The 52129-nt window shown below is 59.9% G+C and carries 45 protein-coding genes and 1 riboswitch; of the genes, 21 read left to right on the plus strand and 24 right to left on the minus strand.

What is annotated here, in order from left to right:
* Nucleotides 1-253 precede the first annotated feature (253 nt).
* A complete protein-coding gene (locus tag RDL77_RS17770) occupies nt 254-1276 on the minus strand; it encodes a hypothetical protein (RefSeq protein WP_288194023.1) in 1023 nt (340 codons plus the stop codon).
* Between the two features lie 246 nt (nt 1277-1522).
* Between RDL77_RS17770 and RDL77_RS17775 the strand changes: the two genes are divergently transcribed.
* Nucleotides 1523-2350: a GH25 family lysozyme gene (locus RDL77_RS17775; RefSeq protein ID WP_223612713.1), complete on the plus strand. Its 828-nt coding sequence runs from the start codon at nt 1523-1525 to the stop codon at nt 2348-2350.
* Between the two features lie 237 nt (nt 2351-2587).
* The gene (locus RDL77_RS17780; protein ID WP_374042747.1) at nt 2588-3682 is read left to right on the plus strand and encodes a lytic murein transglycosylase; all 1095 of its coding nucleotides are present in this window, start codon (nt 2588-2590) and stop codon (nt 3680-3682) included.
* Between the two features lie 5 nt (nt 3683-3687).
* Here RDL77_RS17780 and RDL77_RS17785 read toward each other — a convergent pair whose 3' ends face one another.
* The gene (locus RDL77_RS17785; protein ID WP_288194026.1) at nt 3688-4926 is read right to left on the minus strand and encodes an alanine racemase; all 1239 of its coding nucleotides are present in this window, start codon (nt 4924-4926) and stop codon (nt 3688-3690) included.
* Nucleotides 4927-5105: 179 nt separating this feature from the next.
* On the opposite strand from RDL77_RS17785, the gene RDL77_RS17790 reads away from it, so the two are divergent.
* Entirely contained in the window at nt 5106-6005 is a 900-nt protein-coding gene (locus RDL77_RS17790; protein ID WP_288194060.1) for a DMT family transporter, read from the plus strand.
* A 500-nt stretch (nt 6006-6505) separates the two neighbouring features.
* Here RDL77_RS17790 and metF read toward each other — a convergent pair whose 3' ends face one another.
* The gene (gene metF, locus RDL77_RS17795) at nt 6506-7429 is read right to left on the minus strand and encodes a methylenetetrahydrofolate reductase [NAD(P)H] (protein WP_288194028.1); all 924 of its coding nucleotides are present in this window, start codon (nt 7427-7429) and stop codon (nt 6506-6508) included.
* Nucleotides 7429-8436 (minus strand): metalloregulator ArsR/SmtB family transcription factor, encoded by a 1008-nt coding sequence (locus tag RDL77_RS17800; RefSeq protein ID WP_223612709.1) that lies wholly within the window; start codon nt 8434-8436, stop codon nt 7429-7431. The genes metF and RDL77_RS17800 overlap by 1 nt, the downstream gene beginning before the upstream one ends.
* A 142-nt stretch (nt 8437-8578) precedes the next feature.
* Here RDL77_RS17800 and RDL77_RS17805 point away from each other — a divergent pair, with 142 nt between their 5' ends.
* Nucleotides 8579-8896 (plus strand): DUF2293 domain-containing protein, encoded by a 318-nt coding sequence (locus RDL77_RS17805; RefSeq protein WP_288194031.1) that lies wholly within the window; start codon nt 8579-8581, stop codon nt 8894-8896.
* On the opposite strand, the gene bluB is transcribed toward RDL77_RS17805, so the two are convergent.
* The 3 genes from bluB to ettA all read right to left on the minus strand — a co-directional run bounded on the left by bluB (nt 8829) and on the right by ettA (nt 12228).
* The gene (bluB, locus tag RDL77_RS17810; RefSeq protein WP_288194033.1) at nt 8829-9581 is read right to left on the minus strand and encodes a 5,6-dimethylbenzimidazole synthase; all 753 of its coding nucleotides are present in this window, start codon (nt 9579-9581) and stop codon (nt 8829-8831) included. The genes RDL77_RS17805 and bluB overlap by 68 nt on opposite strands.
* Before the next feature lie 66 nt (nt 9582-9647).
* Nucleotides 9648-9824: riboswitch (cobalamin riboswitch) on the minus strand.
* Nucleotides 9825-9850: 26 nt separating this feature from the next.
* Complete coding sequence (locus RDL77_RS17815; RefSeq protein ID WP_288194035.1) at nt 9851-10459, minus strand: MOSC domain-containing protein; 609 nt, start codon at nt 10457-10459, stop codon at nt 9851-9853.
* A 119-nt stretch (nt 10460-10578) separates the two neighbouring features.
* A complete protein-coding gene (gene ettA, locus RDL77_RS17820; RefSeq protein ID WP_223612705.1) occupies nt 10579-12228 on the minus strand; it encodes an energy-dependent translational throttle protein EttA in 1650 nt (549 codons plus the stop codon).
* Between the two features lie 575 nt (nt 12229-12803).
* On the opposite strand from ettA, the gene RDL77_RS17825 reads away from it, so the two are divergent.
* The 6 genes from RDL77_RS17825 to RDL77_RS17850 all read left to right on the plus strand — a co-directional run bounded on the left by RDL77_RS17825 (nt 12804) and on the right by RDL77_RS17850 (nt 19443).
* On the plus strand, nt 12804-13772 hold the full coding sequence (locus tag RDL77_RS17825; protein WP_288194037.1) for an alpha/beta fold hydrolase: 969 nt from the start codon (nt 12804-12806) through the stop codon (nt 13770-13772).
* A 5-nt stretch (nt 13773-13777) separates the two neighbouring features.
* Nucleotides 13778-14965 carry a CaiB/BaiF CoA-transferase family protein gene (locus RDL77_RS17830; RefSeq protein WP_288194039.1) on the plus strand — a complete coding sequence of 396 codons (1188 nt, stop codon included), beginning with the start codon at nt 13778-13780 and terminating at the stop codon, nt 14963-14965.
* Nucleotides 14949-16598, plus strand: coding sequence for a thiamine pyrophosphate-binding protein (locus RDL77_RS17835; protein WP_288194040.1), 1650 nt, complete (start codon nt 14949-14951; stop codon nt 16596-16598). The genes RDL77_RS17830 and RDL77_RS17835 overlap by 17 nt, the downstream gene beginning before the upstream one ends.
* Before the next feature lie 74 nt (nt 16599-16672).
* Nucleotides 16673-17419: a glycosyltransferase family 2 protein gene (locus tag RDL77_RS17840; protein WP_374042744.1), complete on the plus strand. Its 747-nt coding sequence runs from the start codon at nt 16673-16675 to the stop codon at nt 17417-17419.
* Nucleotides 17412-17732: a lipid-A-disaccharide synthase N-terminal domain-containing protein gene (locus RDL77_RS17845; protein WP_223612700.1), complete on the plus strand. Its 321-nt coding sequence runs from the start codon at nt 17412-17414 to the stop codon at nt 17730-17732. The genes RDL77_RS17840 and RDL77_RS17845 overlap by 8 nt, the downstream gene beginning before the upstream one ends.
* Before the next feature lie 25 nt (nt 17733-17757).
* Nucleotides 17758-19443 (plus strand): glycosyltransferase family 39 protein, encoded by a 1686-nt coding sequence (locus RDL77_RS17850; protein ID WP_288194041.1) that lies wholly within the window; start codon nt 17758-17760, stop codon nt 19441-19443.
* 22 nt (nt 19444-19465) lie between these two features.
* On the opposite strand, the gene RDL77_RS17855 is transcribed toward RDL77_RS17850, so the two are convergent.
* The 8 genes from RDL77_RS17855 to RDL77_RS17890 form a co-directional block, all read right to left on the minus strand.
* Complete coding sequence (locus RDL77_RS17855; protein WP_288194042.1) at nt 19466-20785, minus strand: UDP-glucose/GDP-mannose dehydrogenase family protein; 1320 nt, start codon at nt 20783-20785, stop codon at nt 19466-19468.
* Nucleotides 20786-20940: 155 nt separating this feature from the next.
* Nucleotides 20941-22002 carry an L-glyceraldehyde 3-phosphate reductase gene (mgrA, locus tag RDL77_RS17860; protein WP_288194043.1) on the minus strand — a complete coding sequence of 354 codons (1062 nt, stop codon included), beginning with the start codon at nt 22000-22002 and terminating at the stop codon, nt 20941-20943.
* A 168-nt stretch (nt 22003-22170) separates the two neighbouring features.
* The gene (locus RDL77_RS17865; protein WP_288194044.1) at nt 22171-23172 is read right to left on the minus strand and encodes an ABC transporter ATP-binding protein; all 1002 of its coding nucleotides are present in this window, start codon (nt 23170-23172) and stop codon (nt 22171-22173) included.
* Nucleotides 23173-23200: 28 nt separating this feature from the next.
* The gene (locus RDL77_RS17870) at nt 23201-24268 is read right to left on the minus strand and encodes a Gfo/Idh/MocA family protein (protein WP_288194045.1); all 1068 of its coding nucleotides are present in this window, start codon (nt 24266-24268) and stop codon (nt 23201-23203) included.
* Nucleotides 24265-25104: a carbohydrate ABC transporter permease gene (locus RDL77_RS17875; RefSeq protein WP_223612694.1), complete on the minus strand. Its 840-nt coding sequence runs from the start codon at nt 25102-25104 to the stop codon at nt 24265-24267. The genes RDL77_RS17870 and RDL77_RS17875 overlap by 4 nt, the downstream gene beginning before the upstream one ends.
* Before the next feature lie 12 nt (nt 25105-25116).
* A complete protein-coding gene (locus RDL77_RS17880) occupies nt 25117-26067 on the minus strand; it encodes a carbohydrate ABC transporter permease (RefSeq protein ID WP_223612693.1) in 951 nt (316 codons plus the stop codon).
* A 209-nt stretch (nt 26068-26276) separates the two neighbouring features.
* A complete protein-coding gene (locus RDL77_RS17885; RefSeq protein ID WP_223612692.1) occupies nt 26277-27536 on the minus strand; it encodes an ABC transporter substrate-binding protein in 1260 nt (419 codons plus the stop codon).
* 34 nt (nt 27537-27570) lie between these two features.
* Nucleotides 27571-28482, minus strand: coding sequence for an N-acetylmuramic acid 6-phosphate etherase (locus RDL77_RS17890; protein WP_288194046.1), 912 nt, complete (start codon nt 28480-28482; stop codon nt 27571-27573).
* A 191-nt stretch (nt 28483-28673) separates the two neighbouring features.
* On the opposite strand from RDL77_RS17890, the gene RDL77_RS17895 reads away from it, so the two are divergent.
* From RDL77_RS17895 to RDL77_RS17935, 9 genes are all read left to right on the plus strand, one after another.
* Nucleotides 28674-29567 carry an N-acetylglucosamine kinase gene (locus RDL77_RS17895; protein ID WP_308526414.1) on the plus strand — a complete coding sequence of 298 codons (894 nt, stop codon included), beginning with the start codon at nt 28674-28676 and terminating at the stop codon, nt 29565-29567.
* Nucleotides 29560-30348: a GntR family transcriptional regulator gene (locus tag RDL77_RS17900; protein WP_223612690.1), complete on the plus strand. Its 789-nt coding sequence runs from the start codon at nt 29560-29562 to the stop codon at nt 30346-30348. The genes RDL77_RS17895 and RDL77_RS17900 overlap by 8 nt, the downstream gene beginning before the upstream one ends.
* Before the next feature lie 17 nt (nt 30349-30365).
* Nucleotides 30366-31376, plus strand: a complete 1011-nt coding sequence (locus tag RDL77_RS17905) for an SIS domain-containing protein (RefSeq protein ID WP_223612689.1) — start codon at nt 30366-30368, stop codon at nt 31374-31376.
* Nucleotides 31373-32542 (plus strand): N-acetylglucosamine-6-phosphate deacetylase, encoded by a 1170-nt coding sequence (gene nagA / locus RDL77_RS17910; RefSeq protein ID WP_288194049.1) that lies wholly within the window; start codon nt 31373-31375, stop codon nt 32540-32542. Before RDL77_RS17905 ends, nagA begins: the two co-directional genes overlap by 4 nt.
* Nucleotides 32543-32595: 53 nt before the next feature.
* Nucleotides 32596-33195, plus strand: a complete 600-nt coding sequence (gene pncA / locus RDL77_RS17915) for a bifunctional nicotinamidase/pyrazinamidase (protein WP_223612687.1) — start codon at nt 32596-32598, stop codon at nt 33193-33195.
* A 162-nt stretch (nt 33196-33357) separates the two neighbouring features.
* The gene (ugpB, locus tag RDL77_RS17920) at nt 33358-34668 is read left to right on the plus strand and encodes a sn-glycerol-3-phosphate ABC transporter substrate-binding protein UgpB (protein ID WP_223612686.1); all 1311 of its coding nucleotides are present in this window, start codon (nt 33358-33360) and stop codon (nt 34666-34668) included.
* Between the two features lie 65 nt (nt 34669-34733).
* Complete coding sequence (ugpA, locus tag RDL77_RS17925) at nt 34734-35624, plus strand: sn-glycerol-3-phosphate ABC transporter permease UgpA (protein WP_288194052.1); 891 nt, start codon at nt 34734-34736, stop codon at nt 35622-35624.
* Between the two features lie 11 nt (nt 35625-35635).
* Complete coding sequence (gene ugpE / locus RDL77_RS17930; RefSeq protein WP_288194054.1) at nt 35636-36484, plus strand: sn-glycerol-3-phosphate ABC transporter permease UgpE; 849 nt, start codon at nt 35636-35638, stop codon at nt 36482-36484.
* A gap of 6 nt (nt 36485-36490) precedes the next feature.
* Nucleotides 36491-37561, plus strand: coding sequence for a sn-glycerol-3-phosphate import ATP-binding protein UgpC (locus RDL77_RS17935; protein ID WP_223612683.1), 1071 nt, complete (start codon nt 36491-36493; stop codon nt 37559-37561).
* 59 nt (nt 37562-37620) lie between these two features.
* Here RDL77_RS17935 and RDL77_RS17940 read toward each other — a convergent pair whose 3' ends face one another.
* The 5 genes from RDL77_RS17940 to RDL77_RS17960 form a co-directional block, all read right to left on the minus strand.
* Nucleotides 37621-38403 carry a MetQ/NlpA family ABC transporter substrate-binding protein gene (locus RDL77_RS17940; RefSeq protein WP_374042746.1) on the minus strand — a complete coding sequence of 261 codons (783 nt, stop codon included), beginning with the start codon at nt 38401-38403 and terminating at the stop codon, nt 37621-37623.
* A 31-nt stretch (nt 38404-38434) separates the two neighbouring features.
* Nucleotides 38435-39100 carry a methionine ABC transporter permease gene (locus RDL77_RS17945; protein ID WP_223612682.1) on the minus strand — a complete coding sequence of 222 codons (666 nt, stop codon included), beginning with the start codon at nt 39098-39100 and terminating at the stop codon, nt 38435-38437.
* Nucleotides 39090-40130 carry a methionine ABC transporter ATP-binding protein gene (locus tag RDL77_RS17950; protein ID WP_288194063.1) on the minus strand — a complete coding sequence of 347 codons (1041 nt, stop codon included), beginning with the start codon at nt 40128-40130 and terminating at the stop codon, nt 39090-39092. The genes RDL77_RS17945 and RDL77_RS17950 overlap by 11 nt, the downstream gene beginning before the upstream one ends.
* Before the next feature lie 641 nt (nt 40131-40771).
* Nucleotides 40772-42079 (minus strand): O-acetylhomoserine aminocarboxypropyltransferase/cysteine synthase family protein, encoded by a 1308-nt coding sequence (locus tag RDL77_RS17955; RefSeq protein ID WP_223612681.1) that lies wholly within the window; start codon nt 42077-42079, stop codon nt 40772-40774.
* A gap of 211 nt (nt 42080-42290) precedes the next feature.
* Nucleotides 42291-43388 (minus strand): NADH:flavin oxidoreductase/NADH oxidase, encoded by a 1098-nt coding sequence (locus tag RDL77_RS17960; RefSeq protein ID WP_288194056.1) that lies wholly within the window; start codon nt 43386-43388, stop codon nt 42291-42293.
* A 109-nt stretch (nt 43389-43497) separates the two neighbouring features.
* On the opposite strand from RDL77_RS17960, the gene RDL77_RS17965 reads away from it, so the two are divergent.
* The gene (locus RDL77_RS17965; protein WP_223612679.1) at nt 43498-43800 is read left to right on the plus strand and encodes a helix-turn-helix transcriptional regulator; all 303 of its coding nucleotides are present in this window, start codon (nt 43498-43500) and stop codon (nt 43798-43800) included.
* Between the two features lie 344 nt (nt 43801-44144).
* Entirely contained in the window at nt 44145-46487 is a 2343-nt protein-coding gene (locus tag RDL77_RS17970) for a bifunctional diguanylate cyclase/phosphodiesterase (protein WP_288194057.1), read from the plus strand.
* Nucleotides 46488-46531: 44 nt separating this feature from the next.
* Here RDL77_RS17970 and RDL77_RS17975 read toward each other — a convergent pair whose 3' ends face one another.
* The 4 genes from RDL77_RS17975 to RDL77_RS17990 form a co-directional block, all read right to left on the minus strand.
* Nucleotides 46532-48328 (minus strand): thioesterase family protein, encoded by a 1797-nt coding sequence (locus RDL77_RS17975; protein ID WP_223612677.1) that lies wholly within the window; start codon nt 48326-48328, stop codon nt 46532-46534.
* Between the two features lie 292 nt (nt 48329-48620).
* Entirely contained in the window at nt 48621-49421 is an 801-nt protein-coding gene (locus RDL77_RS17980) for an inositol monophosphatase family protein (RefSeq protein WP_223612676.1), read from the minus strand.
* 23 nt (nt 49422-49444) lie between these two features.
* Complete coding sequence (locus tag RDL77_RS17985; RefSeq protein WP_288194058.1) at nt 49445-50506, minus strand: ABC transporter ATP-binding protein; 1062 nt, start codon at nt 50504-50506, stop codon at nt 49445-49447.
* The coding region (locus RDL77_RS17990; protein ID WP_288194059.1) for an iron ABC transporter permease at nt 50503-52129 on the minus strand (1627 nt) is incomplete at its 5' end. The genes RDL77_RS17990 and RDL77_RS17985, both read right to left, overlap by 4 nt.

The raw sequence follows: 52129 nt of genomic DNA on the forward strand, positions 1-52129 counted from the left end.
GCTCAGAGCCGCCGGAAAACCCTTCAAGCTGGCCATCGTCGCCATCATGCGCAAACTCATCGTCACCCTCAACGCCATGATCAAAAACGATCAGGACTGGCAACCCAAAACACAATCTTAAACACAGTTGCTCACCATGAGGGAGATTGAGGATTGCAGGGAGCCATATTCTGCAACCTATCAGATTGGCATTGCCGCCAAACCACATCCCTCATGGTGAGCTTGTCGAACCACGCACAACAGGATTGTCCCCCTATTTGCAGAGATCGCCCTTGGCGACAACTGAGCTTGGCGCGGCGAGGCAGTAGAGCTTGGTGATATTGGAGGCCGTGCGCTCGCCGAGCGGATTAGGGTCCAGTTCATCGCCGCTTTGCGATTGCAGCAGCTCGCAATCGCTGCGCAGCAGACACATTACCGGGATACGTGCCATCGCCGTCGCTGTCTTGAACATGCCGCGCCTGCCGTCCATGGCACCTGTGTTGTGCACGCGGTACCACTGGTGCGTGCGGGAAATGCGGTAGAATGAACGCGGGTTCGACAGGATGGCGAGCCGCGACAACAGGTCGTTATCGGCGAAAAGATCGACGACCTGCCCGTCATAGGGCTCGGTCAGCCGGAAATTATTCGATACGAACGTCGAATTGAAGACAATCGCCGCCGTGCACGGAAACGCCGCAGCCATGTGCCGGGCCAGACCACCACCCAGTTCATGCCCAACGGCGATATAATCGATGGGCAAGCCGTCCGAATTCTTCTGCGCCTCGGCCCTGACCTTGGCAAACTCCTGGCGTGCGGTGCGGTACTGATCCCATGGGTTGATGATCTGGGTGAAATAGCTCAGCTCGCTGATGAACCCCGGAATGCTCGCCAGACCGTCGGCACCGCGGAACACGATCATGTAGGACATGCGGTCCGAACTGCGGCGGCGATAGACTTCCGCGTAAAATCCGCCTGCCCTGGCGATGGGGTCGCCAAACGGCTCCCAGCCGAAATATTCGGTCTTCAGGTCAAAATGATGCCGTGCGATCGGCTTGTAAACGTTCGACGCATAGGCGGCGTAGACACCGAAGTAATCCGAAATCAGCTCGTTGTTGTAGCCGGGATAACCGCGATAGTTCTTCCAGAAGCTCGGCACGGTGGGACGAACGCAGTTTTCCGCATGGCTGTTGCCGATCCCCAGCTCCGGCCGGTCGATCGTCACCCATGCAGCCACCGTCGCATTGGCAAGGCCAATGACGCAGATAACAAGTACAGCCCAGCCAATTTTCCTGATCATACGCTTCCCCGGATCGGTCAAATGGCCGTGCTGCCAGAACGTTTGCCGCCTGTTATATCAAACACGAAGATGTGACCCATCATACCCCGCAACTCTCATACAGATATCACATTGAAAAATCATGACAAAGGAAAGGCATACTACCATCAACCATAATCTCCTCCGGTCATGATCTGTTAAGCATAATGCCGCATGAGTGGAAAAATAAGGAATGCCCCTTCACGATTCGAGTACGGACCGCCATTGATGAAGCGACTTGCTGCTGGATTATTGACCCTTCTTCTCGCCGGTTGCACGACGGTCGACTACGATTTTTCCGATGCAAAGAAGCGGGCCTCGCCTGCCCCGCTGCAACAGATCGCAGCGCCCGCGGGCAAGATCAATGCGCCGCGTTTCAACGACAGCAATCCGCACGACTGGAAAGGCAGAACGCCCTGGCACTACCCGGTGCACGGAACGGATGTCTCCAAATACCAATCGACCATCGATTGGGCGGCCGTGCGCGGCAATCGCATCTCGTTTGTCTTCATCAAGGCCACGGAAGGGGCGGACCGGGTCGATGACCGCCTCGCCGACAACTGGCAGGCCGCACGCGCCGCAGGCATTCCGCGCGGCGCCTACCACTTCTATTATTTCTGCCGTACCGCCAAGGAACAGGCGCAGTGGTTCATCCGCAACGTGCCGAACGATCCCGGAGCCTTGCCGCCAGTACTCGACATGGAATGGAACGCCGCATCGCCGACGTGCAAGCTGCGCCCCAATGCGGCGGTGGTGCGCAGCGAAATGCGCGTCTTCATCGACATTCTCGAACGCCATTACGGCAAGCGGCCGATCATCTACACCACCGTCGACTTCTTCGACGACAACGACCTGCGGCAACTGGCCGGCTATCCCTTCTGGTTGCGCTCGGTTGCAGGTCATCCCGATGAAAAATACGGGCCGCATCCCTGGACGTTCTGGCAGTATACCGGAACCGGCTCCATCCCCGGCATTCGCGGCGATGCGGATATCAATGTGTTTGCCGGTGACGAAACCGCCTGGAAGCAGTGGCTTGTGCGCAACAAGGTGCGATAAAGTCACACCGGACCTCTTCTCGCAATTCTGTGACTTCACGAGGGGGACATAATCGTGCATTAGCAGGACAAGCTCGCGCGCCTGCTGGCGCCCCCTGTTACCAACGAGATTTCCCTGATGAACAAACTATCGATTGCTCTTGCCGCCGCACTCCTTTCTGCGACAAGTTCTGCTTATGCACTGGACCAGATCAACCACCAGCAACCGGCAGCTGTAAAGCCTGCCTGCGGCGGCGAGATGGAACCCTGGTTCAACGGCCTTATCGCCGAAGCAAAAGCGGCAGGCGTGACCGACAAGGGCCTCGGCGAACTTCTCAAGGCATCGCTTGATGACAAGGTTCTGCAGCGCGACCGCGCCCAAGGCGTGTTCAGCCAGACCTTCCTGACATTCTCGACCCGCATGGTGTCGGATTACCGCCTCAAGCAGGGCGCAGCCAACCTGAAGAAATATGCCGATACCTTTGCCAGGGCAGAATCCGAATATGGCGTGCCGGGCCCGGTGATTGCCGCCTTCTGGGGGCTGGAAACCGATTTCGGCGCGGTGCAGGGCGATTTTGACACGCTGAACGCGCTGCTCACCCTCTCCTTCGATTGCCGGCGTCCGGAGTTGTTCCGGCCGCAGCTGATCGCCCTGCTCAAGCTGTTCGACAAGGGCGTGGTCGATTCCAAGACCACCGGCGCATGGGCGGGCGAGATCGGCCAGATGCAGATGCTGCCGACAGACTATCTGGAGCGTGGCGTCGACGGCGACGGGGACGGCAAGGTCGACCTCAAGAACAGCGCGCCAGACGCCATCATGACGGCGGCCCGCGTCCTGCACGATCTCGGCTGGCGCAAGGGCGAGCCCTGGCTGGAGGAAGTCAAGCTGACCCGGGATCTGCCCTGGGAAAACGCATTGCGGACAAACCGCCTCCCCCATTCCAAATGGGCCGAATGGGGTGTGATGGGCATGAAGGGACCGCTCGGTCCCGACAACGGCGATGCATCCCTCCTGCTGCCGATGGGCCGCAAGGGACCGGCATTCCTGTCCTATGCCAATTTCGACGTTTTCGTCGAATGGAACAAGTCCATCATCTACGCGACAACCGCCGCCTATTTCGCCGCGCGCCTTGCCGGTGCCGGTCCGCTTGAGCCGACCACGCCGGAGACGGGCCTCACGCAGGAACAGATGAGGGAACTGCAGACCAAGCTCGCCGCCCGCGGCCACGATATGGGTCCGAAGATTGACGGCGTGTTCGGCATCCTGACCCGCGATGCCGTGCGAGACGAACAGATGCGCCTCGGCCTGCCTGCTGACGCCTGGCCCACCCCGGAATTGCTCAGCAAGCTCTGAGAGAGCTACTCCCCCCGGTGTTCGGTGGGAGCCATTGTTTCCAGCGAAGCAAAACCCTCCGGCCGCTCGCCCTCGTCGAACGGTGTTTCCACCTCGACGAATGTATCGGGGTAGAAACCGTTGAAACGGGTGCGCAGCGACAGGGAATAGGCGCCGATATTGCCGATTTCGATCCAGTCGCCGGTTGCGACCGTCTCCGGCAGCCAGAACGGCCGTGACAGGATGTCGACGGAATCGCAGGTTGCACCGCAGACGCGGAACGGCACGATGTCCCGGACATTGCCGCTGCGATGCTTGTGCGCGGGGTCGGGTATGAACCGCGCCGGCAGGGTGATCTTGCCGGTCCACGAATCCGACAGTGACGCCCAGATACCGTCATTGATGTAAAGCCGCCTGCCCTTGCGCAGGAGCACGCGCACGATCAGCGAGAAGGCGCGCGCCACGATCACCCGGCCCGGTTCCGCCACCAGCGGCAGATCGTCAAACCCCCATTCCTTGATGTCGCCGCGCAGGCGCGACATCAATTGCCCGAGCGACGGCATCTCCACATGCTTGCGCTTGGGATCATGGCCGTATTCGGCCGGGAAACCGCCGCCGACATCGAGCCCGGCCAGCGGCACGCCCGCACGGTTGCGCACCCAGTCGGCTGACCGCAGGGCGCGTTCATAGGTATCGGGATCTTCGATCTGGCTGCCGACATGGAAGCAGATGCCGACCTTGTAGCCGATCTTGTGCAGCCGCTGCAGAAGCTCGACCGCGTGGGCCGGAGTTGCACCGAATTTCTTGGACAGCTCGTAGGCCGCATGGCCCTTGGTCTGCAGCCGCACGTAAAGGGTGATGCTGCCCGGATCGATATCGAGCGCACGCACGATGCGGGTTATCTTGGCGATCTCGTCCTCGTGGTCGACGGCAAGGATGCGGATGCCGTAGGTTTCAAGCGCAAGACGGATATCCGACTGGGCCTTGATGGGATGCATGTAGAGCATGTGCGCATTCGGGGCGACCTTGCGTACCGCGGCGAACTCGCCCGGCGATGCCACATCGAATGTGTTGATGCCGTTGCGCGCCAGCGTTTCCAGGACCAGATTTTCGCCATTGGTCTTGACCGCATAGGCAGTCTCGCCGGGAAACATCTGCATGAACTGGTGCGCGTCTTCGACCAGCACATTCGGCCGAAAGCAATAGACGGGTTGATCGGGCCGCAGGGTAAGTGCTGCATCGCGGGCCGTAGCGAATCGTTGCATCTTGATCTTCTGCTCCATGCATAACTCTTAGCAAGAGCAGATGACGGACGAAAGTCGCTTTCTCCATGCAAGAAACGGGTGGCAATTTACCGGCGCGCGCCTAGAAATATCCGGTGCAGATCCGAATCGGGGGATTATCCGTGGCCGTAAACCAGACAACATCAGCCAATCCGCTTGCCATGACCGGTTTTGTCTGGCTGCAACTGCTGCTGCTGGGAGCCATATGGGGCGGTTCGTTCTTCTTCGCCAAAATCGCGGTGCACGTCATCCCGCCGCTGACGCTCGTCCTGTTTCGTGTCGCCATCGCCGCCGTTGCCCTGCACATCTATCTCCTGAGCCGCGGCATCCGGTTCTGGGACTATCGCCGGCACGCCCTCGGCTTTGCCGGACTGGGGCTCCTGAACAACGTCATTCCCTTCTCGCTGCTGTTCATCGGGCAGACGGCGCTCGGTGCCGGGCTGGAATCCATCCTCAATGCCACGACACCGATCTGGACGGTGATCATCGCCACATTCCTTACCGTCGATGAAAAGATCAGCGCCAACAAGATCGCCGGCATCCTTCTCGGCGTCTTCGGCACGGTGGTGATGATCGGGCCAGGCGTGCTCTCCGGGTTGGGCGGACCGCTGTGGGCGGAAATCGCCGTGCTCACCGCCACCCTCTCCTATGCCTTCGCCAGCATTCTCGCCAAACGGTTCAAGGGCATTCCGCCAACGGTGACGGCAACCGGCCAGATGACGGCCTCGACGCTGATCATGATCCCCGTCGTGCTTCTCTCCAGCGGCATGCCGGATTTTGCGGCACCCGATCAGGGCGTCTGGGCGGCCGTGTTCAGCCTCGGCCTGCTCTCAACCGCCTTCGCCTACATCCTGTTCTTCTCCATCGTCCGCGCCGGCGGCGCCACCAATGCCTCGCTGGTCACGCTGGTGGTTCCCGTCAGCGCGATCCTGCTTGGAACAGTTTTTCTCGGGGAGGAACTGGGTTTGAAGGATTTTGCCGGCATGGCGCTCATCGCCCTTGGCCTTCTGACCATTGACGGCAGGCTGCTCGCAGCGTTGCAAAAACCACGAAAAAGATAGAGTTTTCAACAAATCCTAACGGGTACGGCTTGGCATTTCCCGGTCTGGATTGCGGCGCAACTGTGTCATAAATCAGTGAGAAAACACGCGCGCCGCGTTTTGGTGCAATGCAAAAATAAACCAAATTCCCGGTCATTTTATCGTGAATTGACGATTTTTCATTCCTGTAAATGCGTTTCATTTCAGAAACTTACCATTGCAGAGCAAAAAATTTCTACAGATCATGTCACACCGCGGTAACATTTCCGCTTTTTCTGTGGCAATTTTCCGCTATGCTAAGACGGTTAACTGCAGGAGACAAACAATGGGACTTACGCGTTCGATGAACGTCCTCATGATCTGTGCAGCGTTCGCATTTATCGGTGCAATGGTCGTAGGACTCATACCCTGATTGAAAAAAAGAGCGCCGTGGAGATGGTCTCTGACCGTTAAAAGGTGAAATAAAATGAGATGGCCCGGTTATAGCAACCGGGCCATTTCCAATTCAGCGGCGAGTCGTATCAGGCAGCGCCAGCCAATGCCGGTTCGAGCGTACCGCTTGCCGGACGGATGCCGATCAGATGGCAGATTGCAAAGGCCAGGTCCGCCCGGTTCATCGTGTAGAAATGGAAATCCTGAATGCCACGCTCGACCAGATCGAGAACCTGCTCGGCAGCCACAGCCGATGAAACCAGCGCATGGGTCTGCGGATCGTTTTCCAGCCCCTCGAACCGCTCGGCCAGCCATGCTGGAATATGGGTCCCGGCCTTCGAGCAGAAATTGGTAACCTGCGTGAAATTATGGATCGGCAGGATGCCTGGCAAGATCGGAATATAGATACCGGCGCGGCGGACCTTTTCGACATAACGCTCGTAGAGATCGTTCTCGAAGAAGAACTGCGTGATCGCCCGCGTCGCGCCATTGTCGACCTTGCGCTTGAGCATGTCGATATCCGTGGCAAAGTCGGGGCTTTCCGGATGCTTTTCCGGATAGGCGGAAACGGAAATGTCGAAATCGGCAAAGGCCTTTAGCCCGGCGACGAGATCGGCGCCGTTTTCATAACCGCCGGGTGTCGGCTTGTAATGGGCACCGACGCCGCCAGCCGGATCGCCGCGCAGGGCAACGAAGCGCTTCACACCCATGGCCGCAAATTCGCGCACCACGGTATCGACCTCTTCCTTCGTCGCATCGACGCAGGTCAGGTGCGCGGCGGCGTTGACGTCCGTTTCGGTCAGGATGCGCTTGATCGTGCGGGCCGTGCGCTCGCGGGTGGAACCGCCGGCACCGTAGGTTACCGACACGAATTCGGGATTGAGCGGCGCAAGGCGCGTCACGGTTTCCCACAGGCGCTCTTCCATCACCTCGGTCTTCGGCGGGAAGAATTCAAAGGAAACCTTGATATTGGTTCCAAGGTCGGCACGGCGGGATTGGCGGAAAAAGCTCATCAGACACTCTCCGTTACGCGGGAGGTTAAAGCGGGATCAGCGATAAGCAGGCGTGGGTCGCGTGCCAACCACAGTTTGACGGTCAGTTTGTCTTTGTCTTTTGGTTCGAGTTCGATGCTGTTTTCCAGCGCCAGCCCGGCCTCGGTCAGCCAGTCGCGCATCTGGTTGTCGTTGAAGCCAAGCCGTATATGCGCATGGCTGTCCCGCAGGAATTCAAGATCGTGCGGGGCGAAATCGACAATCAGCATGCGCCCGCCCGCACGCAAGGCGCGTGCGGCCTCGCGGATGGCCTCGGCAGGATTGTCGAGGAAGTGCAGCACCTGATGAACGGTCACCAGATCGAAGGACTCCCGGTCAACCGGCAGCGAATAGACGTCGCCCTGGCGGACCTGCGCATTGGTGATGCCCGACCGGTCGAGATTGGAGCGGGCAATGGTCAGCATGTCGCGATTGATATCGATGCCGACGCCGCGCACGTAAAGCGGGGCAAACAGTTCGAGAAGACGACCGGTGCCGGTGCCCACGTCAAGCATCGCCTGGAACGGCGTGCGCCCGATAATCTTCGTCAGCGCGGCTTCCACCGCGCCATCCGGCACATGCAGCGAACGGATAGCGTCCCAGCTGGTGGCATTGGCACTGAAATAGGCGGCGGCCCGCTCGCGGCGCTGCAGCTTCACCGAGCCGAGCCGCTCGATATCGCGCTCCAGCAATGGATCGGACACATCAAGACGATCGAGCAGGATCCGGGCGATATCGCCAACCACAAGGGATTCAGCGAGGCGGAAATAGGCCCAGGAGCCCTCCTGATAACGGTTGATCAGATTGGCTTCGAACAGCAGCTTGAGATGGCGGGAGACGCGCGGCTGCGACTGCCCGAGGATGGAGGTCAGATCGGAAACCGTCAGATCCCCCCGGGACAACAGCGCCAGAATGCGCAGGCGGCTGGGTTCCGCCGCTGCCTTCAGCGTATCGACCATCAGGTCAAGATTGAGATCACGTTTGTCCATCAAGGTATCCTCAAAAGATATAAAGATATGTTTATGTGAGAAATACAGATTTGGCAAGTTTTGTTTTTCCGTTGACGGCAAATTTCGTCGCGTCTGAAATAGGCTGGTATATCGATCAGCGAATCGGCGGGAAGAGAGTGCAATGAGTTCAGGGACCAACCGCCAAAGGGCTATCGGCAAGGCGCTGACACTGCTTTTGCCTGCAGTGCCCTATTCGGATTCCGAGCCCATACGCGCCGCCGCCACGGCACCGCACATGAAAACCCTGCCGCCGCCCATTGCGGTGTGGCTGGCCACGGTCGCCCATGTCCGCCATCAGCACACGGATTACGATGCGCTGCGCGACGAGGGCTATGACAAGGACTCGGCCCGTTTCTTCGTGCTCGAGGCGATCAACCGGAAATTGACGGAATGGCGGGCGACGCGGCTGCTGGATCCGGACGAGGACGATCCGAGCTGACTTCGGCGCCGGCATTCCACCGATCTTCATAGATGAGCTGGTCCAGCGGCAGCCGTTCGCGCCAGCCGCGCTTTTGCAGCTCCGGCTGATCGTAGAGCTGGTCGACATAGCCGATGCAGAGATAGGCGATGATCTCGACATGATCGGGGATGGCCAGAATGCGGCGCATGTCCCGGTCGTGGTAGATGCTGACCCAGCCGACGCCGATGCCTTCCGCCCGCGCCGCCAGCCACAGGTTCTGCACGGCACAGACGGTGCTGTAGACGTCCATCTGCCGGTTATGGGTGCGCCCAAGAACGACATCGCCGCCGCGTGTCCGGTCGCAGGTGATGCACAGATTGACCGGTGCCTTCACGATGCCCTCAAGCTTCAGCGATGCGTAGAGCGCCTGGCGCTCGTCGGTGAACATGGCCTTTGCTTCGGCATTGGCGCGGGTAAAGGCCTGGTGCACCTCGGCCTTGCGTGCCGCATCGCGGATGAGAATGAAATTCCACGGCTGCATGAACCCCACCGACGGCGCGTGATGGGCGGCATCGAGCAGCCGCAGCAGCGCATCGTCGTCGACGGGCCTTGGCAGGAACTGGTCGCGTACATCGCGGCGGGTATGGATGGCTTTGTAGACCGCGGCGCGCTCGTCCGCGGAAAAATCGGCGGCGGCCACGGGACCGCAGGCAGAATCGTGCATCGTTTGCTCCCAACAATGCGAGGGCCAGATTGCCCTGACCCCTGACACCTCCCCGCTGTCCGTGCGGTTTCGGCTATCCGGTCCGGCCGGTCTTCTGACTGAGGTTCACCTGAACCGCGCGCCTTCCGGGTTTCCCCGTGGCAATCTGCGCGGCCCATCCCCTATACAGCGTTGGGCACGTGCCGGATTTGCACCGGCTTCCCGATTCTCCTGCATGCAGGCACCGGACCTGCATTCCATTCGCCACAGATCGGCGAAGGACGCAAGCGTCAGCCCGGATAAATCCATTGCTCCGGCAGGCGCGCATCGATTTTTTCGCCGGAACGGATGATTCCCGGCACTTCAACCCAGACGACGATGCCACGCAGCCGCTTCGACGCCTTGACGAAGTCAAGCGCCGTCGCGGTGTGATCGGCGGTCTGCGCCCGCTCGGCAATAGAGCGTCCGGCGACCTTGCACGGCGCGTTCTGCCCGTCGACCTTCAGCGTCACGCCGCCTTCGAAGAACAGCAGCGTGCGCGGCGGCAGCATGGAAAGTGAGGGAATGCCATCGACAACCATGTTGGCGCCGATCCATTCGGGTTTGACTTCCGCAAGGCCCATGGCGCTGGCAATGGTTTCGAGTTCGTCCGCCGCCAGAATGGAAATATGCCGCTCGTTGCGCATCTCCGTGCCGCGCGGATACCAGGGCTCGCGTCCGCCGGACCGGCGCGTCAGGCCGGCATGATAATCGCCGCGGATGCCTTCAAAGGTGAGATCGAGCGTGTCCGTGGCAGCGGTGACAAAACTGTCTTTCGGCGCCTGGAACAGGCCGCTCACCCGCCCGACAATCTTGCGGGCTGGAAGGATGTCCGTTCTGGTTGCGAAAAGATCTGTCATGACGGCACTCCGGTGAAATCAGCCGCATCTTAGGAAAATTGCTTGTTAAAACCAGCCAATATCACTGATGGAAACGTCAAAATTGGTGATGGGAGGGCGTTGCCGCCCTCCCGGTCGCATCAGCGTGTCAGAGGCTTGTAGCTCGGACGCTTGGGATTGACGCTGTCCGGTCCCAGACGGCGGATCTTGTCGTTCTCATAGTCCTGGAAGTTGCCTTCGAACCATTCGACGTGGCTGTCGCCTTCGAACGCGAGGATGTGCGTCGCCAGCCGGTCGAGGAACATGCGATCGTGGCTGATGATAACGGCGCAGCCGGCGTACTTTTCCAGCGCATCTTCAAGCGCCGCCAGTGTTTCGGTATCAAGATCGTTGGTCGGTTCGTCGAGCAGCAGGACATTGCCGCCGGATTGCAGCATCTTGGCAAGATGCACGCGGTTGCGCTGACCGCCGGAGAGATTGCCGACCTTCTGCTGCTGGTCACCGCCCTTGAAGTTGAACGCCGAGACATAGGCGCGCGAATTCATCTCGTTCTTGCCGATCTTGATGATTTCATTGCCGCCGGAAATTTCTTCCCATACGTTTTTCTCGGCAACGAGATGATCGCGGCTCTGGTCGACATAACCGAGATGAACCGTTTCACCAACGCGGATAGAGCCGGAATCCGGCTTTTCCTGCCCGGTAATCATCTTGAACAGCGTGGTCTTACCCGCACCGTTCGGACCGATGATGCCGACGATGCCGCCGGGCGGCAGCTTGAAGGTCAGGTTTTCGATGAGAACGCGGTCGCCGAAGGATTTGGTGAGGTTCTCGGCTTCGATAACCACCTGCCCCAGCCGTTCGCCTGCCGGGATGATGATCTGCGCATCGCCGGGACGCTGCTCGTTGGCGGCATCGACCAGCGCGTCATAGGCCTTGATACGGGCTTTCGACTTGGCCTGACGTGCCTTGGGGCTGGCGGAAATCCACTCGCGCTCGCGCTCCAGAGCCTTCTGGCGCGAGTCGTCCTCGCGGCCTTCCTGCTGCATGCGCTTGGACTTGGCACCGAGATAGGCCGAGTAATTGCCTTCATAGGGGATGCCGCGACCGCGGTCGAGCTCGAGAATCCAGCCGGTCACATTGTCGAGGAAGTAGCGATCGTGCGTGATCAGCAGGACGGAGCCGGCATATTCGCGCAGGTGCTTTTCCAGCCAGGCGGTGGTTTCGGCGTCAAGGTGGTTGGTCGGCTCATCGAGGAGCAGAAGATCGGGCTGCGAGAGGAGCAGGCGGCACAGTGCCACACGGCGGCGCTCACCGCCGGACAGCTTTTCCACGCCGGAATCACCGGGCGGGCAGCGCAGCGCTTCCATGGCCATTTCCACCTGGGATTCCAGATCCCAGAGGTTCTTGGCGTCGATGATGTCCTGCAGTTTGGCGCCTTCATCGGCGGTTTCATCGGAATAGTTCATCATCAGTTCGTTGTAGCGGTCGAGAACGGCCTTCTTGTCCGCGACGCCATCCATGACGTTACCCATCACGTCCTTGGTGGGATCGAGATAGGGTTCCTGCGCGAGGTAACCGACCGTAGCACCGTCGGCCAGCCAGGCTTCGCCGGTATATTCCTTGTCCATGCCGGCCATGATCTTGAGGATCGTCGACTTACCCGCACCGTTCGGTCCGAGAATACCGATCTTGGCATCGGGGTAGAAGGAAAGATGGATGTTTTCGAGAACCTTCTTGGTTCCGTATGCCTTGTTCAGGCCGGCCATATGGTAAATGAATTGGCGTGCCATAACGCGCGTCACTCCGATGTTCGGGATTTTTGGGACATGAATTTGCGCCGTATGTAGGCGAAAGGGGCGCGGGTGGCAATGCGCGCGCTGTTTATTTCGGGATTGCCGGGCGTTTTGCAGGATGCCTGCATTCCTGTCGAACCACGAACCACGCACAACGGAAATGAAAACCGTCCTCCAGAACGAGCGAAACCGGGTGCGGATATTTCCGTCACCCGGTTTCCCCTCTGGTGCCGCATTTGGGGAGCGTCCTCTTCTCCCCGGAACGGCCATGTAACTGGCAAGCGCCTGGATATCCCGGTCCGGACAATCATCCCCCGACGCCGCAAATCAGCGTTCTGTCAGCCGTGAAAGCCGGGGACAATCGAGAGAAGACACAGGATCCAATCTCTTTCGGAAAGAAGTTTTGCGGCAAGTTTTTGTCGTTTGCAAGAGGTTTTGCAAAATAAAATTGCAGCGCACGATGCGTGATTATTTATTGTGCAAAAACCTATGGAGATACCCGAATTTACGCAGAATTTATTGTGGATTGACTAATCACGCGCCACCCTTTCAATTGATCGCGGGAGGCATGAATGGGTTTTGCAGACATCGAAACGGTCCGGTCGCCGACGGGTGCGGCGCTTGCCATGCGCTTTTCACCCGCCGCAGGCAGCGGCACAGCCATTGTCCAGATCAGCCACGGCCTTGCCGAACACTGCCTGCGCTATGGCCGTTTTGCCGAGCATCTCAACAGGCACGGTTTTCATGTCTACACCCACGACCATCGCGGCCACGGCTATACCAAAGCCGATGGCGCGCCGCCCGGCCGTTTCGCCGAGCGGGACGGCATGCGCCTGGTGCTCGAAGACATGGACGCGGTCAACGCTGCAGCCCGCGCCCGCCATCCCGGTCTGCCGCTGCTTCTCTTCGGCCACTCCATGGGCGGTCTGATCGGCCTCAATTACGTGCTGGGCCATCAGCAAAAGGTCGATGCCGCCGCCATCTGGAACGCCAATTTCTCCGCCGGGCTCGCCGGACGGCTGGCGCAGGGCATCCTGCGGGCCGAACGCATGCTGCTTGGCTCCGATGTGCCGAGCATGCTTCTGCCGAAACTGACCTTTCAGACCTGGGCGCGCGGCATCAGGGATGCCCGCACCCCGTTTGACTGGCTGTCACGCGACCCTGACGAAGTGGACGCCTATATCGCCGATCCGCTGTGCGGCTGGGATGCCTCTGTCGGCATGTGGCGCGATGTCTTCGGCTTCACCTTTGCCGGAGCCGACAACAGCCGCCTTGCCAAGGTACGGCGCACCCTGCCCTTCAATCTCGCCGGCGGGGCGGAAGATCCAGCCACGGCCGGGGGCAGCGCCGTGACGCATCTGGGCAAGCGGATGCAACGGCTCGGCTTCAGCGATGTCACGACCAAAGTTTATGCCGACACCCGCCACGAAGGCTTGAACGAAATCAACCGCGACGTAATCATGCGTGACTTCACCGATTGGGCGGTTCGAGTCGTTCAGCAACAAGCCCTGAAACAAACACTGAATTTGGAGCCACTTTAACAACCATGACTGAAGCTCCCCTCAAAGGCGTGCGTGTCATCGAACTCGCCCGCGTCCTCGCCGGACCATGGGCCGGACAGATTCTGGCAGATCTTGGTGCCGATGTGATCAAGGTGGAGAATCCCGCCGGCGGCGACGAAACCCGTGGGTGGGGGCCGCCCTTCATCACCAGCAAGGAAGGCGAAAACCTCTCTGCCGCCTATTTTCATTCCTGCAACCGCGGCAAGCGCTCGATCACCGTCGATTTCACCTCGCCCGAAGGTCAGGAAACGGTGCGGGCACTCTGCCGCACGGCGGATGTCGTCCTGGAGAACTTCAAGGTCGGCGGCCTGAAGAAATATGGTCTCGACTATGAAACATTGAGTGCCGACAATCCGCGCCTCGTCTACTGCTCCATCACCGGTTTCGGCCAGACCGGCCCCTATGCCAGCCAGGCCGGCTATGACTTCATCATCCAGGGCATGTCCGGGCTGATGTCGGTCACCGGCGAGCCGGACCGCGAACCGCAGAAAGTCGGCCTTGCCGTCGCCGATGTGTTCACCGGGCTTTACTCGGTCATTGCCATTCAGGCGGCACTGGCCCATGCGGCAAAGACCGGCGAAGGCCAATGGGTGGATATGGCACTGTTCGATGTGCAGTCCGCCGTCATGGCCAATCAGGCGATGAATTATCTCGCCACCGGCAACAGCCCGAACCGCATGGGCAATGCGCATCCCAACATCTCACCCTACGAGGTCGTGCCCACTTCCGACGGCCATCTCATTCTTGCCGTCGGCAATGACGGGCAGTTCGCCCGTTTCTGCGCGATCATGGGGCTGGACGGGCTCAGCGCCGATCCGCGCTTTCTCACCAACCGGGCCCGGTTGGAAAACCGGACCGCACTGACCGCAATCATCCGGGCCGAAACGCAGAAGCGCACACGCGCCGACCTGCTCGAAGCCTGCGCGCAGAATGCCGTGCCTGCCGGGCCGATCAACCGCATCGGCGAAATGTTCGACGATCCGCAGATCGTCTCCCGGCAGTTGCGTCTCGACCTTGACGATGCCCATGGCAGCAGCATCCCCTCGGTGCGCACGCCGATCGTCATGTCGAAGACACCCCTGACCTACAACAGACCCTCGCCACGCCTCGGCGAGCACAGTGCAGACATTCTCCAGGAATTGAAGGACGCATCCGATGAAAACCGGCGGTGAATTGATCGTAGAAGCCCTGAAAGCCAATGGCGCGGAACAGCTGTTCTGCGTTCCCGGCGAAAGCTATCTTGCCGTGCTGGACGCGCTGGTGGATGCCGATGTGGGCGTGACCGTCTGCCGGGCCGAAGGCGGCGCGGCGATGATGGCCGAGGCCTGGGGCAAACTGACCGGCAAGCCCGGCATCTGCTTCGTCACCCGCGGCCCCGGCGCGACCAACGCCTCGCCCGGCATCCACATCGCCATGCAGGATTCGACCCCGCTGATCCTGTTCATCGGCCAGGTACAGCGCGATGCACGAGAACGCGAAGCCTTCCAGGAAGTGGAATACCGCCGCTTCTTTGCCGACACTGCCAAATGGGTAGCCGAAATCGACGATGCCCGCCGTATCCCGGAATTCGTCACCCGCGCCTTCTCCGTCGCCACCTCGGGCCGCCCCGGTCCCGTCGTGCTTGCCCTGCCGGAAGACATGCTGACCGACAAGGTCGAAGCGGTGGCCGCACAGGGCTGGCAGCCGGTCGAGACAGGCCCGTCGCCCGCCAGCATCGAGAAACTCGCCGACCTGCTGCAGGGCGCCAAAAAACCGTTCATGATCCTCGGCGGCTCGCGCTGGGACGAAGCAGCCGTGCGCTCCATCACCCGCTTTGCCGAGAAGTGGCACCTGCCGGTCGGCTGTTCCTTCCGCCGCCAGATGCTGTTCGATCACCTGCATCCGAATTATGCCGGCGATGTCGGCATCGGCATCAACCCGGCGCTTGCCACACGCGTCAAGGAGGCTGACGTGCTGCTGCTCGTCGGCGGGCGTTTCGGTGAAATGCCATCCTCGGGCTATACGCTGATGGACAGTCCCTACCCCAGGCAGACACTGATCCACGTGCATCCCGATGCCGATGAGCTCGGCCGCGTCTATCGCCCCGCCCTTGCCATCAACGCCGCACCGGATGCCTTCGCCGCGGCAGTGGACCATCTGGCGCCGCCATCGCACATCAACTGGCCCGGCGAGGCGGAGGTTGCGCACGCCGCCTATCTCACATGGTCGACCCCGCCGCAGACCGGACCCGGCAATGTCGCCATGGGTCCGATCATGACCTATCTGGAAAGCGTGCTGCCGGAAGATGCCATCATGACCAATGGTGCCGGCAATTACGCCACCTGGCTGCACCGTTTCCATCGCTTCCGCCGGTTCGGCACGCAGGCCGCGCCGACATCGGGCTCCATGGGTTACGGCCTTCCCGCCGCTGTCGCGGCGAAACAGCTTTATCCCGAGCGAACCGTGGTCTGCTTTGCCGGTGACGGCTGCTTCCTGATGAACGGCCAGGATTTTGCAACGGCGGTGAAATACGGGTTGCCGATCATCGTGCTCGTCATCAACAACAATATCTACGGCACCATCCGCATGCATCAGGAGCGGGAATATCCGGGCCGTGTGTCGGCCACGGACCTGACCAACCCTGATTTTGCCATGCTGGCCCGCGCCTATGGCGGACATGGAGAGACGGTCGAGAAGACGGCTGATTTCGAAGGTGCATGGCAACGCGCGGTGCAAAGCGGCAAACCGTCGATCATCGAAATCCGGCTCGACCCCGAAGCGATCACGCCGGCGAAAACCTTGACGGACATCCGCAATAAGCGTTGATCATTCCCTGTTGAATGATTTGAGGATGGAAAGGCGGCTCTTTCAGTGTTAAGGAGCGCGCCTGACCAGACAATATGAAAGCCTGCACATTGAGCAATCCGGCAATCACAATCGTAATTCCATGCCGAAACGAGGCCGCAAACCTGGCCTTCCTTCTCGATGAAGTGGATGCAGCCATGGAAGGCCGCAGCTACGAAGTGGTGGTGGTCGATGACGGTTCGACCGATGGAACGGGCGACGCCCTGGCCGAACGCATCCGCGCCGGCAAGCCGCTGCGCCATGTCCGGCATGATAAATCCGCCGGACAGAGCGCTGCGGTCCGTTCCGGTGTTTTCGCCGCGAGGGGCAAAGTCGTCGTGACGATGGATGGCGATGGCCAGAACGATCCGGCCTATCTGCCCAAGCTCGCCGATGCGCTGATCCAGGCGGGACCCGCCGTGGGCATTGCCGCCGGCCAGCGCCTGAAGCGCACCGACACCAAGCTGAAGCAGATATCGTCAAAACTCGCCAACAAGCTGCGCGGCGCCATCCTGAAGGACAACACGCGCGATTCCGGCTGCGGCTTGAAAGCGGTGCACACCCAGCTTTTCCGCGAACTGCCGTTCTTCGACGGCTGGCACCGCTACCTCCCCGCGCTGGTGATCCGCGAGGGTTATGGCGTCGTGCATGTGGATGTGGTGGACCGCGAACGCCGCCACGGCAAATCCAATTACGGTATTCTCGACCGCGGCCTGCGCGGTATTCTCGATCTTTACGGCGTGTGGTGGCTGAGAAAGCGCCGCAAGACCGTTCCAACCATCACGGAGATCAGCCATGGCTGACGCATTTAGCAATTGGCTGCACTCGGTCTTTGTCGCCCAGTTTGACGCTTGGATTCTTCTCGGCTTTTTCGCACAGGGCTGCTTCACCATGCGCTTCGTCGTACAGTGGATCGCTTCGGAAAAGGCCAAGCGCAGCGTTGTTCCGGTGACGTTCTGGTTCTTCTCGCTGTTCGGCGGTGTTCTGCTCTTCATCTACGCGATCGTGCGCAAGGACCCGGTGTTCATCGCCGGACAGGGTTTGGGCCTCGTCGTCTACATCCGCAATCTGTGGCTGATCGCCAATGAGAAAAAGGCAATGACGCAGGACAGCTGAGCCGAAGGCACCGCAAGGCACGATCATGACCCATTCTGACCCTGCTTCTGCGGGTACCGCAAAACTCCGCTTCAGCCACTATCTGCTGCTCATTTTCATCTGCCTTGTGTCGTTCGTGCCCGGAATAGCCGCGATTCCGCCGCTCGACCGGGATGAAGCGCGTTACATTCAGGCCACGCACCAGATGGCGGAAACCGGCGATTACGTCGACATCCGCTTTCAGGATGCCTCGCGCTACAAGAAACCCGTCGGCATCTACTGGCTCCAGAGCGCCGTGCTGAAGGTCACCGGCTATGACCAGACGGCACCGGTCTGGGTCTACCGGCTCGTCTCGGTCGGCGGCGCAACGCTGGCGGTTCTCGCCACGGCGGCGCTGGGTGCATTCCTGTTCGGCCAGAGCGCCGGGCTGCTGGCAGGCATGGCGCTTGCGGCCATTGTCATGCTCGGCTTCGAAGCGCGCGTGGCGAAAACCGATGCCACCCTGCTCGCCACCGTGGTATTCGCCCAGGGCGCGCTGGCGTGGATATGGATGGCCAGCCGCAACAACACCCCGGCAAAATGGGCGCCCGCCCTTGTCTTCTGGGTCGCAACGGCCATAGGCGTTTTGATCAAAGGGCCGATCACGCCCTTCGTCAGCGTGCTCACCGCCGCCGCGCTCTGTCTCTTCTACCGCGAATGGCAATGGCTGAAGCGGCTGAAACCCCTGAGCGGCATCGCCATTCTGCTGGTCATTGTCCTGCCCTGGCTCATCCTGATCACGCTGAAGAGCGGCGGCGCTTTCTTTAACGAATCCGTCGGCAATGACCTGTTGTCCAAGGTGGGCGACGGGCAGGAAAGCCATGGCGCACCGCCCGGCTATTTTGCCCTGATTTTCGTGCTGTTTCTCTGGCCCTTCGGCGTCATGGCCATACGCGGCGGCCTGCAGGCGCTCGGCCGTTTCCGCACCGATCCGCGTCTCGCCTTCCTGACCGCCTGGTACATTCCCTACTGGCTGGTGACGGAGATGATCCCGACCAAGCTGCCGCACTATATCCTGCCTGCCTATCCCGCGCTGCTGCTGATGATGGCCTGGGCGGTGGACAGCGGCATTGCCAGCCAGCCCTATCGCGGGCGTTGGCAGATCTGGCTTGAACGGCTGACGCTGCTGGGTCTGGCCATTGCCACGCTGGCGCTGATGGGCGCAGGCACCGTCCTGCCCTTTGTCATGGCCCACACGCTTCCCATTCCGGGGATCATTGCCTTCTTCACCGCAGCAATCGCCGGTGTTTTTGCCAGCGGGTTTGTGCTCAGGGACAACCTGAAGCGTGCTGTTCAAACAGCGGCGGCGTTTGGCATAGCTACATTGGCCTTGCTCACATGGGGCGTGGCTCCGGCCATCACGCCGATCTGGATGAGCCCGGCCCTCAACAATGCCTTCAATGCGGCAAAACCCTGCGCCAACAGCGTGCTGGCATCGGCGGGCTATGCCGAGCCGAGCCTGGTTTTTCTGGCGGGTACAAAGACCATCCTGACCAGTGGTGCGGGCGCGGCAAAGTATCTGCTCGACAATCCCGCCTGCGCGATTTCCGCCGTCGACGAGGGCAGCCGGGCGGAATTTCTGCAAAACCTGCCGCAGGGGGAAAAATCCGTCGTCGTGGCCGGCAGTGTTTCAGGCATCAACTACAGCAAGGGCCGCAAGACAACCATAACGCTGTACAGGGCTGCGCAGTAATCCAACGATTGCAAATGTTGTTTTAAACGCCCTGCCCCAGGCGCGGGCGGCCGATGGAGTGGTATTCCAGCCCCGTGCCGTCGATATCCTGCTCGCCATAGACGTTGCGCAGATCGAACAGGAGATTGCCCTTCATCAGGCTGGCGACCTTCTTCAGATCGAGCGCGCGGTAGGCGTTCCATTCGGTCAGGAGCACGGTGATCCCGGCGCCCTCGACGGCCTCATAGGCGGATTTGCACCAGACGACGCCCGGCAGCACCGGTTCGGCAGCCGAGCGCGCTTCCGGATCATGCGCGCGCACCGTCAGGCCGGCCTTCTGCAGGGCCGGGATGATATCGAGCGCCGGTGACTCGCGAATATCGTCGGTGTTCGGCTTGAAGGCGATGCCGAGCGCCGCAATGGTTTTTGCACCGCTCCTGGCAGCCGCCGCGATCACCCGTGCGGCCATGGAGTGCTTGCGCTGCTCGTTGACCACGACGACCTGCTCGATCAGCGTCTGCGGCGCATTCAGCTTGCGCCCGGTCGCCGCATAGGCGCGGGTATCCTTGGGAAAGCATGAGCCACCGAAACCGGGCCCTGCATGCAGGAACTTCGAGCCGATGCGGTTGTCCATGCCAATGGCGCGCGCCACGTCCTGCACGTTGCCACCGGTCTTTTCGCACAGGTCAGCCACCTCGTTGATGAACGTGACCTTCATCGCCAGAAAGGCATTGGCGGCATATTTGATGATTTCGGCATTTTCCAGCGTGGTCACGATCATCGGCGTTTCGCGCAGGTAAAGCGGCCGGTAGACGCGCTTCATGGCATTGGAACCGGGCTCGTCATGCACGCCGACCACAACGCGGTCGGGCCGCAGGAAATCCTCGACGGCCGAGCCCTCGCGCAGGAATTCCGGATTGGACACCATCGAGAACGGCACATCCGGCCGCGCCTTGGCAATATGCGCGCGCACATCGGCATTGGTGCCGACCACGACCGTCGACTTGATCACGATCACCGCGCCCGGCTTCATGGCGGCGGCGATCTCATCCGCAGCGGCATAGATATATTGCAGGTCGGCTTCCCCGTCGCCGCGCCGCGACGGCGTGCCGACGGCGATGAAAATCACATCCGCGTCAGCGACCGTCGATGCCAGCTCCGTCGTAAAGATCAGGCGCCCGTCACGGGCATTGCGGGTCAGGAGTTCATCCAGACCGGGTTCGTAGATCGTCACCTCCCCGGCCTGCAGGCGCTCGATAATGGCCGGGTTCTTGTCGACGCAGGTGACCTGAAAACCGAATTCGGCAAAGCACACACCAGAAACCAGACCGACATAGCCAGTCCCGATCATTGCAATCTTCATCGCACTATCCCATTCGTGACGTCAATTTCGCGCAGACATGTCGCATATTCGCGCGGCGCTGCCAATTGCGGGTTGTATCCCATTCAAAAAACGCCAGCCACGGGATCGCAGCCGGCGTTTTCGATGTGTCTTATCTAAAGCGTTTCAACGAGTGTTCAAGCCAGTTTCGGCGGGGTGCGCTCCGGTCCCCGGCGCTCGGCCGACGCGGCCCAGAGGTTGATGTTCGCATCGTTTGCGTAAGTGTCGATTTCGGCAAGCTCCGCATCGGTAAAATCGAGATTTTCCAGAGACTTGACGCAATCGATGACCTGCTGCGGCTTGCTCGCGCCGATGAGCGCGGTGGTGATCCGGCCACGCCGCAGCACCCAGGCAAGCGCCATCTGCGCCAGAGTCTGGCTGCGCTTTGCGGCAATCGCGTTCAATGCCCGGATATTGGCAAGGTTCTGTTCGCTGAGGAAGGCCGGATTGAGCGACTTGCCCTGGGCCGCGCGGCTTTCTTCCGGCACGCCCTTGAGATATTTATCGGTCAGCATGCCCTGCGACAGCGGCGAGAACACAATGGAGCCGATGCCGAGTTCTTCCAGCGTGTCGACAAGACCGTCATCCTCGATCCAGCGGTTGATCATGGAATAGCTCGGCTGATGAATGAGACACGGCGTGCCGAGTTCTTCCAATATGGCCGCCGCTTCGCGGGTGCGATGCGAGTTGTAGGAGGAGATGCCGACATATTGCGCGCGCCCGGAACGGACGATCTGGTCGAGCGCCATCATGGTCTCTTCCAGCGGCGTATCCGGATCGAAGCGGTGCGAATAGAAGATATCGACATAATCGAGACCGAGCCGCTTCAGGCTCTGGTCGCAGCTGGCGATCATGTATTTGCGGCTGCCCCACTCCCCGTAAGGGCCGGGCCACATGCCGTAACCCGCCTTGGAGGAAATGATCAGCTCATCACGATGGCCCTGGAAATCCGTGCGCAGGATTTCGCCGAATGCTTCTTCGGCGGAACCGGGCGGCGGGCCGTAATTGTTGGCAAGATCGAAATGGGTGATGCCGAGATCAAAGGCCTGGCGGCAGATGGCCTGCTTGGTCTGGTGCGGCGTGTCGTGACCGAAATTGTGCCACAACCCCAGGGAAATCGCCGGCAGCTTGAGGCCGCTCTTGCCGCAGCGATTGTACTTCATCGTGTCGTAGCGTTTGGAGTCCGCAGTCCATTTCATGATCGATCTCTTCCCTGTCGTCTTGCCTCGGCGCCGAGCCGAACGATTCCCGTTTCAGCGCGCCGGACTATGAACGAAAGTCATAGGGATGTCATGACGTGAAATAGGTAAGTCGCTTTGGCAAAATACGTATTCTACGTAAAATACGTATTTTGCACTCCACCCGCATCACGCCTTGATGATCTGGTCCTTGTCATCGAAACGGTAGGTTCGTCCGGCATCCGGCGTCGCATAGAGCACCTGATCGACCTCATACTGGTGCTCGCCGAAGAGGCGGACCGTCAGCGGACCGAAATCCGTCTGCAGATAGATGATCGTATCGGCACCCAGATGCTCCACGTGGATGACCGACCCCTTCCAGGTGCCTGATGTATTGTTGACCTGGATGTGCTCCGGGCGAATCCCGACGGTCTTTGCCGCGGGGTCGCCGAGCTTTGCGCCCTCAACAAGGTTCATCTGCGGCGAGCCGATGAAGCCCGCGACAAACAGCGTCTGCGGTGAATTATAGAGTTCCATCGGTGAGCCGACCTGCTCGATCCTGCCCTTGTTCATGACGACGATCTTGTCGGCAAGCGTCATGGCTTCCACCTGATCGTGCGTCACGTAGATCATCGTCGCCTTCAACTGCCGGTGCAGACGGGCAATCTCGAGCCGCGTGTTGACGCGCAGCGCCGCATCGAGGTTCGACAAGGGTTCGTCGAACAGGAAAAGCTGCGGCTCGCGCACGATTGCGCGGCCGATGGCCACGCGCTGGCGCTGGCCGCCGGACAGTTCGGCCGGGCGTCGCTCCAGATAATCATCGAGCGACAGCATGGCCGAGGCGATCCTGGTGCGCTCCTTGATTTCCTCGGCGGGCTTGCCGGCCTGCTTCAGGCCAAGGCCCATATTGTCGCGCACCGACAGGTGCGGATAAAGCGCGTAGTTCTGGAACACCATGGCGATGCCGCGTTTTGCCGGCGGCGTGTTGTTGACCTTTTTGCCGTCGATCAGGATCTCGCCCGAGGTCGCGTCCTCAAGACCGGCGATCACGCGCAGCAAGGTCGACTTGCCGCAGCCGGACGGCCCGACAAAAATCACGAACTCGCCATCCCGCACCTCGAGATCGATGCCTTTCAGCACGTCCACCTGGCCGAAAGACTTGCGAATATTTTCTATCTTCAAAGAACCCAATGTCTTGTTCCCGTCTTCAAACTTATAATTACAGGTCTACCGGCTTGCCGGTGCGCACGCTTTCATCAGCCGCAAGGCAGACACTGAGCGACCGCACGGCATCCTGCATGTGGCGGCCCAGGTCGAGATCCTCGCGGATGGCTTTGAGAACAAAGGCCTGCTCCAGGTCGCAAAGCTCCTGATGGCCGGGTTCGCCCGCCATGTTGAGCAGTTCGTCCGGCTTGGCAAAACGCCCGTCCGCACCTGTCCTGGCCGAATGCAGCCGGATGGTCGATGTCTTGGTGTGCGAGTCGATATCATCCGACTTGGCGTTCTGGTCCATGACGATGGACACGCAGCCATTGGGCGAGATCACGTCCTTCACGAAGAAAGCCGTTTCCGAAATCATCGGACCCCAGCCCGCCTCGTACCAGCCGACGGAATTGTCGTCGAAGAGAACCTGCAGATGACCGTAATTGTACATCTTCGCATCGATCTCGTCCGAAAGCCGCACGCCCATGCCGCGCACCTGAACCGGCGTGGCATCGGTGATCTGCAGCATCACATCGAGATAATGCACGCCGCAATCGACGATGGGCGATGTGGTCTGCATCAGCGCCTTGTGGGTTTCCCATGTCGGGCCGCTCGACTGCTGATTGAGGTTCATGCGGAAGACATAGGGGCCGCCAAGCTTGCGGGCTTCCTCGATCAGCCGCACCCATGACGGATGGTGGCGCAGGATGTAGCCGATCACCAGCTTGCGGTCATATTGCTTGGCCGCAGCGACCACACGCTGCGCATCGGCGACGGTGGTGGCCAGCGGCTTCTCGACAAAGACATCGGCACCCGCCGCCATGGCGGCAACGGCATAGTCCGCATGGCTGTCGGAGTAGGTGTTGATCGAAACCAGCTCCGGCTTGAGGTCGGCCAGCGCCTGTTCGAAAGAGGGGTGGATCGTGTAGCCCTGCAATTCCTTGGCCAGCGGCACGACGGAGCGGTTGACCAGCCCGACAATCTCGAAGCCGGGATTGTTGTGATAGGCGAGCGCGTGGCTCCGGCCCATATTGCCAAGCCCGGCAACCAGAACCCGCACGGGCTTTTGCGTATTGGCGGTCATTTGACTGCTCCCGATGTAATGCCGCGGATCAGTTGCCGCGAGAACAAGAAATAAAGGACGAGTACCGGCAGGATGGCGAGGGTCAGCGCCGCCAGAACGGCATTCCAGTTGGTGACGAACTGGCCGATGAACACCTGCGAGCCCAGCGTGACAGTTTTGGTGGCATCGCTTGGCGCCAGGATCAGCGGGAACCACAGATCGTTCCAGATCGGGATCATCGTGAACACGGCGACCGTCGCCATGGCAGGCTTGACCAGCGGCAGCACCAGCCGGAAAAAGATCGAATATTCCGTCAGACCGTCGATGCGGCCGGCATTCTTCAGGTCATCCGACACAGTGCGCATGAATTCGGTGAGAATGAACACAGCAAGCGGCAGGCCCTGCGCGGTGTAGACGAGGATCAGCGCGGTCAGGGTGTTGACGAGCCCCGTCGCAACCATGCCCTGCAGAATCGCAACCGTTCCAAGGCGGATCGGGATCATGATGCCGAGGGCGAGATAGAGCCCCATCAGCGAATTGCCGCGGAAGCGATATTCCGACAGGGCGAAGGCTGCCATGGCGCCGAACAGCAGCACGAAGAAGATCGACACGGAGGTGACGATCAGGCTGTTCTGGAAATACAGGGTGAAATCACCCTGTGTCAGCACCGAGTTGTAACCGACCAGACTGAAGCTGGATGCATTCGGCAGGCCAAGCGGGTTGCGGAAGATCGACGCCCGGTCCTTGAACGAGTTGATGATGATCAGGAACACCGGAAACAGCGCGATCAGCGTGTAGATGATCAGGGCGACGTGAACGAAGCCGGAGCGGAGGGGTGATGTACGGGCTTTTGCCATGACGGGACCTTCCTAGAACTGGTACCGGCGCATGCGCCGCTGGATGGCAAAGAGATAGATGCACACGCCCGTGAGGATGATCAGGAACATCACCGTGGCAATGGTCGCACCCATGGATTTGTCGCCGATCTGCAGCTGGAAGCCGAAGAAGGTGCGGTACAGCAGCGTTCCCAGGATATCGGTCGACCCGTCGGGGCCGGCAAGCGCGCCCTGCACCGTATAGACAAGGTCGAAGGCGTTGAAGTTGCCGACAAAGGTCAGGATGGAAATGATGCCGATGGAGGGCAGGATCAGCGGCAGCTTGATCTTCCAGAACTGGCTCCAGCCGGTAATGCCGTCGCATTCCGCCGCTTCGAGAACTTCTTCGGGAATGCTCAGCATCGATGCGTAGATCAGCATCGTCGGAATGCCGACATTCTGCCAGACCGAGATAAGCGATACGGTGATGAGCGCCGTGTCCGGCCGGCCCAGCCAGGGCGCGAACAGTGATTTCAGGCCGACGAGATCAAGCAGGTAGGGCGATACGCCCCAGATCGGCGACAGGATCAGCTTCCAGATGAAACCGACGATCACGAAGGACAACAGAGTCGGCAGGAACAGCGCCGTGCGGTAAAAGGCACCAAAGCGCAGCTTCGGCACCGACAACAGCGCAGCCAGGGCGACGCCGATCGGGTTCTGCACCAGCATATGGATCAGGAAGAACACGAAATTGTTGCGCAGCGCGTTCCAGAAACTCGCCGACCAGCGCGGTTCGCCGAACAGGGTCTGGAAATTGCCGAAACCGACAAACACGCTCTGCCCGTCAACCACGTTGAACAGCGACAGGCGCAGGGTTTCGATCAAGGGCAGGATCATGATCGCCGTATAGACGATCACCGCCGGCAGCAGGAACACAAGGATGTGCCAGCGCCGTGCGCGTTTGTCCTGACCGCTGTCAGACTGGGAATAGTCGGCCGTGCTCATTAACTCGCAAACCCCTGCTTATTGATTTGTTGGTCATGGAAAACCGGTCCACGACTGCCGTTCGTCAAACGAATACAGCGGCAATGATTGCCACTTCTGAGCAAGTTTTGTTTGGGCCCAAATATATCGGCCTTGGTTTCGCATAAACAAAATTTGCTCGGAATAAGCGAAAGGCCGGAGCGGCGCGAACCGCCCCGGCATTCGATTGCCTACTTCGCAGGCTTGTACCAGCTGTCGAGACCGTCCTGCAGCTTCTTGGCTGCAACTTCAGGCGTATCGGTGCCGTTGATCACATTGGCCGATTCAACCCAGGTTTCGTTTTCCAGGTTCGGCTTGCCGCGCGACAGGATCTGATAGGTCGAACGGATCGTCGGCTTGCACTTTTCGCGCCAGGACACGAATTCCTGCGCCAGCGGGTCCTTCATCTTGACCGGTGTCGACGACAGGCTGAAGAAGCCCGGCAGCGCATTGGCATAGATGTCGGCGAATTCTGGCGAAGCAACCCAGCTAAGGAACTTCTTGGCCGCTTCCGGATTCTTGCTCTTGGCATTCATCGCTGCGCCAAGATCGGCATGGTCGGAGATGTAGCAGGTGTCGCCGGCCTTCTGCACCGGCGGCAGGAACGCGCCCATCTTGAACTGGGCCTGCGTGTTGAACAGCGAGATTTCCCACGAACCGGCGGGATAGATCGCCGCACGGCCAAGCGTGAACAGGTTCTGGCTGTCCGGATAGGTCTGGGCTTCGAAACCGTCGCCGAGATAATCCTTCCACTTGGCAAGCGTCTTGTAAGGCGCAACCCAATCGGCATCGGTAAGCTTCTGCGTACCCTTGATCAGCGCGGTACGGCCTTCTTCACCCTTCCAGTAGTTCGGTCCGATGTTCTGGTAGCCCATGGTTGCGGCTTCCCAGAGGTCCTTTGTGCCCATGGCGAGCGGAATGTAGGTGCCGTCCTTCTTGATCTTGTCGAGAGCGGCGAAGAACTCGGCTTCGGTCGTTGGAACCGCAATGCCCAGCTTGTCGAAGGCATCCTTGTTGTAGATGAAGCCGTGAATGACCGATGCCATCGGCACGCAGAACGTGTCGGAACCGTCATCGGTGCTCCATGCCGCCTTGGCTACAGGCGTGAAGTTTTCCATGCCCGGAAGGCTCTTCAGGCTCGACAGGTTGCCGCGCTTGAACTGTTCCAGCGACTTGTCGAACGGACGGCAGGTGATGATGTCACCGGCGCTGCCGGCATCGAAGCGGGCGCCAAGAGCGGCATCATATTCGGTCGGCGGGGTCGGAGCGAACTTGACCTTGATCCCGGGATTCTTCGCTTCAAAGGCCGGAATGAGCTTTTCCTGCCAGATGGCAAGATCGTCCGTACGCCAGCTTTCGATTGTCAGCGTTGTATCGGCGGCATGAGCAAAGCCGGCCGAAGCCAGGATGCTCGTTGCCATGAGCAGTGATTTTAAAGTCGTGCTTCCCATTTTAGTCTCCTGTTGCACCCTTTGAGCAGTGCCGTTAACGAGAGCCGAAGCTCCCTTTCAGTGTCGAAAGCGACGGGCGTAGCCTCTGTTGATTGCTTTCGAGAATGTGTGATGCCTGTTTTGCGTCGGCTGCACCCGCTGCTAGCAGGATTGCGCGCTTTACCGAGCCATCGGTTGAAGCCAGATGCTGTTTCGCATCGGCGATGTCGCAGGCGGCGATGGCCGAAACGATGAGTGCGGCGCGTTCGCGCAGCTTTTCATTGTCGGCAACAAGATTGACCATGTAGCCGTCATGCACATGCCCCAGATGCACGGCCATCAGCGTGGAGAGAAGATTGAGCGCAATTTTCTGCGCGGTCCCTGCCCCCATGCGTGTCGAACCGGCGACGATTTCCGGCGGTGTTTCCAGCGTGATCGTCACGTCGGCATGCCTGAACAGCGGCACGGCCGGATTGTTGGCAATGGCGATGATCTTCAGCCCGCGCCGCGTGGCTTCATCAATGGCCGCCACCGCATAGGGCGTCGTGCCGCTGGCCGAAATGGCAATCAGGCAATCGCCCTGCCCAAGGCCGGCGCCAGCGATATCGCGGGCGGCCTGCTCGACATCATCTTCATACCCGCCGGCAAGGCGGACAAGACTTTCAACACCACCCGCCAGAAGGATCACCACACGGTCCGGCGCGATGCCATAGGTGCCGGGCAGTTCGAGTGCATCGGCAAGTGCCATCAGGCCGGAGCTGCCGGCGGCGGCGTAGGCAATACGCCCGCCCGCGGCCAAGGTTTCGGCGGCGAGCAGCGCCGCAGCGGCAATGGAATCCGTCGCCCGCGCCACCGAAGCCGCTGCCTCGATCTGCGCCTCGTGCAGCAAACGCAAAACATCGGCTGGCGATCGCTCGTCCAATCCGGATGCCTTGTCGTTGCGTTGCTCGGTACGGGTTACCACCACTCGCCTCTCCTCGTTGCGATAATTAATGCCAAAAAAATACCACTTGTCCAGAGGTTCTTAAAAAAATCATGCACTGTTTTTCATACAAGTTAAATTATTCAATAAAATCAGTGTGATGAATAAAAGTGGAAAAAACCTGGAATTAACGCTTGGCTATTGGTATTTTATTGGTATTCTATTTTCGGAGGGCAATGAGTGTGACATATCTCCTGGGAATTGATGGTGGTGGAACGGGCTGCAGGGCGGCCGTGGCCGATATGACAGGCCATGTTCTGGGCATCGGCAAAAGCGGTTCGGCCAACATCATGACCGACATGGAAAACGCGCGCCTGAATATTCTCGGCGCGACAAATGCAGCCTTTGCCGAAGCCGGGATCGATGCCGCAATGATTCCCGCGACCGCGGCGGTTCTTGGGCTCGCTGGCGCCATGGTCGGCGGCAATGGCGAGAAGCTGCGGACGACCCTGCCCTTTCAGCATTCCCTGGGGACATCCGCTGGCACGATCGCCCTGCAGGGTGCGCTCGGCGACAATGACGGAACCGTGGTCATCATCGGCACAGGCACCCTGTTCGTCACACGCGAAGGCGATGACATCCGGTTTGCCGGCGGCTGGGGCTTCAAGGTGGGGGATCTTGGCGGCGGCGCGCGAACCGGCCGCGATCTCCTGGAAGAGGCCCTGCTGGCCCATGACCGGTTTCACCCTTCGTCACCCCTGACAGAGGCCGTCCTCCAACGCTTTGAAAACAATCCCCACCGGATCGTCGAGTTTGCCCACGCGGCGCGCCCCAGCGATTTCGGTACGCTTACGCCGCTGGTTTTTGAATATGCTGCCCGCAACGATGCCGTGGCGCTGGCGATTGTGAACAGGGCGGCGGCACAGATCGAAGAGGGGCTCGATGCCATCATGCCACCCCAACAGGAACGCCTGTCATTGATCGGCGGACTGGGGCCATTGTTCGAACAGCGTCTTTCGCCCCCGTACCGGGCAAAGCTGCAAAAGCCGCTGCATGACGCGCTGACGGGCGCGGTGCAACTGGCGGTGAAAAACTTCGCGCCGGCGCGCAAGGAGGCCGTGCATGGCTGATGGATTGATCGATATCCTGCCGTCCCTGAACGACGGTTCCGCCAGCGGCGGCCCGCTCTACGTCAAGCTGCAGCGGCTGATCGAAACGGCTGTCCGCGACGGCATGCTGCAGCCGGGCGATGCCTTGCCGCCCGAACGGGAACTTGCCACCATCGCCGATATTTCGCGTGTCACCGTGCGCAAGGCGGTTCAGGGGCTGGTCAACACCGGCCTGCTCGTGCAGCGGCATGGCTCCGGCACCTTTGTCGCCCCCCGTTCGGAACGGGTCGAGCAATCGCTGTCACACCTGACCTCGTTCACCGAGGACATGGCGCGGCGCGGCATGATCGTGCGTTCCACGTGGCTCGATCGCGGCATCTATCCGCCCTCGCCGGAAGAAATGGTCACGCTCGGTCTTTCCTCCGGCGAGAAAGTTGCCCGCATCAGCCGCTTGCGCGTTGCCAATGACACGCCCATGGCGATTGAACGCGCCGCCCTGTCCATTCAGGTGCTGCCCAATCCGGAACTGGTCACGCTGTCGCTCTATGCGGTGCTGGCGGAGGGCGGCAATCGCCCGGCCCGCGCCATTCAGCGCATTTCGGCGGCAATCCTGAAGGAGGCCGATGCCAAATTGCTCGAGGTGCCCGCGGGTTCCGCCAGCCTCAACATCGAGCGCATATCCTATCTCGAATCGGGAAAAGTGATCGAATTTACCCGGTCGATCTATCGGGCGGATGCCTATGAATTTGTCGCGGAGCTGAAGCTCGGCGACTCCTCGGAAATTTCAGGAGCAGTACTTTGACCACCAACGGAACTCTCATGCGCGAAGAAATTCGCTCCATCCCGGATGTAACCGCGCGGTTTCTCGATGCTTCCCGCGATACGCTGGCCAATGCCGGAGCAAGACTGCGCGAGAAGAACCCGCCCTTCCTGGCCTCCATTGCCCGCGGTTCATCGGACCATGTGACAGCCTATCTGAAATACGCAACGGAACTGACCGCAGGCATTCCCGTCGCCTCGCTCGGACCGTCCGTCGCCTCGATCTATGGCATCACCCTGAAACTCGAGAGCGCCGCAACGCTCTCCATTTCCCAGTCCGGCAAGAGCCCCGACATTGTCAGCATGACCAAGGCGGCACGCGAAAGCGGCGCGCTGACCCTTGCCATCACCAATGAAATCAATTCCGATCTCGCCTATGCCAGCGATCTCGCCATCGATATCCTGGCGGGACAGGAACGCAGCGTCGCCGCCACCAAGACCTTTGTCAGCTCGGCGGTCGCCGGGCTCGCCATGATCGGCCACTGGACGCAGAACAAAGAACTGCTTGCCGCCATCGATGAACTGCCCAAGGCCCTTGCAGCCGCCATCCGCTGCGACTGGTCGCCGTTCGGCGCCGCCATGAAGGGCGAGAACTCGCTTTTCGTGCTTGGACGCGGACCATCCCTTGCCATTGCCAACGAAGTGGCGCTGAAATTCAAGGAAACCAGCGCCATGCACGCGGAATCCTACAGCGCCGCCGAAGTCATGCACGGACCCAAGGCCATCGTCGGCAAGGATTTCCCCGTATTGGTGCTTGCAGCGCGCGATGCGGCTGAGGATTCAATCGTGCAGGCTGCCGATCGCCTTGCCGAGCAGGAAGCCGCTGTCTTCCTGACATCGGCGAAGCCATCGAAAGCCACCGCATTGCCGTTCATCGCGACGTCGCACCCATTGACGGACCCGCTCACTCTGCTGGTATCATTCTATGCTTTCGTGGAAGATTTCGCCCGCAGCCGCGGATTGAATCCGGACGAGCCACCGCATTTGAGAAAAGTGACTGAAACAATATGAGCACTGTCTATGCACTGACCGGCGCCGACATTTTTGACGGCGAAACCTGGCATGCCGGTTCGGCAATTCTCGTCGATGCGGGCGCCATCACCGGTATCGTTGCCCAGGCGGACATCCCTGCGGATGTTCGCCGGGTCACGCTCAACGGCGGCAAGCTTGTCCCCGGTTTCATCGACGTGCAGGTGAATGGCGGCGGCGGCGTTCTCCTGAATGACGGCCCGAGTGTCGAGGCGATCAGGACCATCTGCCAGGCGCATTTCGCCTTCGGCACGACGGCCCTCCTGCCAACCCTGATCACCGACACCCCCGCCATCACCAATGCGGCGATTGCCGCCGGCAAGGCGGCGGCGCTGGAAAAAGTCACCGGATTTATCGGCCTGCATCTCGAAGGGCCGCACCTTTCCGTCTCGCACAAGGGCACGCACGATCCCGCGCTTATCCGCCCGATGGAGGACAGCGATCTTGTGGCGATCGTGGAAGCCGTGCAGGCACTGCCGGTACTGCTCACCACTGTCGCCCCGGAGACCGTTCCCGTCGACAAGATCAAGGCCATGGTCGATGCGGGCGTCATCGTCAGCATCGGCCATAGCGGCGCAACTTATGAAATGGCTGTCGCGGCCAAGGATGCCGGCGCGTCCATGGCAACCCATCTTTTCAATGCCATGAGCCAGCTCGGAAACCGCAGCCCCGGCGTTGTCGGCGCCATCCTTGAAACCGGCGAACTGTCGGCAGGGCTGATTGCCGACGGTTTCCACGTCAGCAAGGCCTCGATGGCGATTGCCCTGCGTGCCAAGCAGGGTCCGGCCAGGATTTTTCTCGTGACCGACGCCATGTCGACCATCGGCACGGATATCACCACCTTCACGCTGAACGGACGGACGATCCGGCGGCATGACGGCCGCCTGACGCTCGAAGACGGCACGCTGGCGGGAGCCGATCTCGACATGATTTCTGCAGTCCGCTTCGTCCATCGCGAGCTTGGACTTGACCTGGAGGAAGCCCTGCGGATGGCCTCGCTCTATCCCGCCGAGAGCATCCGGATCGATCATCGCTACGGGCGCATTGGCACCGGATATGTCGCCAATATCGTGCATCTCGATGATGCGCTTGACGTCGATCACGTCTGGATCGACGGCGATCTGCATTACGCCCGAAACCCGAGTTGACGGCCTTCTCCGATTGACGATACTTGCCCTCTTTGGACAATCGGAGATGTGAAATGGCTGGGGATGCGCTTGTCGTTATCGATGTGCAGAACGATTTTTGCCCGGGCGGCACACTGGCCGTGGATGGCGGAAGCGAAATCGTCCCGATCATCAACAAACTGATCATCCGGTTCGATCACGTCATCCTGACGCAGGACTGGCACCCGGCCGGCCATTCGAGCTTCGCTTTTTCCCATCCCGGCAAGGCGCCCTTCGACACGGTGAAAATGCCCTACGGCGACCAGACACTGTGGCCGGACCATTGCATTCAGGGCACGCCGGGCGCCGATTTCCATGCGGATCTGCAGTGGACCAAGGCCGAACTGATCATCCGCAAGGGCTTCCGTCCCCACATCGACAGCTACTCGGCGTTTTTCGAGAACGACCGCAAGACCCCGACCGGCCTTGCCGGCTACCTGCGCGAGCGCGGCATCACCAATGTGACCTTTGTCGGTCTGGCGACAGACTATTGCGTCGCCTACTCCGCGCTGGATGCGGTGGCGCACGGTTTTACCGCCGATGTGCTGCTCGATGCCTGCCGCGCCATCGACATGGGCGGGTCACTGGCCGCCATGGTCGCGAATATGCGCAAGGCCGGCGTTACCCTCATCTGACCGGCGCAAAAGTGAACAGCTGAGCATTTTTTCCACAGGCGTTAACCCAGACATTCGACCAAAGTCATAAAACTGTTGTTTCTCTGTCACATAATGAGGATAGTGCCCATAAGCGCATCCAATAAGCGTGTTCCTAACGACGCCTCATTATGGGAGACATACATGACATTTCGCGGCACTTCGCTCAGCCTTGCGCTCGGACTTATCCTCGCATCGTCCACCTCATCCTTTGCCGTCACCGAAATCAGCTGGTGGCACGCCATGACCGGTGCCAACAACGAGGTTGTTGAAACCCTGTCGAAGGAATTCAACGAAAGCCAGAGCGACTACAAGGTCGTTCCAGTGTTCAAGGGGACCTATCCGGAAACGTTGAACGCCGGCATTGCCGCGTTCCGTGCCAAGCAGGCCCCGCATATCATGCAGGTATTCGACGCCGGAACCGGTGTCATGATGGGCGCCGAGGGCGCGATCAAACCGGTGGCCGACATTCTCTCGATGGGCGGCGCAAAGTTCGACAAGAGCCTCTATCTGCCGGGCATCGTCGCCTATTATTCCAAGCCGGACGGCACGATGCTGTCCTTCCCCTACAACAGCTCCTCGCCGATCCTTTACTACAACAAGGATATCTTCAAGAAGGCCGGGCTGGATGAAAACAACCCGCCAAAAACCTGGCCGGAAGTCTGGGAAGCCGCCAAGAAGATCAAGACCAGCGGCGCTGCCAAGTGCGGCTACACCTCGACATGGCTGACATGGATCCACACAGAAAACTTTGCCGCCTGGAACAATGTTTCCTACGGCACCAATGAAAACGGCATTGCCGGAACCGATGTCGAGCTGAAGATCAACGCGCCGATCTATGTCAAACACTTCCAGGAACTGGCCGACCTCGCCAAGGACGGCACCTTCCGTTACGGCGGACGCACATCCGAAGCCAAGCCGCTGTTCCTGTCGGGCGAATGCGGCATCTTCACCGAATCCTCCGGCGGCCTGGGCGACGTGGTCAAGTCGGGCATGAACTACGGCACCGGCCAGCTTCCCTATGACCCCGATGCCAAGGGTGCGCCGCAGAACACGACACCGGGCGGCGCCAGCCTCTGGGTGTTCGCCGGCAAGTCCGACGCGGAATACAAGGGCGTTGCCGCCTTCTTCACCTTCCTGTCGCGTACCGACATCCAGGCCCGCCTGCACCAGGTATCCGGCTATCTGCCGGTGACCCTTGCCGCCTATGAGGACACCAAGAAGTCCGGTTTCTACGACAAGAACCCTGCCCGCGAAATTCCGATCAAGCAGATGATGGGCAAGGCGCCGACGGAAAACTCCAAGGGCGTCCGCCTGCCGAACCTGCCACAGGTGCGTGATATCGAGAACGAAGAGTTCGAGAACATGCTCTCCGGCAAGCAGACGGCCCAGCAGGCCCTCGACAATGCCGTCAAGCGCGGCAATGCAGCCATCAAACAGGCGAACGGCCAGTAAGAGCCGGTTCATGAACGCCCCGTCCGCATGTCTTGCGGACGGGGCTCTTTTCAAGAGGGGCAATCATGGCATCGTCAACGCGTGTCACTTTTCCGAACAAGATCCTGCCATATCTGCTGCTGGCGCCGCAGCTTGCCATCACGATTGTCTTTTTCTACTGGCCCGCGTCGCAGGCCATCCGCCAGTCGGTGCTGCGCGAGGATCCGTTCGGCCTGTCGACCCAGTTCGTCGGCCTCGGCAATTTCAAGCGCATCCTGAGTGACCCCAACTACCTGAACTCGCTGCAGGTCACGGTCATCTTCTCCATCGCCACGGCAGTCATTGCCATGGGCTTCGCGCTGCTGTTTGCCGTCATGGCGGACAAGGTCATTCGCGGCAAAGGTGTCTACCGCACCCTGATGATCTGGCCCTACGCCGTGGCTCCGGCCATTGCCGGCATGCTCTGGCTGTTCCTGTTCAACCCCTCGATGGGCACGTTCGCCTACATGATCCGCTCCGCCGGCTACAATTGGGACCCGCTGCTCAACAGCAACCAGGCCATGCTGCTGGTGGTTGCCGCCGCCGCATGGAAGCAGATCAGCTACAATTTCCTGTTCTTCGTTGCCGGGCTGCAGTCCATTCCCAAATCGCTGATCGAAGCCGCCGCCATCGATGGTGCGGGCGAGACCAAGCGCTTCTGGACGATCATTTTCCCGCTGCTTGCTCCGACGACGTTCTTCCTGCTGGTCGTCAACACCGTCTACGCCTTCTTCGACACGTTCGGCATCATTCATGCCGTCACCGGCGGCGGCCCCGGCAAGGCCACGGAGACATTGGTCTACAAGGTTTACAATGACGGCTTCGTCAACCTGATCCTTGGCGACTCCGCGGCACAATCGGTGATCCTCATGGTCATCGTCATCGGCTTGACGGCGATCCAGTTCCGTTATGTCGAGCGCAAAGTGCATTACGGCTGAGGAGCGCAGAGATGATCCAGAACAATCCCATCGGCCGTCTCGTCGCCCACGTCATCCTGATTGTCGGCATCCTGATCGTTGCCTTCCCGATCTACTACGCTTTCATCGCCTCGACCCAGTCGCTGCAGGATATCATGCGGCCGCCGCTGTCCCTGCTGCCCGGCGGGCATTTCTGGGAAAACTACACGACGGCACTTTTCGGCGGCATTGGCCGCATCGGCGGCGTGAGTGTCGGCCGCCTGCTCATCAACAGCACGATCATGGCGCTGGCGATTGCCGTCGGCAAAATCATCATTTCGATCCTGTCGGCCTATGCCATCGTCTTCTTCCGCTTTCCCGGCCGCATGGTCTTCTTCTGGCTGATCTTCATCACCCTGATGCTGCCGGTCGAAGTCCGCATCCTGCCGACCTACAAGGTCATGGTCGATCTCGGCCTCATCGATACCTATACGGGCCTGACTGTTCCCCTCATGGCATCGGCTACCGCAACCCTCCTGTTCCGGCAGTTCTTCATGACCATACCGGGCGAGCTGGTGGAAGCGGCACGCGTCGACGGTGCAGGCCCATGGCGCTTCTTCAAGGACATCCTGCTGCCCCTGTCCAAAACCAACATCGCAGCGCTGTTCGTCATCCTCTTTATCTACGGCTGGACCCAGTATCTCTGGCCACTGCTGATGACGAACCGCAACGACATGACGACCATCGTCATCGGTCTACGCAAAATGATTTCCTTCGCCGATGCCGACACCGAATGGCATCTGGTGATGGTGACCTGCATTCTGGCCATCCTCCCCCCGATCCTCGTCGTTGTGCTGATGCAACGCTGGTTCGTGCGCGGCCTGGTCGAAACGGAGAAATGATCCCATATGGCAAGTGTTGAACTCACCAATGTCCGCAAGGTCTATGCCGGCGGCGTCGAGGCGGTCAAAGGCGTCGACATCGACATCAAGGACGGCGCCTTGTGCGTGCTTGTCGGCCCGTCGGGCTGCGGAAAATCGACCCTCCTGCGCATGATCGCGGGGCTGGAATCCATCACCGACGGCACGGTCAAGATCGACGACAAGGTTGTCAACGATCTCGGCCCCGCCGAACGCGACATCGCCATGGTCTTCCAGAACTATGCGCTCTATCCGCATATGAAGGTCTATGACAACATGGCCTACGGCCTGCGCAACCGCGGCATGCCGAAGGACCAGATCGACAAGCGTGTGCGTGAAGCAGCGGCAACGCTGGAGCTGGCGCATCTGCTCGAACGGCGTCCGCGCGAATTGTCAGGCGGCCAGCGGCAGCGTGTCGCCATGGGCCGCGCCATTGTGCGCAACCCCAAAGTGTTCCTCTTCGACGAACCCCTCTCCAATCTCGACGCCAAGCTGCGTGGCCAGATGCGGGTGGAAATCAAGAACCTGCAGCGTCAGCTCGGCGTGACCAGCGTTTATGTCACCCACGACCAGCTGGAGGCCATGACGCTCGCCGATATTCTCGTGGTGATGAATGCCGGTGCGGTCGAACAGATCGGCGCGCCGCTGGATATCTACGAAAAGCCCGCCAGCACATTCGTCGCCAGCTTCATCGGCGCACCGCCGATGAACCTCATTCCGGTCACCGCCGGCGAATCCGGCCTGATCCTGAGGGACGGCACGCGGATCGGCGCCGAGGGGCTTGCCGTATCCGACAAGGATGCGGTGATCGGGTTCCGTCCGGAAGATCTGGAGGTTGCCACCGGCACGGAAAGCCACATTGGCGGCCTGCTGCTCGACCTCAAAGTGCTCGGTGTCGAGCCGGTCGGCGCGGAAAGCTATGTCTATGGTATCATCGGGGGTGAACGGGTAGTCGTGCGGGTTGCCGGCCGTTCCGTATCCCAGCCCGACGATCACCTGAGGGTGATCATCCCGGGGGAAAAGCTGCATCTTTTCGGCGGCAACGGCAAGCGCATCTGAAGACATTCAAAGCAAACCACTCCCCTCCACCCATCGGCGAAGGGGAGTGAAAGTGTCGATTACCAGGCGGGAACAGCCGCACCCTTGTACTTGTCGAGGATGAACTGCTTGACCGGATCGGAATGGTAGGATTCGATCAGCGTCTTGACCCAGGGCTTGTCCTTGTCGGCCTTGCGCACGGCGATCAGGTTGACGTAGGGCGCCTTTTCACCTTCTTTCAGAATCGGGTCCTTCATCGGATCAAGGCCAGCTTCAAGCGCGTAATTGGTGTTGATGGCAGCGGCATCCACATCGTCGATGGAACGCGGCAGCTGGGCAGCATCCAGTTCGACGAACTTGAAGTTCTTCTTGTTCTCGGTGATATCGGCGAGCGTCACCTTGAGACCCGAACCTTCCTTCAGCTTGATCACGCCCTTGTCGGCAAGGATCAGCAGTGCGCGGCCGCCATTGGTCGGATCGTTCGGAATGGCAATCGTCGCGCCATCGGCCAGTGCGTCGAAGCTCTTCACCTTCTTCGAATAGACGCCCATCGGGAAATTCACGGTGTTGGCGACATCGACGAGATCGAACTTGCGGTCGGCAATCTGGTTGTCGAGATAAGGCTTGTGCTGGAACGAGTTGGCATCAAGCTCGCCGTCGTTCAGCGCCTGGTTCGGCACGACATAGTCGGAAAATTCGAAGATTTCGATGTCGAGGCCTTTCGGCTTGGCGATTTCCTTGACCTTCTCCATGATCTGCGCGTGTTCGCCCGGCGTCACGCCGATCTTGATCGTTTCGGCCAGAGCGCCCGTCGCGCTGAGCATTGCCGCCACCGCAGCGGTGACGAGGATTTTCTTCAACATTGTACTCTCCTGTTTTAACGTAAACGTGTTTTCAGCGGGGACGGATGCGCTTGTCGAACCGCCGTGCCAGCCGGTCACCGGCGCTCTGCACAAGCTGAACCAGCACGATCAGCACCAGAACCACGATGGCCATCACATCCGGCATGAAGCGCTGATAGCCGTAGCGAATGCCGAGATCGCCGAGCCCGCCGCCGCCGACGGCACCGACCATGGCCGAATAACCGATCAGGCTGACGATGGTGAGCGTCAGGGCCGATGTGATGCCGGGACGCGCTTCGGCCAGCAGAACCTTGAACACGATCTGGGCGGGACTTGCACCCATCGCACGGGCAGCCTCGGTCAGCCCCGGATCGACCTCGCGGATTGCCGATTCAACCAGCCGCGCGATGAAGGGAATGGTTGCAATGGTCAGCGGTACGATCGCGGCGGTGGTTCCGATGGAGGTCCCGGCGATCAAGCGGGTGAAGGGGATGATGGCGACAACCAGAATGATGAAGGGCGTCGAGCGGGCCGCATTGACGACAAGCCCGAGCACCTTGTTGACCGAAGGCGCAGCAAAAAGCTCGCCGCGGCCGCTGGTCGCCAGAAAAACACCGAGCGGAATGCCGAACAAGGAGCCGATCAGGCCCGCCACGGCGACCATGTACAGCGTCTGGCCGGTGGACTTCACCAACAGTGCAAAAATATCAGCGGACATAGCCGACAACCTCCGATGACAGGCCGTGATCGGCAAGAAAGCTTCGGGCTTGGACTATCTTTGCCTCATCGGCGAGCAGGGAAACAACCAGCATGCCGAAGGGGCGCCCGGCAATCTCGTCGACCGCACCGGCCATGATATTGACCTCGATACCGAGATCGCTGCCGAGCCGCGCCAGCATGGGCTCCGTCGCATTCTCGCCCTTGAAGATGATGCGCAGGATCGTCCGCAAGCCCGGCTCCGGCTTCTCGACCATCTGCCGCGTCAAAAACTCCGGCAGGTGCAGCCCTGCCAATCCACCCAGCAGCGACCGGGTTGTCGCATGGGTATGACCGGTGAACACATCGAAAGTCGGGCCCTGTTCGACGATGCGACCGCCATCGATAACTGCCACATGATCGGCAATGGTCTTGATCACTTCCATCTCGTGGGTGATCAGCAGAACCGTGAGGCCAAGCTCCTTGTTGATGGTCTTGAGCAGGGCAAGAATCGACCGGGTTGTTTCAGGATCAAGTGCCGATGTCGCTTCGTCCGAGAGGAGCAGTTTGGGTTCCGTTGCCAGAGCCCGCGCGATGCCGATGCGTTGTTTCTGCCCGCCGGACAGTTCGGAGGGATAGCGATTGCGCTTGTCCGACAGCCCCACCAGATCGAGCAGCGGTGTCACCCGCTTTTCGATGGCCTGTCTGTCGACACCGGCGATTTCGAGCGGCAGGGCGATATTGTCGAAAGCCGTGCGCGACGAGAGCAGATTGAAATGCTGGAAGATCATGCCGATGGAGCGGCGCACGTCGCGCAGCCGCTTTTCATCAAGCTCGGCAATATTTACCCCGTCGACAACGACGCGGCCACTCGTCGGCTTTTCCAGCCCGTTGACCAGGCGGATCAGGGTGGACTTGCCCGCGCCGGAACGGCCGATAATGCCGGTGACGGAACCGCGCGGGACAATCAGATCAACACCGTCAAGCGCGGCCACTTCCGCACTGGTCCGCCCTGCCGCAAAGCGTTTGGAAACGCCTTCAAACGCCACCATCGGATCAGCCGCCGCGGTCAATCCATCCCCCGCAGCCGTTCCCGCCGCTTCTCCCGTCTTCCGTGTCACAACCGTCATCATCATTTGCGCTGCCTGTGCAGCCGCCCTGTTGTCTGTTTGCGACCGTCTATACCGATCCGGTCGACTTTTCGATAGGGCTTACGGGCAAGCATGAACATTTTCGATACTGGAAATCGTGGGTTCATCGGCCGGCGACCGGAACTATGCGTCAAGATCGCGCCAAACGCGTTCGACTATAGTTGTAAATTGCTATTCAAAACAACCGCTTACCTCAAATGATTCAACTCTGCATTTCTAGCGGCGCTCTGTGAAAACGGGCAATGGATTGAACAGGTGTTTTACACCCAATCCATTTGAGGGCGAAGCAGACACACCGAGCCAGCCGGTGCATCGGGAAGACGGGCCTCCCGACCATAGCAATGGCCTTGCTCTCAAAACTGGAGGTGATCTATGCGGAAATTGCCGTTTAGTGTCACGCTAGAGGTGAAAAGAACCCGGACCGGCTGGCAGCTGGTGATCCGGGTTCGATTTACACTCTAGAAGCGAGGGGTGGGTGAAAGCCCATCCCTCACTCCAGAAGATTACAATATCCTGTCCGTAATTCCAACCAACCCTGGGTTTCAAGCGGCGAGTGCAAGTTTCGATGCATTCAGGCCGCGCTCCAGATCGTTGAGAATATCATCGATATGTTCGATGCCGACCGAGAGCCGGATATACCCTTCGGAAACGCCGCTCGCCCGCTGTTCTTCCGGCGAGAGCTGGGAATGCGTGGTCGTTGCCGGATGGATGGCGAGGCTGCGGACATCGCCGATGTTGGCCACGTGATAGAAGAGTTCGAGCGCTTCGATAAATTTGCGCCCTGCCTGCAGGCCACCCTTGAGCTCGAAACCGACCAGACCACCAAAACTGCCAGAGAGATATTTCTCTGCCCGCTCGCGATCGAGACCGCTCTGCTGCGATGGATGGATGACCTTGGCGATCTCCGGCCGCTTGGCCAGGAACTCGGCAACCTTCTGCGCATTCTCGACGTGGCGCTCGAGACGCAGCGACAGCGTCTCGATGCCTTGGATGGTCTGGAACGCATTGAAGGGGGATAGCGCCGCGCCAAGGTCGCGCAAAAGCGTGACGCGCGCCTTGATGATATAGGCGACGGGTCCGATGGGTTTGACCGCCTCCGTCCAGACCGCGCCGTGATAGCTTGGATCGGGTGTGTTCAGCGCTGGCTGCCGTTCCGGGAATTTCTCCCAGTCAAACTGGCCGCCATCGACAATGATGCCGCCGATGGAGGTACCGTGCCCGCCAAGATATTTGGTGGTCGAGTAGACGACAATGGCGGCCCCATGCTGCAGGGGCCGCGCGATCAGCGGCGCCGCCGTATTGTCGACGATCAGCGGAATGCCATATTCGCGCCCGATGGCGGCGACTTCGGCAATCGGAAATACGGTGAGTTTCGGATTGGGCAGTGTTTCCGCGTAATAGGCACGGGTTCGCTCATCCGTAGCCCGGCGAAACGCTTCGGGGTCGCGGGGATCGACAAAGCGCACCTCGATGCCTTGATCCTTCAGCGTATTGGCAAAGAGGTTCCATGTGCCGCCGTAGAGATCGGTGGAACTGACGATATTGTCACCGGCCCGCGCAAGGTTCTGCACGGCCAGGGCTGACGCCGCCTGCCCCGAAGAAACCGCGAGCGCGGCAATACCGCCGTCAAGTGCGGCAACGCGCTTCTCCAGGACATCGGTGGTCGGGTTGCCGATGCGCGTATAGATGTTGCCGAGTTCCTTCAACGCGAAGAGATTGGCCGCGTGCTCCGTGTCACGGAACTGGTACGAGGTCGTCTGGTAGATCGGCACGGCCACGGCGCCGGTTGCGGGATCCGCCCGCCAGCCGGCATGCAGGGCGATGGTCTCGGGGTGCAAATGGACTGCCATGGTTTTCGTCCTCGTGTTGGTGCGGAATGATCACCCGAAACACTAGGAGAAGTTGCAATGGGGGAATACGCAGGCCGTTGCTTATTTCAGCGCGTTCGGGAAATCCCATACTAAAAGCGGGGCGCAATGCCCCACTTTATGCCAATCGCGCATCCGTGAAACCGGGTATGGAGAATTCCATTCCCGGCTCCATGCTGTTTACCCGTAGGGCTCAAGCAGCCCGATAACGTTCCAGCCAATGGGCGTAGGGCGAAGGCAGAACCCAGGCCGCCTTCTCGACGCCCAGTTCCTTGGCGGCGCGGAACGGCCAGTGCGGATCAGTCAGCAGCGGACGTGCCAGCATGACAAGATCGACCTTTTCATCACGGATAAGACCGTCGGCTTCCTGCGGCGTGCTGATGTACCAGGATGTCGAGGCTGGCAGGCCGGTTTCGCGGCGGACACGCTCCGCAACGGACCCAAGGAATGCCGGGCCCCACGGAATATTGGTCTTGCCCAGCGAGAAGCCCATGCTGACATCGATGAAGTCGAGCCCATTGGCCTTCAGCTGTTTGACAAGTTCGATGGCTTCGCTGAGGGTTTTTTCGTCCTGACCGTCATACTCGATGACACCGAGACGCGCTGTCAGCGGCAGGTTGTCCGGCCAGACGGCCCGCACGGCCTGAACTGTTTCGATGAGGAAGCGGCTGCGGTTCTCAAAACTGCCGCCATAGTCGTCGGTCCGCGTGTTGGAATGCTCGGACAGAAAACTCTGCGCGAGATAACCGTGGGCAAAATGCAGTTCGAGCCATTCGAAGCCGACGGAAAGTGCCCGCTTGGCGCTGTCGACGAATGCCTGCTTCACCCGCTCGATATCGGCCTTGGTCATTGCGCGCGGAACCTTCGACAGCCCGCCGCCATAGGCAATGGCCGAAGGGGCAATCGTTTCCCAGCCGCGCGGATCATCGTCCGCAATATGGTCATCGCCTTCCCACGGCCGGTTCGCGCTGGCCTTGCGCCCAGCATGGCCAATCTGGATGCCGGGAACGGCGCCCGCATCCTTGATGGTCTGAACCGCCGGTGCGAATGCCTTCGCCTGTTCATCATTCCACAACCCAGCGCAACCCGGCGTGATCCGGCCTTCCGGCGACACGGCGGTTGCCTCGACAATCACCAGTCCGGAACCGCCACGCGCCAATCCGCCGAGATGAACGTGATGCCAGTCATTGATCACGCCGTCATTTGCCGAATACTGGCACATGGGGGAAACGGCGATTCGGTTGCGCAATGTCACATCCTTCAAGGTGAAGGGGTCGAAAAGAAAGGCCATATGTTTACTCCAAGTGGGGTGCTGCAGACATCCGGGTCCGCTGATATTTCCATAGTTCGATATTATTCGAACAATAGCAATACACAAAATTTTGTGCTAGGATATGTGCATGAGAGAATATCGCCATCCCCAGATCACCGAAGTGCAGCTCGAATCCGTGCTTTATGCGCTGAGCGACCCCATCCGCCTGTCGATTGTCCGCCAGTTGGCCCGCGAAGGTGAGGCAACCTGCGCCGCGCTTGAGAACGGACGCCCGAAATCCAGCGTGTCACATCATTTCCGCGTGCTGCGGGAAGCCGGGATCATCAAGACCCGCAACGACGGCACCTCCCGGATCAACGAATTGCGCGACAATGAACTGGCCGAGATTTTTCCGGGCCTGCTGCCGGCAATCCTCGCAGTCCGGGGCTAGGGTCCGGACCCTAGAACAACGCGGCAAGGCGGACCTCTTATTGATCCGCCACGCAGCCGGTGAAAGCGCCCACCTTATACATGGACGCGACTTTGATTTTTACATGAATTTAATAATACAAGACATCGATATTCTATTTTATATTTGAATATTCATATTCAATTCGCATTGCCAGCGGAGAAATTATAAAAATTCTTACAAATAACCTCGTATTACTCAGGCATAAACCATACAATCATAAAGACATTGGTAACTATTATAAAAAATGGTAAGCAAATTAACCAATGCCGAACGTAATAAAAATAGCATAGGGAAATATGAACTCGCCTTTCTGAGGTCCGTGAGTGCAACTGACGAATTTCCATACGCCTGACGCTATCCGTTCCATGTTCGGCATGCGGGGAACGATAAATCCTGCCGTCAAGCGGCGGGTCTACGCTGAACAGATGGATGTGGCGCTGCGACTGGCGCCCTTTACCGTCATCGTGGCCATGAGCGTCGTGTTCGTGGTGGCGTTTGTCCCCTGGGATCAGGGACATAGCCTGTATCTGGGCAGTCTGGCCACCATCGTCACCGTCATGACCGCCGCGTCGCTGTTTGCCTGCTGGCAATGGTACAAGGTGCCAAAGGTCAAGGAGCTTGGCTTCGCCGGCATCAAATACCTGATCATCATATCCGCATGTTACGGCCTGTGCCTGGCCAGCATTCCGCTCATGCTTTTTCTGGAAGCCGACGCCTACCACAGGCTGCTGATCGCCTGCACGGCGGCCGGTCTCATGGCGACCGGCATCGGCGTGGCCGTGGTTCCGCTGGCAGCCATTGCCTTTTCAGGCGCGATCATCACCGGCTCGTTCTTTGCCCTCGCCTCAACCGGCGAGGATTTCTTTCTTTTCATTGCGATCTTGCTGGCCATCTATGCGCTGTTCATCCTGTTCACCATCGTGCACATGAGCAACCTGATCGTCATGCGCACGCTCGACCAGATCAAGGTCGAGCAGCAGAAGGAGGTTATCAGCCTGCTTCTCTATGATTTCGAAGAGAATGCCAGCGACTGGATCTGGGAAACCGATGCCGACCTGAAGCTCCAGCACACTTCGCCGCGCCTGGCACAGATCGCCGAGAAAACCACCAAGCAATTGCAGGGAATGCCCTTTGCGCAACTGTTCAAGGTCGACCAGTCACACGCTGAAGAGGCGGTGAAAGTGGGGTCGATCTGGCAGGCCATTGAAAACCGCACGACCTTCCGCAACCATATATTGCCGATCAAGATAAAGGGCGAAACCCGCTGGTGGTCACTGACCGGCAAGGCCATCTTTGACAATGCCGGGCAGTTCTGCGGTTATCGCGGGGTTGGTTCCGACGTGACGGCGGCAAAGCAGTCGGAAGACAAGCTGTCCTATCTCGCCCGCTATGACGTGCTCACCGATCTGCCGAACAGAACCCTGTTCACCGATCAACTCGCCGAAGCAACCAAGGAACTGGAAACCGGCCTTGCCGGCTTTGCCGTGTTCTGCATCGACCTCGACGAATTCAAGACCGTCAATGACAGCTTCGGCCACGGCATCGGCGACCAGTTGCTGAAGCAGGTCGCGGAGCGTTTGCGCGGCACATCCCCTGCCCGCTACATCGTGGCGCGTCTCTCCGGCGACGAATTTGCGATCCTGGCCCCTGGCGCCGGCCAGCCCGAAGCGACGGCACTGGCGGAAGATCTCGTGCAGCGCATCTCACAGCCATTCTGGATCGATGGCATCCAGATCAACATCCATATCAGCATCGGCATCGCGCTTGCCCCCATGGACAGCGTCAGCGACATCATGCGCTGCGCCGACCTTGCGCTGTACCGCACCAAGAACGAGGGCCGGAACAGCTATCGCTTCTACGAAGTCGAAATGGATGCGCGGATCGAGGCCAAGCGCGCCCTGGCGATGGATTTGCGCGGCGCTCTGGCGCGGGAGGAGTTCATCCTGCATTTCCAGCCGATCGTGTCGGCCATCACGCTCAAGACCGTCGGGTTTGAAACCCTGCTGCGCTGGAAGCATCCCGTGCACGGGTATATTTCTCCGGCCATCTTCATTCCGATTGCGGAAGAGACCGGCAATATCATCCCCCTCGGCGAATGGATCATCCAGGAGGCTTGCAAGACGGCGGTGTCCTGGCCCGACGACATCCATGTGGCGATCAATATTTCCGCGATCCAGTTCCGCCATTCGGATCTCGCCTCCATCGTTCGCGATGCGCTGACAACCAACAAGCTGAAGCCCAACCGCCTGGAACTCGAAATCACCGAATCGGTGTTCCTTGAAGCCAATGTCGCGGCGATTTCGCTGCTGCGGCAGTTCCGGGCAATGGGTGTAAGCATTGCGCTTGACGATTTCGGCACCGGCTATTCCAGCCTCAGCTATCTGCGCAAGATGCCATTCGACAAGATCAAGATCGATCAGTCCTTTGTGCGCGACCTCCCGCACAACAGGGGAAGCCTTGCCATTATCCGTGCGGTGATGGGCCTTGGCGCGAGCATGGGCATGAAGATCACCGCGGAAGGCGTTGAAACCCGTGAACAGCTGGCCTGCCTGCAAAACGAAGGCTGTGATCAGGTGCAGGGCTTCCTGTTCAGCCCGGCGGAACCGTTTGACAAGACAGCCGACCTCATGTCCTTCGACCGCGACCGCTACGAAGTCGCCAGCTGAAGCGCGTTCTCAAACCCGATGAAGAGAGGAAGTAGCCCGGCGGCTCACGCCTGCCGCTTCGTCTTGTCCTGAACAGTTGGACGATAGCTGGGTGACAGCCGCGAATCCTTTGGCCAGTAGGCCAGGAAGCCCTTGATGACTTCGCCGGGAATATCGAGCGGATTGTACTGATCCCTGTCCACGAACATCAGGGACTGTTCGCCATGGCCGAGCAGGCCTTGCGCTGCACTGTGGATTTCGTGCTGCAGCGTGACGAATTTGCGGTTGTGCCGGGCGATCTTGATACGAACGCTGATCTGCTCGAATTCCTTCGATTCCCGCCGGTAATCATGGGTGAAGGAACGTGTGAGGATGTAGAACCGCGTCGTCGCCAGATCGAAATCCGGCATGCAGACATTGAAGAACAATTCGCGCGCCTTGCCGACCCAGCGCACATAATTGGCGAAGTAGACGTTCCCGACCGAATTGGTGTCGTCATAGGTCGGGGTGAGATGCATGACGAACCACTCGCCATCGAAACCATGCGATTGCGATATTTCCTCGCCGCCCGACGTGTTTGTCAGCGGGGCAGTGCTCATCATCCGAATGGGCTGGTCGACGATTTCAACCGGGATCGCCTTCGAGCGGGGCCCCACCAGTTCGATGATGACCGGCAAAGCGCCGATCAAGCCGATGAATGGCGACAGGAACAGGAAGCCGGGTACAGGCTGGATGTAGCCGAGAATGAAGATCAGCGACGATCCGCAGCCGATCAGGAAGCTCAGCACCGGATCGAATTTCGGTTTCGCGCCCAATGCCTCGCAAACCAGATTGGCGGACGCGCTGACGAAGAGCGTGGCGAAAGGCATCATGAAATACATGAGCGAAAAGTTTGCCGGTACGGCGGCATAGGCAACCCAGGTCGCGCCGATCAGCAGCCACAGCGGCGACGAGGCAATGCCATCGGGAATAAGCGCCAGCAGCGGACTGTTGCTGCGCATGTTCTTGCCGCGCAGATACCAGTTCGTCGCGCAATAAAAACTGTCGACCGTCGATGTGAGCGCCGCAATCGTCCAGATCGCAAAGGCAATCGCCAGATAGGGCGCACCATTTTCCGCGGCCAGGACAACCGCTGCGGAAACCGACCCTTGCGCGCTCGGCAGGCCGTCAATGGAAATGATGCTGCCGATGGGACCGACCGTCGACGCGATGGAAGCATTGAGCAGGAGAAAACCAAAGAACAGCAGGGCACCGGCGCCATAGGCGATCCCGACCGACCCGCCCTCGCGCTTGATATAGACCGCCCGCTGCCAATGCTGGATATCGAGCCACGGGCCGAGCAGGAAGCCGATCACCGTCGGCATGACAAGGCCGTAAAAGCGTGCATCGAACTGCTGGAGCGGGACACCGGGATAATCCGACGTCTGCCGCAGACCGGAAAGCAGCACGAGCCCTGCGGCAACGCCGATCACCGTATAGAGAATATGCAGCTTCTTGATCTGCTCCAGTGAAAGCGCATGGCCGATGGCGCAGGAAGCCAGAAGCAGGAAAGCAACGCCTATTGTTGCGCCCTCGCCCACAATCGGCTGCCACAAATAGGCAACGAAACCGAAAACCGTCACCACGAGCGCCGCCATCTGGAACAGCAGAAAGACGCCGACATAGCGGTTTTCGATGTCCTTCATGATCTGGTCCGGCGTCCGCTTGCTGCGGCCGAGAATAAAGCCGAACAACCAGAGACCGCCAACGTTCGAGATCGCGAAACCGAAGAAACCAAGCCAGCCATAGGTCAGCGTGACGTGGATGGAATAGAAAAAACCCAGACCCCACAGCCAGGATAGGCCAATTGTAGGCGCCCACATAAGATTTCGCACGAACGTCATGTCTATCCAGCTTTACGAGAGTCGGTGATCGACAACACCAACTTTAATCCACGTTATTCGCTGTAATAAGTCAATGATCTGCTCTTAGCAGTTGCGGAAAGTTTCAAGATTTTTGCTTTCTTTCCCGTTGCGAATGCAAGCAGCCCTTATCGGAATTTTTACCCAGCGAAGCACGCGAAATACTGCCGGAACGAGGTCGTACACTCATAAAATCTGGTCGAAATGGTATAAAGCCCGCCAGCGCAGATGCGCTGGCGGTGCGCGGGCGGGATCAGAGGCCCGCGATCTTTCTCAGGTCATCCACTGCGCCCGTACCGGCGGCAAGAACCGGTGCGCCCCGGGTCAACGCCTCGCCCTTTGCCGGGAATGGATGGTGCCAGCCGCCTGCTTCCTTGACGAGGCAGTAACCGGCCATGCAGTCCCACGCATGCATGTAGGGCTCGTAGTAACCGACAAGACGGCCAGCCGCGACATAGGCCAGCATGAGCGCGCCCGATCCGTTGCGGATGAAATTGCCGCCGGCTTCCAGCAGCTTTTCCACCAGCGAGGCAACGACTGCCGGGGTAACGTGGTGATTGGCGCCAATACCCGTCACCGCATTGCGAATGGTCTTGCTCGGATCGATGGCGAGCGCCTTTCCGTTCAGGGTCGCGCCCATCCCGAGCGCCGACGCATAAAGCTCCTCATTGCACGGGACATAGATGACCCCGACCACGATCTCCTCGCCGCGCAGCGCTGCAATCGAGATGCACCAGGTCGGCATGCCATTGACGAACGGGCTGGTGCCGTCGATCGGATCGATCACCCAGGTGAACTCGGAGGTTCCCGCGCTGACGCCATATTCTTCGCCAAGCACCGCATCGCCGGGAAAGGCCGCCGCGATGCGGGCGCGGATCAGTTCTTCCACTTCCCGGTCGGCAATCGAGACCACATCCTGCGGATCGGCCTTGGTCTCGATGACCAGTCGCTCGCGCGCATTGAAATGCGCCAGCGCCACGGCGCCGGCTTCGACAGCCATTTTCTGGGCAAGAGCAAAACGGCCCTGCAACTCGGCTTCGGCATGCGATGTCATGATAGTCCTTTGAAAATGCAGTTTCAGTTGTTGATGATGGCGATGCCGCGATGGTGGAAACCGATGCTGACACTGGTTGCGGGAGGAAGATTGCGGTCTACGGCCGGATCGACGACGAAGAGCGTTCCGGACGCGGTTTCCACTTCATATTCGACGTGATCGCCGAGATAGGCGGCGTGCCGGATGCTACCGGCGAAGGCACCATTCCCACCCGCTTCCAATGTGATCGCATTGGGACGCACGGCGAGCTTCGCCGGTCCCGGCCGGGCGTTGCGGCCCGGCACGGCGTGCTCCAGCGTGCCGACACGGATGATGGCGTTGCCGCCGTCGCTGCGCAGCACTTCACACGGCACCACATTGGCCTCGCCGATGAAATCCGCGATGAAGGATGAAGCCGGTGCTTCGTAAAGCTCGCGCGGCGAGCCCTGCTGGGCGATGACCCCGTCCTGCATGACGATGATCTGGTCGGATACCGCAAGCGCCTCTTCCTGATCATGCGTGACATAAACCGCCGTGAATCCCAGCCGCTGCTGCAACTCGCGGATTTCCGTGCGGACGCGGCGGCGCAGCCGCGCATCGAGATTGGACAGGGGTTCGTCCAGCAGCAGCACCTGCGGCTCCAGAACCAGCGCCCGCGCGACGGCGACACGCTGCTGCTGGCCGCCGGACAATTCCGCCGGAAGGCGCTGGCCGTAGCCGGAGAGGCCAACCTGTTTGAGCCCTTCTTCCGCCTTTTCCCGCGCGTCGGATTTCTTCATGCCCGAGGATTCAAGGCCATAGGCGACATTTTCCGCCACCGACATATGCGGAAACAGCGCATAGGACTGGAACACCATCGAGACATCGCGCTCATTGGCGGGAAGCATGGTCACATCCTTGCCGCCGATCAGGATACGGCCGGCGGAGGGGTGCTCCAGCCCGGCCAGCATGCGCAGGGTCGTGGTCTTGCCGCAACCGGACGGCCCGAGCAGCGTGACCAGCGTGCCGGGCTCGATCGTCAGCGAGAGATCGTGAATGGCCGTGAAATTGCCGAACTGCTTTTTGACATTGGAGAAGACGACGGAGCCGGTGCGATGGGTGGTCATGATGCGGCCTTTTCTTGTGGAGCGGCGGAGGGAACGAAGGCTGTCGCAACGCGGTTTTCGCGGCGCAGTTTTCGTTCGCCCACCAGAAGCTGGAAACAGGTGATGATGACGATCATGACGACGATCAGCATCGAGGAGTAGGCCACCGCCACGCCGTACTCGCCGTTTTCGACGAGCCCGACAATATAGGAAGTCGCCATATTATATTCGGCACTTACAAGGAATATGACAGCGCTGATCGAGGTGATGGCGCGCACGAAGGAATAGACCAGCGCCGCCACGATGGCCGGGCGCAGCAGCGGCAGAATCACCTTGCGGATGGTGCGGAAACTCGTCGCCCGCAGCGTCAGCGAGGCTTCGTCGAGACTCTTGTCGAGCTGGCTCATCGCCGCCACGCCGCCGCGCACGCCCACGGGCATGTTGCGGAAGACGAAACAGGCGATCAGGATCAGCGCGGTCCCGGTCATCTCCAGCGGCGGCAGGTTGAAGGCCATGATGTAGCTGATGCCGATGACCGTGCCGGGAATGGCAAAACTCATCATCAGGGCAAACTCGAAGACATTGCGGCCGACAAAACGCTGGCGCACGATGAGATAGGCCGTGAGCAGACCGACGGCGGCGGTCAGCGGTGCGGAGATCAGGGCAATCTTGATGGTCGTCCAGAACGAGTTCCAGGCAACGCCGGTCCAGGCAATGGCGCCATTGCTGAAGCTGAAGGAGAATGCCCGCTGGTAATGTTCCAGCGTCAGCGTGTTGTCGAGACCCCAGGTGCGCACGAAGCCGCCGAACAGGATCATGCCGTAGATGACGAGCGTGAACAGGATCCACGGAATGACGATCGCGTGGACACCGATCGATAGGGAGCGCGGCAGGGCGATATGCGCGCCGGAATCGCCCTTGCCGGTGACCGTGGCAAAGCTCTTGCCCGCCAGCCAGACGCGCTGGGCGAGAAACGCCGAGAGCGTGAAGAACAGGAGGATGATCGCAAGCACCGCTGCCCGTGACGGATCATTCTGCGAACCGACGACGGCGAAGAAGATTTCCGTCGACAAAACGCCGTGGCTGCCGCCAAGCACCAGCGGGTTGCCGAAATCCGCCATGCTTTCGATGAAGCCGATGAGAAACGCATTGGCGAGACCGGGTTTCATCAAAGGCAGGGAAACCCGCCAGAAGGTGCGCCAGCGGTCGGCGCGCAAAGTCTGCGATGCCTCTTCCATCGACGGGCTGACGCCCTCGACGACGCCAATCAGGACGAGGAACGATATCGGCGTGAATGACAGAACCTGCGCGATCCATATGCCGGTCAGGCCATAGAGCCAGCGACCAGGCTCAATGCCGAAAAGCTCGGACAATTGCTGCGTCACCACACCGGCCCGGCCGAACAAAAGGATCAGCGCCAGGCCGATCACGAAGGGCGGCGTGATGATCGGCAGGATCGTCAGAAGGCGCAGGCCCTTCTTGAACGGGAACCGGGTGCGGGTGGCGACCAGCGCAAAGCACAGGCCAAGGAGAGTGGAACCCGACGCGGCGAGAATGGCGAGGAAAAGCGTGCGCCAGGCAATGCCACAGCGGTTGCCGCCGTCCACGCAATCGAGACTCCAGATCGTCGGGTCCTGGATATTG

This window comes from uncultured Phyllobacterium sp. (assembly GCF_902479695.1).
In the GTDB taxonomy this organism is placed as follows: domain Bacteria; phylum Pseudomonadota; class Alphaproteobacteria; order Rhizobiales; family Rhizobiaceae; genus Phyllobacterium; species Phyllobacterium calauticae.

Excerpts from the sequence above, each read along its gene's own strand:
- RDL77_RS17770 (WP_288194023.1), bottom strand. The coding sequence starts at position 1,276 with ATGATCAGGAAAATTGGCTGGGCTGTACTTGTTATCTGCGTCATTGGC.
- RDL77_RS17775 (WP_223612713.1), top strand. The coding sequence starts at position 1,523 with ATGAAGCGACTTGCTGCTGGATTATTGACCCTTCTTCTCGCCGGTTGC.
- RDL77_RS17780 (WP_374042747.1), top strand. The coding sequence starts at position 2,588 with ATGGAACCCTGGTTCAACGGCCTTATCGCCGAAGCAAAAGCGGCAGGC.
- RDL77_RS17785 (WP_288194026.1), bottom strand. The coding sequence starts at position 4,926 with ATGCAACGATTCGCTACGGCCCGCGATGCAGCACTTACCCTGCGGCCC.
- RDL77_RS17790 (WP_288194060.1), top strand. The coding sequence starts at position 5,106 with ATGACCGGTTTTGTCTGGCTGCAACTGCTGCTGCTGGGAGCCATATGG.
- metF (WP_288194028.1), bottom strand. The coding sequence starts at position 7,429 with ATGAGCTTTTTCCGCCAATCCCGCCGTGCCGACCTTGGAACCAATATC.
- RDL77_RS17800 (WP_223612709.1), bottom strand. The coding sequence starts at position 8,436 with ATGGACAAACGTGATCTCAATCTTGACCTGATGGTCGATACGCTGAAG.
- RDL77_RS17805 (WP_288194031.1), top strand. The coding sequence starts at position 8,579 with ATGAGTTCAGGGACCAACCGCCAAAGGGCTATCGGCAAGGCGCTGACA.
- bluB (WP_288194033.1), bottom strand. The coding sequence starts at position 9,581 with ATGCACGATTCTGCCTGCGGTCCCGTGGCCGCCGCCGATTTTTCCGCG.
- RDL77_RS17815 (WP_288194035.1), bottom strand. The coding sequence starts at position 10,459 with ATGACAGATCTTTTCGCAACCAGAACGGACATCCTTCCAGCCCGCAAG.
- ettA (WP_223612705.1), bottom strand. The coding sequence starts at position 12,228 with ATGGCACGCCAATTCATTTACCATATGGCCGGCCTGAACAAGGCATAC.
- RDL77_RS17825 (WP_288194037.1), top strand. The coding sequence starts at position 12,804 with ATGGGTTTTGCAGACATCGAAACGGTCCGGTCGCCGACGGGTGCGGCG.
- RDL77_RS17830 (WP_288194039.1), top strand. The coding sequence starts at position 13,778 with ATGACTGAAGCTCCCCTCAAAGGCGTGCGTGTCATCGAACTCGCCCGC.
- RDL77_RS17835 (WP_288194040.1), top strand. The coding sequence starts at position 14,949 with ATGAAAACCGGCGGTGAATTGATCGTAGAAGCCCTGAAAGCCAATGGC.
- RDL77_RS17840 (WP_374042744.1), top strand. The coding sequence starts at position 16,673 with ATGAAAGCCTGCACATTGAGCAATCCGGCAATCACAATCGTAATTCCA.
- RDL77_RS17845 (WP_223612700.1), top strand. The coding sequence starts at position 17,412 with ATGGCTGACGCATTTAGCAATTGGCTGCACTCGGTCTTTGTCGCCCAG.
- RDL77_RS17850 (WP_288194041.1), top strand. The coding sequence starts at position 17,758 with ATGACCCATTCTGACCCTGCTTCTGCGGGTACCGCAAAACTCCGCTTC.
- RDL77_RS17855 (WP_288194042.1), bottom strand. The coding sequence starts at position 20,785 with ATGAAGATTGCAATGATCGGGACTGGCTATGTCGGTCTGGTTTCTGGT.
- mgrA (WP_288194043.1), bottom strand. The coding sequence starts at position 22,002 with ATGAAATGGACTGCGGACTCCAAACGCTACGACACGATGAAGTACAAT.
- RDL77_RS17870 (WP_288194045.1), bottom strand. The coding sequence starts at position 24,268 with ATGACCGCCAATACGCAAAAGCCCGTGCGGGTTCTGGTTGCCGGGCTT.
- RDL77_RS17875 (WP_223612694.1), bottom strand. The coding sequence starts at position 25,104 with ATGGCAAAAGCCCGTACATCACCCCTCCGCTCCGGCTTCGTTCACGTC.
- RDL77_RS17880 (WP_223612693.1), bottom strand. The coding sequence starts at position 26,067 with ATGAGCACGGCCGACTATTCCCAGTCTGACAGCGGTCAGGACAAACGC.
- RDL77_RS17885 (WP_223612692.1), bottom strand. The coding sequence starts at position 27,536 with ATGGGAAGCACGACTTTAAAATCACTGCTCATGGCAACGAGCATCCTG.
- RDL77_RS17895 (WP_308526414.1), top strand. The coding sequence starts at position 28,674 with ATGAGTGTGACATATCTCCTGGGAATTGATGGTGGTGGAACGGGCTGC.
- RDL77_RS17900 (WP_223612690.1), top strand. The coding sequence starts at position 29,560 with ATGGCTGATGGATTGATCGATATCCTGCCGTCCCTGAACGACGGTTCC.
- RDL77_RS17905 (WP_223612689.1), top strand. The coding sequence starts at position 30,366 with ATGCGCGAAGAAATTCGCTCCATCCCGGATGTAACCGCGCGGTTTCTC.
- nagA (WP_288194049.1), top strand. The coding sequence starts at position 31,373 with ATGAGCACTGTCTATGCACTGACCGGCGCCGACATTTTTGACGGCGAA.
- pncA (WP_223612687.1), top strand. The coding sequence starts at position 32,596 with ATGGCTGGGGATGCGCTTGTCGTTATCGATGTGCAGAACGATTTTTGC.
- ugpB (WP_223612686.1), top strand. The coding sequence starts at position 33,358 with ATGACATTTCGCGGCACTTCGCTCAGCCTTGCGCTCGGACTTATCCTC.
- ugpA (WP_288194052.1), top strand. The coding sequence starts at position 34,734 with ATGGCATCGTCAACGCGTGTCACTTTTCCGAACAAGATCCTGCCATAT.
- ugpE (WP_288194054.1), top strand. The coding sequence starts at position 35,636 with ATGATCCAGAACAATCCCATCGGCCGTCTCGTCGCCCACGTCATCCTG.
- RDL77_RS17935 (WP_223612683.1), top strand. The coding sequence starts at position 36,491 with ATGGCAAGTGTTGAACTCACCAATGTCCGCAAGGTCTATGCCGGCGGC.
- RDL77_RS17940 (WP_374042746.1), bottom strand. The coding sequence starts at position 38,403 with ATGTTGAAGAAAATCCTCGTCACCGCTGCGGTGGCGGCAATGCTCAGC.
- RDL77_RS17945 (WP_223612682.1), bottom strand. The coding sequence starts at position 39,100 with ATGTCCGCTGATATTTTTGCACTGTTGGTGAAGTCCACCGGCCAGACG.
- RDL77_RS17950 (WP_288194063.1), bottom strand. The coding sequence starts at position 40,130 with ATGGTGGCGTTTGAAGGCGTTTCCAAACGCTTTGCGGCAGGGCGGACC.
- RDL77_RS17955 (WP_223612681.1), bottom strand. The coding sequence starts at position 42,079 with ATGGCAGTCCATTTGCACCCCGAGACCATCGCCCTGCATGCCGGCTGG.
- RDL77_RS17960 (WP_288194056.1), bottom strand. The coding sequence starts at position 43,388 with ATGGCCTTTCTTTTCGACCCCTTCACCTTGAAGGATGTGACATTGCGC.
- RDL77_RS17965 (WP_223612679.1), top strand. The coding sequence starts at position 43,498 with ATGAGAGAATATCGCCATCCCCAGATCACCGAAGTGCAGCTCGAATCC.
- RDL77_RS17975 (WP_223612677.1), bottom strand. The coding sequence starts at position 48,328 with ATGTGGGCGCCTACAATTGGCCTATCCTGGCTGTGGGGTCTGGGTTTT.
- RDL77_RS17980 (WP_223612676.1), bottom strand. The coding sequence starts at position 49,421 with ATGACATCGCATGCCGAAGCCGAGTTGCAGGGCCGTTTTGCTCTTGCC.
- RDL77_RS17985 (WP_288194058.1), bottom strand. The coding sequence starts at position 50,506 with ATGACCACCCATCGCACCGGCTCCGTCGTCTTCTCCAATGTCAAAAAG.